The sequence below is a fragment of the Streptococcus bovimastitidis genome (assembly GCF_001885095.1).
Classification (GTDB): Bacteria; Bacillota; Bacilli; order Lactobacillales; family Streptococcaceae; genus Streptococcus; species Streptococcus bovimastitidis.
Window position 1 is genome coordinate 1 of record NZ_LZDD01000003.1, and the last position, 54511, is coordinate 54511.

At 37.5% G+C, this 54511-nt stretch carries 67 protein-coding genes, 13 tRNA genes, 1 rRNA gene and 1 pseudogene; 75 read left to right on the plus strand and 7 right to left on the minus strand.

All coding sequences use genetic code 11. The features are described 5' to 3' along the window. Positions 1 to 6 precede the first annotated feature (6 nt). From rrf to cydC, 29 genes and pseudogenes are all read left to right on the plus strand, one after another. A 5S ribosomal RNA gene (gene rrf, locus A9Q68_RS08285) occupies positions 7 to 122 on the plus strand. A gap of 15 nt (positions 123 to 137) precedes the next feature. Continuing rightward, positions 138 to 210 (plus strand) — tRNA-Val (locus A9Q68_RS08290). 9 nt (positions 211 to 219) lie between these two features. Beyond that, positions 220 to 290 (plus strand) — tRNA-Gly (locus tag A9Q68_RS08295). A gap of 35 nt (positions 291 to 325) precedes the next feature. Then, positions 326 to 399 (plus strand) — tRNA-Ile (locus A9Q68_RS08300). A 9-nt stretch (positions 400 to 408) separates the two neighbouring features. Then, positions 409 to 480, plus strand: a tRNA-Glu gene (locus tag A9Q68_RS08305). A 5-nt stretch (positions 481 to 485) separates the two neighbouring features. Beyond that, positions 486 to 575: transfer RNA gene (locus A9Q68_RS08310), tRNA-Ser, on the plus strand. A 10-nt stretch (positions 576 to 585) separates the two neighbouring features. Beyond that, a tRNA-Met gene (locus A9Q68_RS08315) sits at positions 586 to 659 on the plus strand. A 21-nt stretch (positions 660 to 680) separates the two neighbouring features. Beyond that, a tRNA-Phe gene (locus A9Q68_RS08320) sits at positions 681 to 753 on the plus strand. Positions 754 to 770: 17 nt separating this feature from the next. Then, a tRNA-Tyr gene (locus A9Q68_RS08325) sits at positions 771 to 851 on the plus strand. A 5-nt stretch (positions 852 to 856) separates the two neighbouring features. Beyond that, positions 857 to 927, plus strand: a tRNA-Trp gene (locus A9Q68_RS08330). A gap of 11 nt (positions 928 to 938) precedes the next feature. Further along, a tRNA-His gene (locus tag A9Q68_RS08335) sits at positions 939 to 1011 on the plus strand. 8 nt (positions 1012 to 1019) lie between these two features. Continuing rightward, positions 1020 to 1091 (plus strand) — tRNA-Gln (locus A9Q68_RS08340). A gap of 22 nt (positions 1092 to 1113) precedes the next feature. Then, positions 1114 to 1197 (plus strand) — tRNA-Leu (locus tag A9Q68_RS08345). A 157-nt stretch (positions 1198 to 1354) separates the two neighbouring features. Continuing rightward, entirely contained in the window at positions 1355 to 1879 is a 525-nt protein-coding gene (locus tag A9Q68_RS08350) for a GNAT family N-acetyltransferase (RefSeq protein WP_083426046.1), read from the plus strand. A gap of 266 nt (positions 1880 to 2145) precedes the next feature. Further along, complete coding sequence (locus A9Q68_RS08355) at positions 2146 to 3228, plus strand: ABC transporter permease (protein ID WP_071794254.1); 1083 nt, start codon at positions 2146 to 2148, stop codon at positions 3226 to 3228. 9 nt (positions 3229 to 3237) lie between these two features. Further along, positions 3238 to 3906, plus strand: coding sequence for an ABC transporter ATP-binding protein (locus tag A9Q68_RS08360; RefSeq protein WP_071794255.1), 669 nt, complete (start codon positions 3238 to 3240; stop codon positions 3904 to 3906). A 372-nt stretch (positions 3907 to 4278) separates the two neighbouring features. Next, a complete protein-coding gene (locus A9Q68_RS08365) occupies positions 4279 to 4728 on the plus strand; it encodes a pyridoxamine 5'-phosphate oxidase family protein (protein WP_071794256.1) in 450 nt (149 codons plus the stop codon). A 170-nt stretch (positions 4729 to 4898) separates the two neighbouring features. Further along, a pseudogene (locus tag A9Q68_RS08370) lies at positions 4899 to 5219 on the plus strand (S41 family peptidase); the annotation flags it as partial. A 15-nt stretch (positions 5220 to 5234) separates the two neighbouring features. Beyond that, on the plus strand, positions 5235 to 5768 hold the full coding sequence (locus tag A9Q68_RS08375; RefSeq protein WP_071794257.1) for a GNAT family N-acetyltransferase: 534 nt from the start codon (positions 5235 to 5237) through the stop codon (positions 5766 to 5768). Then, positions 5765 to 6322 carry a nucleotidyltransferase family protein gene (locus A9Q68_RS08380; RefSeq protein ID WP_071794258.1) on the plus strand — a complete coding sequence of 186 codons (558 nt, stop codon included), beginning with the start codon at positions 5765 to 5767 and terminating at the stop codon, positions 6320 to 6322. The genes A9Q68_RS08375 and A9Q68_RS08380 overlap by 4 nt, the downstream gene beginning before the upstream one ends. A 26-nt stretch (positions 6323 to 6348) precedes the next feature. After that, positions 6349 to 7059 (plus strand): class I SAM-dependent methyltransferase, encoded by a 711-nt coding sequence (locus tag A9Q68_RS08385; protein WP_071794259.1) that lies wholly within the window; start codon positions 6349 to 6351, stop codon positions 7057 to 7059. 145 nt (positions 7060 to 7204) lie between these two features. Continuing rightward, positions 7205 to 7522 (plus strand): hypothetical protein, encoded by a 318-nt coding sequence (locus A9Q68_RS08390; RefSeq protein ID WP_131814176.1) that lies wholly within the window; start codon positions 7205 to 7207, stop codon positions 7520 to 7522. A 166-nt stretch (positions 7523 to 7688) separates the two neighbouring features. Beyond that, positions 7689 to 8735, plus strand: a complete 1047-nt coding sequence (locus A9Q68_RS08395; protein ID WP_071794261.1) for a zinc-binding dehydrogenase — start codon at positions 7689 to 7691, stop codon at positions 8733 to 8735. A gap of 209 nt (positions 8736 to 8944) precedes the next feature. Next, entirely contained in the window at positions 8945 to 9847 is a 903-nt protein-coding gene (locus A9Q68_RS08400; RefSeq protein WP_071794262.1) for a prenyltransferase, read from the plus strand. Positions 9848 to 9879: 32 nt separating this feature from the next. Then, positions 9880 to 11091, plus strand: coding sequence for an NAD(P)/FAD-dependent oxidoreductase (locus A9Q68_RS08405; RefSeq protein WP_071794263.1), 1212 nt, complete (start codon positions 9880 to 9882; stop codon positions 11089 to 11091). A 77-nt stretch (positions 11092 to 11168) separates the two neighbouring features. Further along, positions 11169 to 12596 carry a cytochrome ubiquinol oxidase subunit I gene (locus A9Q68_RS08410; RefSeq protein ID WP_071794264.1) on the plus strand — a complete coding sequence of 476 codons (1428 nt, stop codon included), beginning with the start codon at positions 11169 to 11171 and terminating at the stop codon, positions 12594 to 12596. Beyond that, positions 12596 to 13615 carry a cytochrome d ubiquinol oxidase subunit II gene (cydB, locus tag A9Q68_RS08415; RefSeq protein WP_071794265.1) on the plus strand — a complete coding sequence of 340 codons (1020 nt, stop codon included), beginning with the start codon at positions 12596 to 12598 and terminating at the stop codon, positions 13613 to 13615. Before A9Q68_RS08410 ends, cydB begins: the two co-directional genes overlap by 1 nt. Beyond that, positions 13615 to 15333: a thiol reductant ABC exporter subunit CydD gene (gene cydD, locus A9Q68_RS08420; RefSeq protein ID WP_071794266.1), complete on the plus strand. Its 1719-nt coding sequence runs from the start codon at positions 13615 to 13617 to the stop codon at positions 15331 to 15333. The genes cydB and cydD overlap by 1 nt, the downstream gene beginning before the upstream one ends. Next, complete coding sequence (gene cydC, locus A9Q68_RS08425; RefSeq protein ID WP_071794267.1) at positions 15326 to 17071, plus strand: thiol reductant ABC exporter subunit CydC; 1746 nt, start codon at positions 15326 to 15328, stop codon at positions 17069 to 17071. Before cydD ends, cydC begins: the two co-directional genes overlap by 8 nt. Positions 17072 to 17281: 210 nt before the next feature. Here cydC and A9Q68_RS08430 read toward each other — a convergent pair whose 3' ends face one another. Beyond that, complete coding sequence (locus A9Q68_RS08430; RefSeq protein WP_071794268.1) at positions 17282 to 18262, minus strand: polyprenyl synthetase family protein; 981 nt, start codon at positions 18260 to 18262, stop codon at positions 17282 to 17284. A gap of 187 nt (positions 18263 to 18449) precedes the next feature. Between A9Q68_RS08430 and ispE the strand changes: the two genes are divergently transcribed. The 4 genes from ispE to A9Q68_RS08450 are packed head-to-tail and all read left to right on the plus strand — an operon-like array spanning position 18450 to position 21325. Then, positions 18450 to 19301: a 4-(cytidine 5'-diphospho)-2-C-methyl-D-erythritol kinase gene (gene ispE, locus A9Q68_RS08435; protein ID WP_071794269.1), complete on the plus strand. Its 852-nt coding sequence runs from the start codon at positions 18450 to 18452 to the stop codon at positions 19299 to 19301. Positions 19302 to 19361: 60 nt separating this feature from the next. Next, entirely contained in the window at positions 19362 to 19805 is a 444-nt protein-coding gene (locus A9Q68_RS08440) for a zinc-dependent MarR family transcriptional regulator (protein WP_071794270.1), read from the plus strand. Positions 19806 to 19809: 4 nt separating this feature from the next. After that, positions 19810 to 20520 carry a metal ABC transporter ATP-binding protein gene (locus A9Q68_RS08445; protein ID WP_071794271.1) on the plus strand — a complete coding sequence of 237 codons (711 nt, stop codon included), beginning with the start codon at positions 19810 to 19812 and terminating at the stop codon, positions 20518 to 20520. After that, entirely contained in the window at positions 20513 to 21325 is an 813-nt protein-coding gene (locus A9Q68_RS08450) for a metal ABC transporter permease (RefSeq protein WP_071794272.1), read from the plus strand. The genes A9Q68_RS08445 and A9Q68_RS08450 overlap by 8 nt, the downstream gene beginning before the upstream one ends. Before the next feature lie 159 nt (positions 21326 to 21484). Here the strand turns inward: A9Q68_RS08450 and tyrS are convergent, their stop codons facing one another. Next, a complete protein-coding gene (tyrS, locus tag A9Q68_RS08455) occupies positions 21485 to 22744 on the minus strand; it encodes a tyrosine--tRNA ligase (protein WP_071794273.1) in 1260 nt (419 codons plus the stop codon). A 93-nt stretch (positions 22745 to 22837) separates the two neighbouring features. Between tyrS and pbp1b the strand changes: the two genes are divergently transcribed. From pbp1b to comGB, 6 genes are all read left to right on the plus strand, one after another. Next, entirely contained in the window at positions 22838 to 25150 is a 2313-nt protein-coding gene (gene pbp1b, locus A9Q68_RS08460) for a penicillin-binding protein PBP1B (protein ID WP_083426048.1), read from the plus strand. A gap of 263 nt (positions 25151 to 25413) precedes the next feature. Further along, a complete protein-coding gene (gene rpoB, locus A9Q68_RS08465) occupies positions 25414 to 28980 on the plus strand; it encodes a DNA-directed RNA polymerase subunit beta (protein WP_071794275.1) in 3567 nt (1188 codons plus the stop codon). Between the two features lie 92 nt (positions 28981 to 29072). Then, positions 29073 to 32714 (plus strand): DNA-directed RNA polymerase subunit beta', encoded by a 3642-nt coding sequence (gene rpoC, locus A9Q68_RS08470; protein ID WP_071794276.1) that lies wholly within the window; start codon positions 29073 to 29075, stop codon positions 32712 to 32714. Between the two features lie 124 nt (positions 32715 to 32838). Beyond that, positions 32839 to 33204 carry a DUF1033 family protein gene (locus tag A9Q68_RS08475; protein ID WP_071794277.1) on the plus strand — a complete coding sequence of 122 codons (366 nt, stop codon included), beginning with the start codon at positions 32839 to 32841 and terminating at the stop codon, positions 33202 to 33204. Between the two features lie 61 nt (positions 33205 to 33265). Continuing rightward, positions 33266 to 34204, plus strand: a complete 939-nt coding sequence (gene comGA, locus A9Q68_RS08480) for a competence type IV pilus ATPase ComGA (protein ID WP_071794278.1) — start codon at positions 33266 to 33268, stop codon at positions 34202 to 34204. Further along, on the plus strand, positions 34143 to 35174 hold the full coding sequence (comGB, locus tag A9Q68_RS08485; protein WP_083426049.1) for a competence type IV pilus assembly protein ComGB: 1032 nt from the start codon (positions 34143 to 34145) through the stop codon (positions 35172 to 35174). Before comGA ends, comGB begins: the two co-directional genes overlap by 62 nt. Before the next feature lie 78 nt (positions 35175 to 35252). On the opposite strand, the gene A9Q68_RS08490 is transcribed toward comGB, so the two are convergent. From A9Q68_RS08490 to A9Q68_RS08505, 4 genes are all read right to left on the minus strand, one after another. Then, the gene (locus A9Q68_RS08490) at positions 35253 to 36692 is read right to left on the minus strand and encodes a recombinase family protein (protein WP_071794279.1); all 1440 of its coding nucleotides are present in this window, start codon (positions 36690 to 36692) and stop codon (positions 35253 to 35255) included. Between the two features lie 122 nt (positions 36693 to 36814). Continuing rightward, the gene (locus A9Q68_RS08495; protein ID WP_240494218.1) at positions 36815 to 37513 is read right to left on the minus strand and encodes a tripartite tricarboxylate transporter TctB family protein; all 699 of its coding nucleotides are present in this window, start codon (positions 37511 to 37513) and stop codon (positions 36815 to 36817) included. A 51-nt stretch (positions 37514 to 37564) separates the two neighbouring features. Continuing rightward, positions 37565 to 37939 carry an ImmA/IrrE family metallo-endopeptidase gene (locus A9Q68_RS08500; protein WP_071794280.1) on the minus strand — a complete coding sequence of 125 codons (375 nt, stop codon included), beginning with the start codon at positions 37937 to 37939 and terminating at the stop codon, positions 37565 to 37567. Further along, entirely contained in the window at positions 37926 to 38300 is a 375-nt protein-coding gene (locus tag A9Q68_RS08505) for a helix-turn-helix domain-containing protein (RefSeq protein ID WP_071794281.1), read from the minus strand. The genes A9Q68_RS08500 and A9Q68_RS08505 overlap by 14 nt, the downstream gene beginning before the upstream one ends. A 189-nt stretch (positions 38301 to 38489) precedes the next feature. Here A9Q68_RS08505 and A9Q68_RS08510 point away from each other — a divergent pair, with 189 nt between their 5' ends. The 4 genes from A9Q68_RS08510 (at position 38490) to A9Q68_RS10795 (ending at position 39421) form a co-directional block, all read left to right on the plus strand. Next, positions 38490 to 38693, plus strand: a complete 204-nt coding sequence (locus tag A9Q68_RS08510) for a helix-turn-helix transcriptional regulator (RefSeq protein WP_071794282.1) — start codon at positions 38490 to 38492, stop codon at positions 38691 to 38693. Positions 38694 to 38811: 118 nt separating this feature from the next. Then, positions 38812 to 38988: a hypothetical protein gene (locus A9Q68_RS10790; protein WP_165605232.1), complete on the plus strand. Its 177-nt coding sequence runs from the start codon at positions 38812 to 38814 to the stop codon at positions 38986 to 38988. Beyond that, the gene (locus tag A9Q68_RS08515; RefSeq protein ID WP_240494219.1) at positions 38985 to 39212 is read left to right on the plus strand and encodes a hypothetical protein; all 228 of its coding nucleotides are present in this window, start codon (positions 38985 to 38987) and stop codon (positions 39210 to 39212) included. The genes A9Q68_RS10790 and A9Q68_RS08515 overlap by 4 nt, the downstream gene beginning before the upstream one ends. 53 nt (positions 39213 to 39265) lie before the next feature. Next, a complete protein-coding gene (locus tag A9Q68_RS10795; RefSeq protein WP_165605233.1) occupies positions 39266 to 39421 on the plus strand; it encodes a hypothetical protein in 156 nt (51 codons plus the stop codon). On the opposite strand, the gene A9Q68_RS08520 is transcribed toward A9Q68_RS10795, so the two are convergent. Next, on the minus strand, positions 39418 to 39990 hold the full coding sequence (locus tag A9Q68_RS08520; RefSeq protein WP_071794283.1) for a hypothetical protein: 573 nt from the start codon (positions 39988 to 39990) through the stop codon (positions 39418 to 39420). The genes A9Q68_RS10795 and A9Q68_RS08520 overlap by 4 nt on opposite strands. Positions 39991 to 40126: 136 nt before the next feature. Between A9Q68_RS08520 and A9Q68_RS11110 the strand changes: the two genes are divergently transcribed. The 32 genes from A9Q68_RS11110 (at position 40127) to A9Q68_RS08645 (ending at position 54498) form a co-directional block, all read left to right on the plus strand. Then, on the plus strand, positions 40127 to 40420 hold the full coding sequence (locus A9Q68_RS11110) for a transcriptional regulator (RefSeq protein WP_071794525.1): 294 nt from the start codon (positions 40127 to 40129) through the stop codon (positions 40418 to 40420). 139 nt (positions 40421 to 40559) lie between these two features. Next, positions 40560 to 40919 carry a DnaD domain-containing protein gene (locus A9Q68_RS08530; protein WP_071794284.1) on the plus strand — a complete coding sequence of 120 codons (360 nt, stop codon included), beginning with the start codon at positions 40560 to 40562 and terminating at the stop codon, positions 40917 to 40919. A gap of 1 nt (position 40920) precedes the next feature. Beyond that, positions 40921 to 41148: a hypothetical protein gene (locus A9Q68_RS08535; RefSeq protein ID WP_071794285.1), complete on the plus strand. Its 228-nt coding sequence runs from the start codon at positions 40921 to 40923 to the stop codon at positions 41146 to 41148. Beyond that, complete coding sequence (locus tag A9Q68_RS08540) at positions 41145 to 41489, plus strand: hypothetical protein (protein WP_071794286.1); 345 nt, start codon at positions 41145 to 41147, stop codon at positions 41487 to 41489. Before A9Q68_RS08535 ends, A9Q68_RS08540 begins: the two co-directional genes overlap by 4 nt. Then, positions 41482 to 41607 (plus strand): hypothetical protein, encoded by a 126-nt coding sequence (locus A9Q68_RS11075; protein WP_276204049.1) that lies wholly within the window; start codon positions 41482 to 41484, stop codon positions 41605 to 41607. Before A9Q68_RS08540 ends, A9Q68_RS11075 begins: the two co-directional genes overlap by 8 nt. 14 nt (positions 41608 to 41621) lie before the next feature. After that, positions 41622 to 42353 carry a phage recombination protein Bet gene (bet, locus tag A9Q68_RS08545; RefSeq protein WP_071794287.1) on the plus strand — a complete coding sequence of 244 codons (732 nt, stop codon included), beginning with the start codon at positions 41622 to 41624 and terminating at the stop codon, positions 42351 to 42353. Positions 42354 to 42365: 12 nt separating this feature from the next. Further along, positions 42366 to 43343 carry a DUF1351 domain-containing protein gene (locus A9Q68_RS08550; protein ID WP_071794288.1) on the plus strand — a complete coding sequence of 326 codons (978 nt, stop codon included), beginning with the start codon at positions 42366 to 42368 and terminating at the stop codon, positions 43341 to 43343. Positions 43344 to 43513: 170 nt separating this feature from the next. Beyond that, a complete protein-coding gene (locus A9Q68_RS08555; RefSeq protein ID WP_071794526.1) occupies positions 43514 to 43906 on the plus strand; it encodes a RusA family crossover junction endodeoxyribonuclease in 393 nt (130 codons plus the stop codon). Then, positions 43903 to 44043: a DUF7204 family protein gene (locus tag A9Q68_RS10800; RefSeq protein WP_165605234.1), complete on the plus strand. Its 141-nt coding sequence runs from the start codon at positions 43903 to 43905 to the stop codon at positions 44041 to 44043. Before A9Q68_RS08555 ends, A9Q68_RS10800 begins: the two co-directional genes overlap by 4 nt. Before the next feature lie 14 nt (positions 44044 to 44057). After that, positions 44058 to 44222, plus strand: a complete 165-nt coding sequence (locus tag A9Q68_RS10805) for a hypothetical protein (protein WP_165605235.1) — start codon at positions 44058 to 44060, stop codon at positions 44220 to 44222. Then, positions 44219 to 44578, plus strand: a complete 360-nt coding sequence (locus A9Q68_RS10590; protein WP_083426050.1) for a DUF1642 domain-containing protein — start codon at positions 44219 to 44221, stop codon at positions 44576 to 44578. The genes A9Q68_RS10805 and A9Q68_RS10590 overlap by 4 nt, the downstream gene beginning before the upstream one ends. Next, positions 44575 to 44760, plus strand: coding sequence for a hypothetical protein (locus A9Q68_RS08565; RefSeq protein WP_071794289.1), 186 nt, complete (start codon positions 44575 to 44577; stop codon positions 44758 to 44760). Before A9Q68_RS10590 ends, A9Q68_RS08565 begins: the two co-directional genes overlap by 4 nt. A gap of 56 nt (positions 44761 to 44816) precedes the next feature. Then, complete coding sequence (locus A9Q68_RS08570; protein ID WP_240494234.1) at positions 44817 to 44981, plus strand: hypothetical protein; 165 nt, start codon at positions 44817 to 44819, stop codon at positions 44979 to 44981. Between the two features lie 3 nt (positions 44982 to 44984). Continuing rightward, positions 44985 to 45623, plus strand: a complete 639-nt coding sequence (locus A9Q68_RS08575) for a DNA cytosine methyltransferase (protein ID WP_071794291.1) — start codon at positions 44985 to 44987, stop codon at positions 45621 to 45623. A 115-nt stretch (positions 45624 to 45738) separates the two neighbouring features. Then, complete coding sequence (locus A9Q68_RS10810; RefSeq protein ID WP_165605236.1) at positions 45739 to 45882, plus strand: hypothetical protein; 144 nt, start codon at positions 45739 to 45741, stop codon at positions 45880 to 45882. Positions 45883 to 45983: 101 nt separating this feature from the next. Next, a complete protein-coding gene (locus tag A9Q68_RS08580; RefSeq protein WP_240494220.1) occupies positions 45984 to 46370 on the plus strand; it encodes a DNA cytosine methyltransferase in 387 nt (128 codons plus the stop codon). A gap of 1 nt (position 46371) precedes the next feature. Beyond that, entirely contained in the window at positions 46372 to 46545 is a 174-nt protein-coding gene (locus A9Q68_RS10815; protein WP_165605237.1) for a hypothetical protein, read from the plus strand. Next, a complete protein-coding gene (locus A9Q68_RS10820) occupies positions 46545 to 46718 on the plus strand; it encodes a hypothetical protein (RefSeq protein WP_165605238.1) in 174 nt (57 codons plus the stop codon). The genes A9Q68_RS10815 and A9Q68_RS10820 overlap by 1 nt, the downstream gene beginning before the upstream one ends. Further along, complete coding sequence (locus A9Q68_RS08585; protein ID WP_071794293.1) at positions 46715 to 47302, plus strand: DUF1642 domain-containing protein; 588 nt, start codon at positions 46715 to 46717, stop codon at positions 47300 to 47302. Before A9Q68_RS10820 ends, A9Q68_RS08585 begins: the two co-directional genes overlap by 4 nt. After that, entirely contained in the window at positions 47299 to 47616 is a 318-nt protein-coding gene (locus A9Q68_RS08590) for a hypothetical protein (RefSeq protein ID WP_071794294.1), read from the plus strand. The genes A9Q68_RS08585 and A9Q68_RS08590 overlap by 4 nt, the downstream gene beginning before the upstream one ends. 16 nt (positions 47617 to 47632) lie before the next feature. Next, a complete protein-coding gene (locus tag A9Q68_RS08595; RefSeq protein ID WP_071794295.1) occupies positions 47633 to 47818 on the plus strand; it encodes a hypothetical protein in 186 nt (61 codons plus the stop codon). Continuing rightward, positions 47815 to 48060: a hypothetical protein gene (locus A9Q68_RS08600; protein WP_071794296.1), complete on the plus strand. Its 246-nt coding sequence runs from the start codon at positions 47815 to 47817 to the stop codon at positions 48058 to 48060. Before A9Q68_RS08595 ends, A9Q68_RS08600 begins: the two co-directional genes overlap by 4 nt. After that, entirely contained in the window at positions 48057 to 48272 is a 216-nt protein-coding gene (locus A9Q68_RS08605; RefSeq protein WP_071794297.1) for a hypothetical protein, read from the plus strand. The genes A9Q68_RS08600 and A9Q68_RS08605 overlap by 4 nt, the downstream gene beginning before the upstream one ends. Further along, a complete protein-coding gene (locus tag A9Q68_RS08610) occupies positions 48269 to 48451 on the plus strand; it encodes a hypothetical protein (protein ID WP_071794298.1) in 183 nt (60 codons plus the stop codon). The genes A9Q68_RS08605 and A9Q68_RS08610 overlap by 4 nt, the downstream gene beginning before the upstream one ends. Further along, complete coding sequence (locus A9Q68_RS08615) at positions 48448 to 48819, plus strand: hypothetical protein (protein WP_071794299.1); 372 nt, start codon at positions 48448 to 48450, stop codon at positions 48817 to 48819. Before A9Q68_RS08610 ends, A9Q68_RS08615 begins: the two co-directional genes overlap by 4 nt. Positions 48820 to 48835: 16 nt before the next feature. Further along, entirely contained in the window at positions 48836 to 49132 is a 297-nt protein-coding gene (locus tag A9Q68_RS08620; protein WP_071794300.1) for a hypothetical protein, read from the plus strand. Positions 49133 to 49514: 382 nt separating this feature from the next. Continuing rightward, positions 49515 to 49961: an ArpU family phage packaging/lysis transcriptional regulator gene (locus A9Q68_RS08625; RefSeq protein ID WP_071794301.1), complete on the plus strand. Its 447-nt coding sequence runs from the start codon at positions 49515 to 49517 to the stop codon at positions 49959 to 49961. A gap of 163 nt (positions 49962 to 50124) precedes the next feature. Continuing rightward, positions 50125 to 50209 (plus strand) — tRNA-OTHER (locus A9Q68_RS10825). Positions 50210 to 50621: 412 nt separating this feature from the next. Further along, positions 50622 to 51074: a terminase small subunit gene (locus A9Q68_RS08630; RefSeq protein WP_240494233.1), complete on the plus strand. Its 453-nt coding sequence runs from the start codon at positions 50622 to 50624 to the stop codon at positions 51072 to 51074. Then, complete coding sequence (locus A9Q68_RS08635; RefSeq protein ID WP_071794303.1) at positions 51061 to 52284, plus strand: PBSX family phage terminase large subunit; 1224 nt, start codon at positions 51061 to 51063, stop codon at positions 52282 to 52284. Before A9Q68_RS08630 ends, A9Q68_RS08635 begins: the two co-directional genes overlap by 14 nt. Next, complete coding sequence (locus A9Q68_RS08640) at positions 52284 to 53627, plus strand: phage portal protein (RefSeq protein ID WP_071794304.1); 1344 nt, start codon at positions 52284 to 52286, stop codon at positions 53625 to 53627. The genes A9Q68_RS08635 and A9Q68_RS08640 overlap by 1 nt, the downstream gene beginning before the upstream one ends. Further along, positions 53578 to 54498, plus strand: coding sequence for a minor capsid protein (locus A9Q68_RS08645; protein ID WP_071794305.1), 921 nt, complete (start codon positions 53578 to 53580; stop codon positions 54496 to 54498). The genes A9Q68_RS08640 and A9Q68_RS08645 overlap by 50 nt, the downstream gene beginning before the upstream one ends. Positions 54499 to 54511: the final 13 nt, after the last annotated feature.

The window sequence follows — 54511 nt, forward strand, 5'->3', positions numbered from 1 at the left end:
AAAAAGTTAAGTGACGATAGCCTAGGAGATACACCTGTACCCATGCCGAACACAGTAGTTAAGCCCTAGAACGCCTGAAGTAGTTGGGGGTTGCCCCCTGTTAGATACGGAAGTCGCTTAGCTTAGGAACACTCAATGGGAGTTTAGCTCAGCTGGGAGAGCATCTGCCTTACAAGCAGAGGGTCAGCGGTTCGAACCCGTTAACTCCCATATTATTAAGCGGGTGTAGTTTAGTGGTAAAACTACAGCCTTCCAAGCTGTTGTCGCGAGTTCGATTCTCGTCACCCGCTTTATAGTTTTTTTCCAAGCTATATATCAATAGCTTGGGCGCGTAGCTCAGGTGGTTAGAGCGCACGCCTGATAAGCGTGAGGTCGGTGGTTCGAGTCCACTCGTGCCCATTAATATATGGTCCGTTGGTCAAGGGGTTAAGACACCGCCTTTTCACGGCGGTAACACGGGTTCGAATCCCGTACGGACTATATTTGGAGGATTACCCAAGTCCGGCTGAAGGGAACGGTCTTGAAAACCGTCAGGCGTGTAAAAGCGTGCGTGGGTTCGAATCCCACATCCTCCTTTTTACTTATCGCGGGATGGAGCAGCTAGGTAGCTCGTCGGGCTCATAACCCGAAGGTCGTAGGTTCAAATCCTGCTCCCGCAATATACAATGTTTTGTATACATGGCTCGGTAGCTCAGTTGGTAGAGCAATGGATTGAAGCTCCATGTGTCGGCGGTTCGATTCCGTCTCGCGCCATTACAATTTAATATCATGGAAAGATAGCGAAGAGGCTAAACGCGGCGGACTGTAAATCCGCTCCTTCGGGTTCGGGGGTTCGAATCCCTCTCTTTCCATCCTAACGGGCATAGTTTAAAGGTAGAACTAAGGTCTCCAAAACCTTCAGTGTGGGTTCAATTCCTACTGCCCGTGTTTGGAATATGGCGGGTGTGGTGAAGTGGTTAACACATCAGATTGTGGCTCTGACATTCGTGGGTTCGATTCCCATCACTCGCCTATTTTATTGGGGTATAGCCAAGCGGTAAGGCAAGGGACTTTGACTCCCTCATGCGTTGGTTCGAATCCAGCTACCCCAGTTTTTAAATGAAAATTTGAAATGCCGGCGTGGCGGAATTGGCAGACGCGCTGGACTCAAAATCCAGTGTCCTCACGGACGTGCCGGTTCGACCCCGGCCGCCGGTATACTTATAAAGACATGGTTTATTGACCTTGTCTTTTTTATATTGTACAGACGATTGTGAACCAAAGTTACTAAAAATTATAATCTAAATTTTTCACCTAATGTTTTTTTATTATTTGTGATATAATATATCAATTTATTTGATGAGGAGTACATGTTATGATATGGGAAATAAGAACTTTAGATATATATGATAAAGAACCTTTTGATTTATTTTTGCAGGACTTATTGTTTGAAAAGAAAACTGGGTTTCGTTATTCTCTTTCAACAATTAATGAAATTGATGATTTTCATAAATATTTAAAAGATATTAAGCTTTTAGAAACAGATGCCCCTAATCCAAATTATTCACCTGCAACTAGTTATTATTTTTTTATGGATAATGTAATTTGTGCTCGTATAGATTGTAGGTGGGATTTGTCAAAAGGAAATTTATCAAGTGAGGGAGGTCATATTGGTTATATTACTTCTCCTAGTTATAGAGGTAAGGGGATAATGTCAATTCTTCTAAAATTTGCTTTAGAGAGATTCCGTGAAAGAGGTATTGACCAAGTATTTATCACTGCTTTAATTGATAATAAGGCTAGTCGTGCAACGATTGAAAAATTAGGTGGCAAGTTTGATTCATTTTATATTAGAGAAGATGGAGAGAAAATAGCTAGATACTGGGTACCTACTTTTTGAAATTATACATTTTTACAGTTGATGAAAATTAAACCACAAAATAATATCTTGAAAGAAAAATATAAACTAATTTATAATTTGAACACTTTTTGTTATAATTTGAAAAACAACATTGAATTAGTCAATTTAATGTTCAACGGTGAGTATTTGTATATTTGAAAAATCTATTTATTGGATCATTGAGTTTTTATTAGAGTAGTTTTATTAATCTAATACATACGAGAGAGTATAAATTCAACTAATAAAAAGTGAAAAAAGGAGATTATATGTTTTTAGCCATAAATGAACTAAAAGAATCGAAACTTAGGTATTCCTTGATTGTAGGGTTACTATTTCTAGTTGCTTATCTTATGTATTTTTTATCAGGTTTAGCCTATGGGTTGATACAGGAAAACCGATCTGCTATCGATTTATGGAAAGCAGATACAGTTTTGTTGTCTAAGGATGCAAATAGTACTCTAAATTTATCTTCTATAAATATTAGTGAAAAAAATAATATTGAAGCATCAAAATTAGCAACTTTAGCTCAAAGAAGCACAGTTGCTTGGAATAAACAAGAGCCAAAAGAGTCAGATAAAGAAAAAGTTAGTATATTTGGTATAAATAAGGATGAGTTTTTAAAACCTAAAATTATCAAAGGACGCTCCATCACTTCTGATAAGGAAGTAATTATTGATAAGTCTCTTGCAGATAAGTCTAATTTTAAACTTAATGATAAAATATATTTAGCAAACTCGATCCAAAAATATGAGATAGTAGGTATTAGCCAGAAAGCAACATTTAATGTTTCTCCCGTTATTTATATGACACTTGGTGGTTTTAAAAATATAGATTCGTCAGTCCAATCACTATTGACTAATCATGATATAAAAGTTAATGCTTTTGTAATAAAAGGAGAATTGAAAAAATATGATAAAGATAAATTTCAAAAACTATCTCTTGAAACTTTTATAAAAAAATTACCAGGATATAGTGCTCAGACAATGACATTCGGTTTTATGATCGGATTTTTAGTTATTATTTCAGCCATAATTATTGGAATTTTTATGTATGTATTAACAATTCAAAAAGCACCGATTTTTGGAATCATGAAAGCACAAGGTATTTCGAATAAAACTATTGTAAATGCTGTATTAACACAAACTTTTTTACTAAGTCTATTTGGAAGTAGTTTAGGGCTTTTAGCAAATTGGGCGAGTTCCCTAATACTTCCACAAACAGTACCATTTCAAGGAAACTGGTTCTTTTACGGTATTATTTTTATGAGTATGATACTCTTTTCTATTTTAGGGACATTATTTTCTGTATTTGCTATTATCCGTATAGATCCCTTGAAAGCGATTGGATAGGAGAACAATATGAATGTTTTAGAATTTAAAAATGTAACGAAGTCCTTTAAAGATGGTCAAACACAAATTGTTGCCCTTAAAAAAACGAATTTTAGTGCAGAGCGAGGCCAGTTTATATCTATAATTGGGCCTTCCGGTTCAGGAAAATCTACTTTTTTAACAATAGCCGGTGGTTTACAAACGCCATCGAAAGGACATGTTATCATAAATGGGAATGATTTTACTTCTTTAAATGAAAAAGAAAGATCAAAATTGCGGTTTAAAGATATTGGATTTATTTTACAAGCCTCTAATTTGATTCCTTTTTTGACAGCTAAACAGCAACTTGAATTAGTTGATAAACTAATGAAAAATGAAAATAATCAATTGCAAGAATCTTTATTTGAGGATTTAGGTATTACTCACCTTAAAAATAAATTACCAAGGGACTTATCAGGTGGTGAAAGACAGAGATTAGCTATTGCCAGAGCACTTTATAATGATCCAGCTATTGTTTTGGCAGACGAGCCAACGGCAAGCTTAGATTCAGAAAAAGCTTATGAAGTTGTAGAACTTTTAAAGAAAGAGTGCAAGGAAAAACAAAAGACCGTCATTATGGTAACACATGATAGAAGGATGATTGAATCATGTGATAAAATTTTTGAGATACGTGATGGTGTATTGAAGCAACAAAGATAAAATCATTAATAGTAAAATTTTATATTCAGATGGTTTAAAAATTTATTTCATATAAACGAAGGACACATCATTTGCATATTTAGAACAAGTAACGAAAAAGTTACTAAAATCTCAAAATTACTTAGTTTTTAAGTTAATTTCCAAAACTTAAACCTTATTAAATAAGTGTTTGTTGACTTTAAAAAGTGTTTGGTAGCACTCGAAATCCAGTGTCCTCACGGACGTGCCGGTTCGACCCCGGCCGCCGGTATACTTAAAAAGACAAGGTTTAATGACCTTGTCTTTTTCGTTTCTCGAATATCTTCTTTTTGTCCTTAACAAGTCTCTTGCTTTCTGATATACTTTAAGAAAAGGCTTACAGGAGAAATGGTTATGGAATTGAAAGAAATCATGCAAATTATTGAAGATATGAAGGTTGGCGTCTTTGCGACCATTGATAAAGATGGTAATCCCCATGCTCGTCATGCTCATATTACAGCAGCGACTGAAGAAGGCATTTTCTTTATGACTAGTCCTAGAACTCATTTCTATAAGCAATTAACTGGTAATCAACGGGTTGCTTTAACGGCAATGGTTGAAGATGGCTATCTGACTCAAGTTATTCGGATTGAAGGTCTCGCTCGTCCTGTCGAGAATGATTATCTTAAAAAAGTCTTTGCTAATAATCCTTATTATGACTATATTTACAAAGATGAATCCAGTGATAGCATGCAAGTCTTTCAAATCTATGATGGTGATGGTTTCTATCATAGCTTAACGCAAGGTCATAAATACGTCTATTCCGTTGGTAAAGAAAAAGAGACTTATGTAAGGGCCGTTTAATATTTCAGCAATTTAGCAAACCTTGATGGTTTGCTTTTTTTGTGTCCATTAAATTTGTCCTGAATTGTCCTTCCTATGCTAAAATAGGATTATTATGATTCGGGAGCTCAAAATGACAAAAAAAGAGATATTTTTAGAAATTCTCACTATTATGCAAGAAGATTCAGCGACCAGAAAAGATTTATGTCTTAAGTGATGTTAATTGTGGCTCTTCTGGGGAAAACTTTGTGGAAATGATGACATTGATGCCAAAAGTAACAGTAGTGGGCCGGCCAACGCTTGGTATCCTAGATTATTCCAACTGTTGCTTTGTGCGCTATGACGATTTCACCTTTGTCTATCCGACGTCTCGGAGCTTGGCTATTGACCATGGAAAAGGGATGACCGATATCGGAGTACTGCCTGACATTGAGATTCCCTGGACACCTGAACATCTGGAAAGGGACGTAGATTTGGACTATGTCATGGAACTCATTGAAGAAAAAAGATAATTTAAGGAGAAAGTTATGGAAATAAAAAGTGAACGCCTCTTATTAAGACCTATTTCCATAAAAGATTTAATGACCACACATGCTTATGCCAGTGATCGTGAGGCCAATACTTATATGCTTAATTTGCCAAACGATACGCTTCAGCAAACAGAGAACTTTTTAAAAGGCTGTGAAGACAATTGGAAGTCCTTTAATCAAGAAGTCTTTCAGTTAGATTTTGCCATTATTTTTGACGGTAAGCATGTTGGTGGGATAAGTCTGTCAAAAGAAGCGGGTCCGGAGGCTGAAATTGGATGGATTTTGAATCGCCATTATTGGCAAAAAGGGATTGCCTTTGAGGCTGCTAAAACCTTGATGGACTACTTCACTAAAAACTATCAGATTAAGCATTATATTGCTCATTGCGATAGTCAAAATAAAGCTTCCTATGCTTTAATGGAAAAGCTAGGCATGACAAGAGTGTCTGTCGCAGGCGGCCGCTTTAATAAAGGGTCTCAATCAGAAAGTCAAGAATATCTGTATGAATTGAAAATAGGGAGAGAAAAATGACTACAATCTCCAAACTCATTAATGCAAACCAAGAACTAATGACTTTGCTTCAAATCATTAAAGGTCTAGATTTACCAGATGCTTGGCTTTGTGCTGGAACTTTACGCAATTTTATTTGGAATCAACTATCCAATAAAGCACAAGCTCTAACGACGGATGTGGATTTGGTTTTTTATGATCCTCATTTAAGTTATCAGGAGACAGTGGAATTAGAGAAGGAAATCAAGATAAAGTTTCCTCAATATGATTGGGAGGTAAAGAATGAAGTCTACATGCATATTCATACCCCAAATGCCCAGCCTTACCAAAGTGCCAGGGATGCCATTTCTAAGTTTCCTGAGAAATGCACCGCTATTGCAGCTAGATTAAATCCAGATAACCAACTAGATCTCTTTTTGCCATATGGTGAAAATGATATACTAGCATTTAAAGTCAATCCGACCCCTTTCTACCAAGGAGATCCGGAACGCCACAAAATATACAATCAGAGAATGCTCAAAAAGAATTGGAACGAGATCTGGTCACAGCTTGAAATTAATTATTTCTCTGAATAAATCAGTTTGTCAAAGAAAGGTTTTCTATGTCAGTCAATCTAGAATCATATAAGGAATGGGTTTCTCAACCCTGGGGTAAAATTCAATATGACTTAACCTTTGCCCAACTAGCTCATATCAAAAATCAAAGAATCTTAGATTTCGGGGCTGGCTTTGGCTTGACCAGTCAATTCTTAGCCAAAGAAAATGAGGTCATCGCTATCGAGCCAAATGAGGAGGTGCTTGATCCCCAGACGCCGCAAGCTTTTCAGAAAATTTTAGGAAGCATCGAAAAAGTAGAGGAGTTAGAAGCTCAGTCTTTCGATCTGATTATTTGCCACAATGTTTTGGAATATGTAGCTCCGCAGGAACGGACGACCTATTTGCAGGCACTAAAGCGTGTCTTGAAGCCAGATGGTCAACTATCTATTATTAAGCACAATCAGGCCGGTAAGGTCATGCAGGCAGCAGTTTTTGAAAATCGAATCGATAAAGCTTTAGGTCTACTTAACGGTGAAGACTTTGAGTCTGTGTCTTTCACGCAAGGCACTACTTATTCTTTGGAGGAATTGCTAGACGCTTCGCAGATGACCTTGGTCAAATATCAGGGATTGCGCTGCTTCTACAGCCTCCAACCTAATGCCTTCAAAACAGGCGATAATTGGTTTGCAGAAATGACCCAGCTAGAATTAGCTGTCTGTGACTTGAAACCCTATAAAGATATTAGCTTTTTACAACATATTTGGTTAAAAAATTAGTTCTTTTTTCGAAAGCCTATATTAGCTAAAAACTAAGTGGAAATACCCTTTTATTATAGTTAAATATGATATCTAAACCACTTGCTTTCCCTTATGTTTAAGAGTATACTTCATCTCATATTAATTTATGAGAAGGTATATGAGAATGGAAACTATATTGGAACCCTTTTTTGCTCTTATTGGCTTTGCATTTTTAGTGGCTCTCGTTTACTTCCCTTTTAAGGGGAATATTGATGCTGCTAAGGCAGTCGGTGCTCTATACGTCGTAAGTTTTCATGATGTTGATAGACATATTGACTTGAAAGAAAACAAGAAGTTGGTGGGAAAAGTCAGGATTGTTTCTAAAACCAGTGACGGTAATTCTTACAATGTCCAGTCTAAAATGAATGACAAAAGCTTAAGAGAATTCTTGATGCAAGAATATGGTCTGACCAAGCATCAAGTTGTAGTTGCCATTGGATAAAAAGTAAAAAGTGTATTTCATAAATGGCTCAGTTGATAAGAATCAGCCGGGTCTTTTTTTATATACAAATTTTTTCTTGACTTAAAGTCCACTTCAAGGTGTATACTTAACATAAGTTATCAGAATTATTAAAAATCATAACTGGTAAAGAATAAGGAGAAGTCAGATGAAAGCAACTATTTTTCATAAAGCAGGTTTGGTGGAAGTTGAGGAAGTTTCGAAACCAAGTATTCAAGAGGCAGATGATGTTATTATTAAAGTGGTCAGAGCTTGTGTTTGTGGTTCTGATTTATGGGCATACGCCCACGGTGACAACAAAGCAGCGCATTCTATCAATGATGGCCATGAGGCTCTAGGAATTGTGGAAGAAGTTGGAGCTGATATTACGACTGTTCAACCTGGAGATTTTGTCATCGTTCCTTTTACCCACGGATGTGGGCATTGCGATGCCTGTCGAGCTGGTTTTGACGGCACATGTGATAATCATCCTGGTTACAGTAATTGGTCTAATGGATTCCAATCAGAATACATTCGCTTCCATTATGGCAATTGGGCCTTAGTAAAAGTTCCCGGTCAACCTTCAGACTACTCTGAAGGAATGATTAAATCATTGCTGACGCTAGCAGATGTTATGCCGACTGGTTATCATGCTGCCCGTTGCGCACAGGTTTCGGCTGGGGATAAGGTTGTTGTCATTGGTGATGGTGCTGTAGGTCAATGTGCTGTTATTGCTGCCAAAATGATGGGAGCTTCGCAAATTGTTTTGATGAGTCGTCATCAAGACCGACAAGAAATGGCCTTAGAATCGGGCGCTACAGCAGTGGTTGCTGAACGTGGCCAAGAAGGTATTGCCAAGGTGAGAGAAATTCTTGGTGGCGGTGCAGACGCTGCCTTAGAATGCGTTGGTACGGAAGCAGCCATGGATCAAGCTTTAGGCGTTCTTCATAATGGTGGTCGTGTCGGTTTTGTTGGTGTTCCACACTACAATAACCGTCCTTTGGGGTCTACATTTGCTCAAAATATCTCTGTTGCTGGAGGTTCAGCATCCGTGACAACCTATGATAAAAAAGTCTTATTGAAAGCTGTTTTAGATGGAGATATTAATCCAGGGCGTGTCTTCACACAAACCTATGATTTGGCCGATGTGAATCAGGCTTACCAAGATATGCAGGACCGTAAAACCATTAAATCAATGTTGGTTATTGGCGAGTAAGTCATCAATAAGCTAGATTTTTTACATAGTTATTGAAAATAATGGAAGAAACGCATCTCATTTTCAGAGAATGCGTTTTCTTTTACAAAAATTGTAAAAAAATACAAAAGAGACTTGAAAATGAAATTTTTTTAAATCATTTGTTTTATTCTTGAAACAAATTGGAGTATAATATAAGGGTTAAAGAATATCTAAAAGAAAGGCTTTTCATGACTATTCCTATATTTTTGGAACTTGTGGAAATGAAAGCTAAAACAGCAAGTGTTTTCCCTTTTCTGATTGGTTTGTGCTTTAGCTATTATTACTATGGTAGTCTTCATCCCCTCTTAGTTCTTTCGTTCTTTATCGCCATGTTCTTTTTCAACATGTTTGTTGATATGTGGGATAACTATAACGATTATAAAAATGCTATTAACATAGATTATCAAGCAAACACTAATATCATTGGTCGCGAAAGCCTATCGATCAGTTTGATTGAAAAACTGATGGCAGCTTTTCTCTTCATTTCAGCTAGTATTGGTATCCTATTAACCGCAGTTGTGGGCTGGCCTTTGCTAGTGATGGGGCTCTTTTGCTTTGGTGTTGGGATTCTCTATTCCTATGGACCTAGGCCACTGTCAAGTTTACCTTTAGGTGAATTTTTCTCTGGTTTTACCATGGGCTTCGTTATTTCATTGATTTGTGTTTACCTTAATACTTATCAAGAGTTCAAATGGGATTTTCCTAATTTAGCAGCTATTTTCTTGATTTCGCTACCCAACACTCTTTGGATAGCGAATCTCATGTTAGCTAATAATTTATGTGACAAAGAAGAAGATGAAAGTAATCACCGTTATACTTTGGTCCACTATACGGGGCTAAAAGGTGGTCTTGTGCTCTTTGCATTAGGCAATATCATAGCAATCCTAGCAATTATTGGACAATACCTACTTGGATTTGCTCCAGTAACTGTATTATTGAGCTTATTTTTGATACCATTTATCTATAAGCAAAGTCGCTTGCTTTGGCAAAAACAAGTCAAAAGGGAAACCTTTATCTGTGCTGTCCGCATTTTAGCTTTAGGATCATTGACACAAGTTTTAACCTACTTTATTGGTATATTTTTAAAATAATAAATTGACATTAATATTATAAGGAGAGTATTATGCAAGACATTTTAGTATTAGGAGCTGGTTATGCTGGCTTGAAAACGGTACGTTCATTACAAAAACAAGCGGGTGATTTCCATATTACCCTAGTTGATCGTAACAACTATCATTATGAAGCAACTGAACTTCATGAGGTAGCATCTGGATCACAACCAAAAGATAAAATCTCTTTCCCAATCAAAGATGTTATTGATGAAAAGAAAGTTACTTTTATCCAAGATGATGTTTTAAAAGTTAATCCAGAAGCTTCTACAGCTGAATTAAAAAATAGTGGAACACTTCACTACGATTACGTGGTCGTATCACTTGGTTTCTGTTCAGAAACTTTCGGTATCAGCGGTGCTAAAGAGAATGCACTTCAAATGGTAGACATCAATACTGCTGATAACATTCACCAACATATCCTTCGCATGATGGAAAAATACCGTGAAACAAAAGATAAAAACTATCTACGTCTGTTGATTTGTGGAGCTGGTTTCACTGGTATCGAATTAGCTGGTGCTTTGGTTGATGAACGTAAACGCTACGCACAAGTGGCTGGTGTTACAGAAGACCAAATCGAAATTGTCTGCGTTGAAGCAGCAACTCGTATCTTGCCAATGTTTGATGATGAAATGGCTAAATATGGTGTTGATTTAATTGAAAAACTTGGCGTTAACTTAATGCTTGGTTCAATGATCAAAGAAATCAAACCAGGTGAAGTTGTTTACGCAACAAGCCCAGACGAAAATGCTGAACGTCAATCAATCGCTGCTGAAACAATCATCTGGACAACAGGTGTCAGCGGAAGCCCTGTTATGGGTGAATCTGGTTTTGCAGAACGTCGTGGCCGTGTTATCATCAATTCTGATCTCCGCGATCCAAAATATGATAATGTTTATATTCTTGGTGATGTATCTGCCCTTATGGATCCTGAAACAGACCGTCCATTCCCAACAACAGCACAAATCGCAACTCGTATGGGTGCGCATGCTGCTAAAAACCTTTTACACCAAATTAAAGGTGAAGCAACAGAAGATTTCACTTACAAATCACTAGGTACAGTTGCCTCTGTTGGTAACACACATGCCTTCGGACTTGTTGGTAAATCTAAAATCAAAGGCTACCCAGCATCTGTGGCTAAAAAAGGTATCATGAATAAATCATTAGTTGAAATGGGTGGATTGAAAGAACTTCTTGCCAAAGGTCGCTTCGATTTGTATCATTAAGATAACCAATTCACTTTATCAATTTCCCTTAATCTGCTTGAAACAGACTAAGGAATTAACAAATCGGAGGAAGATTTATGACTATTGAAACGTTAGCTCGGTTTCAATTTGCAATGACAACCGTATTCCATTTCTTCTTTGTGCCTTTCACAATTGGAACCTGTTTTGTTGTTGCTATTATGGAAACCCTATACGTAGTCACAAAAAATGAAGAATACAAAAAAATGACAAAATTTTGGGGCAACATCATGCTCCTCAGTTTTGCCGTTGGGGTAGTTACCGGTATTATCCAAGAGTTCCAATTTGGGATGAACTGGTCTGACTATTCACGTTTTGTTGGTGACATTTTTGGTGCTCCACTGGCCATTGAAGCCTTACTTGCCTTCTTTATGGAATCAACATTCCTAGGTCTATGGATGTTCACTTGGGACAATCCAAGAATTAGTAAAAAATTACATGCCAGCTTTATCTGGTTAGTTGTCTTTGGTTCAATGATGTCTGCTATGTGGATCTTGATTGCCAATAGCTTCATGCAACATCCCGTTGGTTATGAAGTGATTAACGGTCGTGCACAAATGACTGATTTCTTTGCTTTAATCAATAACCACCAATTCCATTATGAGTTCGGCCATGTTATCACTGGGGCCATCACAATGGGTGGAACTGTTATTGCGGGGATGGCAGCTTACAAACTGCTTAACAAAGAAAAATTAACAGAGTCTGTTCAAAATATCTATAAGAAATCATTACGTCTAGGTTTATTAGTAACCCTTCTTGGTTCAATCTCAGTAATGGGTGTCGGTGACTTGCAAATGAAAGCATTAATCAACGACCAACCCATGAAATTTGCGGCTATGGAAGGTGATTACGAAGATTCTGGTGATCCAGCCGCTTGGACGGTAGTCGCTTGGGCTAATGAAGCTAAAAAAGAACAAGTCTTTGGGATTAAAGTTCCTTACATGTTGAGTATCTTATCTTATGGCAAACCTTCAGGTTCTGTTAAAGGGATGGATACAGCCAACAAAGAATTAGTGGCTAAATATGGCGAAGATAACTATTTCCCAATGGTTAACTTACTCTTCTATGGTTTCAGAACCATGGCTGCTTTTGGAACTTTAATGTTAGGTGTTTCTGTTTTAGGACTCTTCTTAACACGTCCGAAGAAACCAATCTTATATGAAAATAAATGGATGTTAGGAATTGTTGCTTTAACAACTGTTGCTCCATTCTTATCCAATTCATTTGGTTGGATTATTACTGAGCAAGGGCGTTACCCTTGGACAGTTTATGGTTTGTTTAAAATCAAAGACAGTGTCTCACCTAATGTCTCAGTAGCATCTCTACTTGTTTCTAATACTGTTTATTTCTTACTCTTCAGTGGACTTGGTGCCATGATGGTTTACTTGGTTATTCGTGAATTGAATAGAGGGCCTGAACATGAAGAAGTACTCTTAGCAGGTTTGAAACAATCAAGTATTGACCCATTTGAGAAAGGAGCATTCTAATGAGTGGATTACAATTTTTCTGGTTCTTCTTAATTGGACTTCTTTTCTCAGGTTTCTTCTTCTTAGAAGGTTTCGACTTTGGTGTTGGAATGGCAGTACAAACACTTGCCCATAATGAAGAAGAAAAAGATCAAATCGTTAAGACAATTGGTCCTGTTTGGGATGGTAATGAAGTTTGGCTTTTAACAGCTGGTGGTGCTATGTTTGCATCATTCCCATACTGGTATGCTTCATTGTTTAGTGGTTACTACCTTATTCTCTTAACTATTTTATTTGGATTAATTATTCGTGGTGTTTCTTTTGAATTTAGACACAATGTGCCTGCTAGTCAAAAGAATATTTGGAATTGGACTTTGACCATTGGCTCAACTATCGTTCCCTTTTTCTTCGGGGTCATGTTTGTTAGTCTTGTTCAAGGAATGCCTATCGACGCGAAAGCCAATATGACAGCTCACTTTGGCGATTACTTCAATATCTTTTCAATCGTTGGTGGTGTTGCAATGGTACTATTGTCCTACCTCCACGGCTTAAACTATATTGCTTTAAAAACAGAAGGTCCTGTTAGAGATCGTGCTAATAATGTGGCACAATTCCTTTACTGGATTCTCTATCTTGGATTAGTAGCCTTCGCGCTTTTACTTGCTTTCCAAACAGACTTCTTGGCTAAACATTTAATCACAACTTTATTACTTCTAGTAGTTATTGTTGGTTTAACAGTTTTCGCTCATGTGTCAGTCTTCAGAAAAGCTGAAATGTCTGCTTTTATTGCTAGCGGTTTAACCCTTGTTTCAGTTGTTGTTCTCTTGTTCCAAGGACTCTTCCCACGAGTGATGATTTCATCAATCTCATCTAAATATGATTTGTTGATCGAAAATGCATCATCATCTCCTTATACTTTGAAGATTATGTCAATTGTTGCTATTTCTTTAGTACCATTTGTCTTAGCTTACACAGCTTGGGCATATTACATTTTCAGAAAACGTATTAATCTACCAGTTATTGTAACGGGGGAAAAATAATGCTAGATAAAGCGGTTATGCACTTGTCAGGTATTCATAAAATGTTAGGATTGCTTGCAGGATTAGATCTCCTACAGGCAATCTTTATTATAGGTCAAGCTTATTTTTTAAGTCAGGCTATTACGCATTTATGGCAAGGCCAGGCCCTTTCAACGACCTATCTTTCCATGCTTTATTTCATTTTAGCTTATTTGGCAAGACACCTTATAAATTATGTTAAAGATTCGCAGTTGGATCGTTTCGCAGCTAAACATGCTTTGGAACTACGAAGTCAATTGCTAGCTAAACTGTTCTTACTTGGACCACAGATTGTGCAAGAAGAGGGATCTGGGAATGTTATCACTATGGCTTTAGATGGCATTAGTTTGATTGAGGACTATCTGCATCTGGTTCTTAATAAGATGATGAATTTATCTGTCATTCCTTGGATTATCTTGGCCTTTGTTTTCTATATGGATATTGATTCTGGGATTATCCTCTTATTAGTTTATCCTCTCATCATCCTCTTTATGATTATTCTTGGCTTAGCAGCTAAATCACGTGCAGATAAGCAGTACGCTTCTTATCAAGTCCTATCTAATCACTTTTTAGATTCCTTACGTGGTATTGATACCCTACGCTTTTTCGGCCTTAGTAAACGCTATGCCAAAAGTATCTACAGAACCAGTGAGTCTTTCCGTAAGGCGACCATGTCTGCTCTAAGAATTGGAATTTTATCAACTTTTGCATTAGATTTCTTCACAACTCTATCGATTGCCATTGTAGCGGTCATGTTGGGTTTGCGTCTAATCAATGAAGAGATTCTCCTTTTCCCAGCTTTGACAGTCCTCATTTTGGCACCAGAATACTTTATTCCTGTTCGTGACTTTTCAAGTGATTACCATGCCACTTTGGATGGGAAAAATGCTTTTACGGCAGTCCAAAAAGTTCTTAATCGCCCAGAAAATCAGGCAGAAGAAGTGGCTATCAAGCCTTGGAGTCAGGAAAGCCAACTTAAGATTAAAGATATGAAACTTTCTTATGATGGTCAGGACTTTATGTCAATTCCAGATTTGAAGGTCACAGGTATTAAAAAAGTAGCCCTTGTGGGCATGAGCGGATCAGGTAAATCAACCTTAGTCAATCTCTTAAGTGGATTCTTAGCAGCTGATGCTGGAACTTTCACCATTGACGACCAAGACTTGCCTCATCTAGATCAAAAAGATTGGCGCAAACAGCTAGTCTACATTCCACAGTCGCCTTATGTTTTTGAAATGAGCTTGCGCGAAAATATTGCCTTCTACACGCCAGAAGCAAGCTTGGAGCAAATCCAAGAAGCCATTAAAGTGGTGGGGCTGGAAGAATTAGTGGCGGAATTGCCAGAAGGCATTGAAACACGTATTGGCAACGGAGCAAGACCCCTAAGTGGTGGTCAGGCCCAAAGAATCGCTTTGGCTCGGGCCTTCCTTGACAAGGACCGTCGCATCATGCTTTTTGATGAACCGACAGCTCACTTGGACTTGGAAACCGAAATTGAGTTAAAAGAAGAAATGTTACCCCTCATGCAAGATCGTTTGGTTATTTTTGCCACTCACCGTCTCCATTGGTTAAAAGACATGGATCAAATTGTTGTCTTAGACCATGGGCAAGTGGTTGAAGTCGGCTCCTATGAAGAGTTAATGGCTAAGAAAGGTTATCTCTATGACCTCAAACATGCCATGGGAGGTAGAAATGCTTAAGATACCATTATTCAAAGCCTTAGAAAAGGATCAGTGGGTAAAACCCTATTTTAAGAAGTATCGTAAGGCCTTAATTTTAGCCTTGGGACTTGGTTTCTTGACTTTCTTTGCGGCCTCTGCCCTCATGTTCAATTCAGGTTTTCTGATTTCTAAATCAGCCTCCTTGCCAACTAATATTCTTTTAGTTTATATTCCAATTGTTCTTACCAGAGCCTTTGGAATAGGACGGCCAGTCTTTCGTTATTTAGAGCGATTGACCAGTCATAACTGGGTTTTGAAGATGACCTCTAAATTGAGGCTCAAACTCTATAATAGTTTAGAAGAAGATGCTATCTTCTTAAAACGTAATCACCGTCTAGGTGACATTATGGGTCTCTTAGCTGAAGATATTAACCATATCCAAAATCTCTACCTGAGAACTATCTTCCCAACCATTATTGCTTGGTTGCTTTACGCCTTTGTTATCATTGGTGTGGGCTACTTTTCTTGGTGGTTTGCCTTGATTCTCTTCATCTATCTAGGTGTCTTGGTTTTTGTCTTTCCTTTATGGTCAGTTCTCATCAACGGCGCTCGTCAGGAAAGAGAAAAAGCCCTCAAGAACCATCTCTATACGGATTTAACTGATAATGTTTTGGGTATTTCAGATTGGATTTTCAGCCAGCGTGGTCAGGATTATGTGCAATTGCACGAAACTTCGGAAGCTGAGTTAGCTCAAGTTCAAGCCGAGATGCGCGCTTTTAATAATCGTCGTAACTTGCTTTTTGAAATGGCCTTTGGTTTCTTAGCGATTTTGGTTATCGTTTGGGCTTCCTACCAATTCCCAGGTCACAAGGGCGGTGCCGCCAATTGGATTGCTGCTTTTGTTCTTTCTGTTTTCCCCTTGGTGGAAGCTTTTGCTGGTCTGTCAGGCGCAGCCCAGGAAACATCTGTCTATGCCAACTCTTTGAGTCGCTTGAATCAGTTGGCTGATCCTAAGCAGTCTCTAGAGCCACAGGCTATTCCCCAACAACCTTTCGATATTGAAATTAGTCATCTATCATTTGCCTATTCTGCAGACTCCAAAGAGGTGCTTAAAGAAATTAATATGACCATCAAAGAGGGTCAGAAGCTGGCTATTTTAGGTAAGAGCGGGTCTGGTAAGAGTACCTTGGCAACTTTACTTCGGGGCGATTTGCGTCCGAGTCAGGGTCAGATTACTCTGGCCGGGTTGGATGTTTGTGATCTGAGTCAAGTGATTTCGGATTATATTGGTGTTATCCAGCAAGCTCCCTACCTTTTCAATACTAGTCTAGTTAACAATATTCGTCTGGGTAATGAAGAGGCTAGCGATGAGGATGTTTGGCGCGTGTTGGAACAAGTTGGATTAAAAGATATGGTTGCTGCTCTGCCTAAGGGGTTGAATACTATGGTCGATGAGGCAGGTCTGCGCTTTTCTGGTGGTGAACGCCATCGTCTAGCCCTAGCTCGGATTCTCTTGCAGGACACGCCGATTGTTCTTTTGGATGAACCAACTGTTGGTCTGGATCCCATTACCGAGAAAACTTTGCTTGATACTTTCATGACCGTGCTTCAGGGTAAAACAATCATTTGGATTACCCACCACTTGAAAGGGATTGAAAATGCCGACCAGATTATCTTTATTGAAGATGGGCAAATTGAAATGTCTGGGTCTCCAGCTCAATTAGCAGACTCAAGTCCTCGTTACCGTCACTTAAAAGCCATTGATGATGGAGAATAGAGGATCAGTAGTGGCTGATTAAAAAATATAACAATTTTAGATTCTGCAAACAAGCCTAGCTCTGTCTGACGCTAGCAGAATCCATGAATAAAGCACCCCAAAGTTAAAAATTCTAACTTTGGGGTGCTTTTCATTATATAGCTTTTTTGTCCTTTTCACGTAATGGCCTGAACAATAAACCAGCTATTTAACGGGTGGTTATGATTTATCTCAGATTTTACGTTTTAAGAGGTGGTTGGTCAATTGCATCAATTGCTTTTGAGTCTTGATTTTTGGTAGCTTTTGGATGTCATCCATAGCTTTTTGCGTGTATTTACGGGCTAATTCTTGAGCTTTTTCAACCCCATGATTAACGACAACAAGTTTGCTGATATGGGTTAATTCTTCAGGGCTTAGCTTGTCTTTTTTGTCTAAGAGTTCTTTAAAGGCAGTTGGGTTTTCTTTGAGGGCAAATAAGAGTGGTAGGCTGTAGACACCATTGGTGATATCCTCTAAAACTGGTTTGTTGAAGTCTTTGGGTTTTGCGGTATAGTCTAAGATATCATCTAAGATTTGGAAGGTCATACCGATGTTGTAGCCAATTCTGCCAGCTCTGCTGACCACTTCTGGACTTGCCCCACCAAAATAGGCACCTTCTTTACTAGCTAACCTAAAAAGCTCTGCGGTTTTCCCAGAAATGGAACGTAAGTAGTCTCTAATAGACTGGTCTTGGTTGAAGTAAAGCTGCATTTGATCTAGTTCACCCACTAGGATTTTCTTCATGGCCTTGGCATTAACGGTCATGAAGGGGCTATTTTGCATGGTTTCTAGGATTAATTCGAAGAAGACGGTGAAGAGGAAGTCTCCGGTATAGACGGCCACATCTTTACCGAAGCTGGTTTGGATGGTTTTTTGCCCCCGTCTGAGTGGCGAATCGTCGATGACATCGTCGTGAATTAAGGTTGCCATGTGCAGGATTTCAAGGGATGCTGCGATTTTGGTCAGTTGTTCAGATTTTTCTTCCCTGTTTTGGCCAAAATTGGTAAATAAAAAGAAAAAAGCAGGACGTAAATACTTTCCGCCGGCCTGAGTTAGTTGAACGATGGCATCTTGGATTTCTGTATTACGAACGTGCGCCCGTTCTTCGATGATTTGGCAGACGTCTTGGATCTGATTTTCGATTTCCGGATATTTACTCCAGTAGCTTGACATTTAGGCTTCTCCTTGAATTGATTACCTTACTATTTTACCGTAAATAGGCACTTAAAGCTAGAATAATCTTCTAGATAAGTCCTTGTTAGGCAAGCGGTCAAAACTTGTCAAGGTATTTGAAGTATGATAAGATTTATTTGAATTTTTCTTAATGAGTGTGTATATTTTAGTGAAAGAGGTGATGAAGATGACGACAATAATTGAAAGGGCTCCGGCTAAGATTAATCTGGGATTAGACATTCAAGGAAAGCGCCAGGATGGCTATCATGACTTGGAAATGGTCATGGTTTCGGTTGACTTATGTGATTATATCAGCGTCAGTCCTTTAGATGATGATTGCATTCAATTTGCCTCAGACTGCCCCAAAATGCCGGTTAATGCTAAGAACGATGTTTATAAGGCTGCCCAACTCATAAAAAGTAAGTATGGCATTCAATCAGGAGTCTCACTCTTTCTGACTAAGAAAATTCCTATTTGTGCTGGAATGGGGGGTGGCTCCAGCGATGCTGCAGCAACTATCAGAGCCCTTAATCAATTATGGGATTTGCAAATGAGCAAGGAAGAGATGCTTGAGATTGGGATGGCCATTGGGAGTGATGTTCCTTACTGTATTGAAGCTGGCTGTTCACGCATTTCAGGTAAGGGTGAAATTGTCGAGAAAATAGATGGTCACCTAGCCTCCTGGGTTGTTTTGGTCAAACCGGAATTTGGGATTTCAACCCGAACGGTTTTTCCAGAAATTAATTCAGAAACCATTAAACGCGTCAATATTGATAAGATTGTCGAAACAATCGAGCAGCAAGATTACCAAGAAATGGTGGCAGCTATGGGGAATTCCTTAGAAGACATCTCCATTGCTCGCAAACCTTTTATTCAAAAAGTCAAAGATAAAATGATGAGTAGTGGGGCTGATGCAGCCTTGATGACTGGAAGCGGGCCTAGTGTTTTTGCCCTCTGTCAAAGTGAAAAACAAGCTAATCGAGTGGTTAATAGCTTGAAGGGCTTTTGTAAGGAAGTCTATAAAGTGAGAACTCTATAGGGTTTGATTCTTTGATGCCTTTTTGTTATAATTAACTGGTTAAGAAAAAGAGGGAGATTTATGGGAACATTAGAAAAGAAGATTGATACTTTAGTAAATCAGATTTTGTTAAAGGCTGAGAATCAGCATGAACTCTTGTTTGGAGCCTGCCAAAGTGATGTCAAATTAACCAACACACAAGAGCACATTTTGATGCTTTTGTCACAGGATAAATTAACCAATACGGAATTGGCAAAAATCTTAAACATTAGTCAAGCAGCTGTAACCAAAGCTATTAAGAGTTTGATTAAACAAGATATGTTGGCGGCGACAAAAGATGTCGTTGATGCGCGTGTGACTTATTTTGAGTTGACGGATTTAGCTAAGCCAATTGCCCAAGAACACACTCATCACCATGATGAAACCCTAAATGTCTATGCTCGTTTGCTTGGACATTTTTCCCAAGATGAGACTAAGGTCATTGAGAAATTCTTGACCGTTTTCTCTGATGAGTTAGAAAGGTAAGAGATTGAGATACTTAACCGTTGAAAACCTGTCCTTCCAATATGAAACTGAGACCGTCCTAGAAGGTGTCAATTATTATTTGGATAGTGGCGAATTTGTCACCCTCACGGGTGAAAATGGAGCAGCTAAGTCGACCTTAGTAAAGGCAACACTTGGCATCCTCAAACCGAAAGTGGGGCAAGTTGACTTCGCAAAACAGAATCAGCATGGTAAGAAATTACGAATTGCTTACTTACCGCAACAAGTAGCTAGTTTTAATGCTGGTTTTCCTTCAACGGTCTATGAGTTTGTAAAATCTGGTCGCTATCCAAGAAATGGATGGTTTCGTCGCTTGACCAAACATGATGAAGAACATATTCAAGCTTCATTGGAATCTGTTGGCATGTGGGACAGTCGCCACAAACGTATCGGTAGCCTTTCAGGTGGCCAAAAACAAAGGGTTGTTATTGCCCGTATGTTTGCTTCTGACCCGGATATCTTTGTCTTAGATGAACCAACGACGGGGATGGATAGTGGGACTACAGAAACTTTCTATCAATTGATGCACCATAGTGCCCATAAGCACGGTAAGGCTGTCCTAATGATCACCCATGATCCAGAAGAAGTCAAAGACTATGCTGATCGTAATATTCACTTAGTTCGCAATGAAAGTTTACCTTGGCGTTGTTTCAATGTCCATAGCGACGACCAGCCAGAGGAGGTAAACCATGCTTGATATTTTACAATATGACTTTATGCAAAGAGCGGTTATGGCTGTTATTGCTATCAGTATTTTTGCACCAATCCTTGGTATCTTTTTAATTCTTCGTCGTCAAAGTTTGATGAGTGATACCTTAAGTCACGTTTCTTTGGCAGGGGTTGCTTTAGGGGTTGTTTTAGGCATTAATCCTACTTGGACAACAGTCATTGTTGTCGGTCTTGCTGCTATTTTTTTAGAGTATTTACGTGTTGTCTATAAACACTACATGGAAATTTCAACAGCTATCCTCATGTCAGCAGGACTAGCCATTTCCTTGGTCATTATGAGTAAGTCTGGTGGCAATTCCAATGTTAGTTTGGAACAATATCTTTTTGGTTCCATCATTACGATTGGTATGGAGCAGGTTATCGCTTTATTTGTTATTGCGATCATTATCTTACTTTTGACCCTTTTCTTTATCAGACCAATGTACATTTTAACCTTTGATGAAGATACAGCCTATGTTGATGGTTTACCGGTTCGTCTCATGTCTATTCTCTTTAATATCGTAACAGGGATTGCCATTGCCTTAACCATTCCGGCAGCAGGAGCCTTATTGGTTTCTACCATTATGGTCTTACCGGCAAGTATTGCTATGCGAATTGGTAAGAATTTTACTTCTGTAATCTTTATTGGGATTGGCATTGGTTTTGTAGGTATGTTATCTGGTATTTTTCTTTCCTATTTCTGGGAAACTCCAGCAAGTGCAACCATTACTTTGATTTTTATTTCCATTTTTATTGTGGTTAATCTTTTCAACGCCCTTGCGCGTAAACACTAATAATGAATCAGGCTAATGCCTGATTTTTTCTTGCACTTAAATATAGTATTGAAGCAAAAAAAGACAAACTCTGATGGGAGTTTGTCTTTGGATTAAAAGATGAGCTGTTTGTCCTTACCCTTAATGGGAGAGTTTCTAGCAATCCATACCTTAATACTCTTATGCGTAAGTGAGAACAAAATATTTTTTCTTACCACGTCGAATAACGGTTAATTCATCATCAATTTTGTCAGCGTCACTTAAAACATAATCTAAATCTTGAATACGTTTGCCATTGATATAGATGGCCCCATTTTGGACATCTTCACGGGCCTGACGTTTTGAAGGTGAGATTTTGGCTGAAACGAGAACTTCCACGATATTACGGTCAGCCTCTGCTTCAAGTTTAACATTTGGTACATTGCTTAAGCCCTGTTTTAATTCTTTGGCTGACAATTCTTGGATGTTGCCGGCAAAGAGTTGTTCCGTAATTTTGAGGGCTTCTTGGTATGCGTCCTCACCGTGAACAAGAGTTACCACTTCGCGAGCTAAAGTTTTTTGAGCTAGGCGTTCATGACGGGACGCATCAAAGGCTTTTTCAATCTCAGCGATTTCCTCTAGTGAAAGGAAAGTGAAAATTTTCAAGAAGCGAACAGCGTCTTCGTCCATAACGTTGAGCCAAAATTGGTACATTTCATATGGGGATGTTTTATCGGCATCCAACCAAACCGCATTGCCTTCTGACTTACCAAATTTTTTACCACTAGCATCTGTGATTAATGGGACTGTCATAACGTGTCCAGTTTTGTCCGCTTTACGGCGCAGTAATTCGGTTCCAGCTGTCATGTTACCCCATTGGTCAGATCCACCGATTTGAAGGGTGATATCGTGCTCAGCATTCAAGTTGTAGAAGTCGTAGCCTTGCATGATTTGGTAAGCAAACTCAGTATATGAAATCCCTGTTTCAATCCGTTTTTTAACAGATTCTTTGCTCATCATGTAGTTGACCGTGAAATATTTACCAACGTCTCTTAAAAAGTCGATGAAAGAAATTTCGGAGAACCAGTCATAATTATTGACGAGTTCTGCTTTATTATCCCCATTCTCGAAATCAAGGAATTGGGACAACTGGTCTTTGATTTTGTTGGACCAGTCTTGGACAGTTTCTTTAGTTTGAAGGCTTCTTTCGGCATCTTTAAAGGATGGGTCTCCGATGAGGCCAGTTGCCCCTCCGACAAGGGCAAAAGGTTTGTGGCCAGCCAACTGGAGGCGGCGTGAGGTTAAGATGGCTACTAGGTGGCCTAAGTGCAAGCTGTCGGCTGTTGGATCATAGCCTGTATAATAGGATACTCGCCCTTCTGTTAGTGCTTTGACAAGGGCTTCTTCGTCGGTCGTTTGAAAGACCAAGCCACGAGCTTTGAGTTCTTCAAAAATGTTCATAGGCTTTCTCCGTTTTCTGTATAGTTTTACGAATCATTATATCAAAAATAGCTAGTCCTATGCAAGCTTAATCAAAGTTTGGTATAATAGATAATGAGGTATTTTATATTGAATGATAAAAAAAAGACAAAAAAGGGGAATGATCACCAATTTGAATTGTTAGATTTTGGTGCTATTGCTCTGAGAACGTTAAAATTAGTATCCAATTTTTTCTACGTGATTATCTTCTTGGGCTTTATGATGGGGACTGGGATTGCCTTTGGTTATCTTGCTAGTCAGATTGATTCTGTTAAGGTGCCAAGTAAGGAGAGTTTGGTTAAACAGGTTAAGTCTATTAGTCGGATTTCACAACTGAATTATTCTGATAATAGTATTATTTCGCCGATTGATACCGATTTATTACGGACTCCGGTTGAAAACAAGGACATTTCAGAGAATGTCAAGATGGCCATTATTTCCACTGAGGATGAAAACTTTAAAGAGCACAAGGGTGTGGTTCCCAAAGCTGTCTTTCGGGCAACTTTAACATCAGTTCTTGGCTTAGGTGAATCCAGTGGTGGTTCAACCTTGACGCAGCAGTTGATTAAGCAGCAGGTTTTGGGTGATGATCCAACCTTTAAGCGGAAATCACGTGAAATTATTTATGCTTTGGCTTTGGAGCGGTATGTTTCTAAGGATGATATTCTTTCTGACTACCTAAATGTGTCGCCTTTTGGGCGAAATAATAAAGGTCAAAATATTGCGGGGATTGAAGAAGCAGCCCGTGGTATTTTTGGGGTTTCGGCTAAGGATCTTACAGTTCCACAAGCAGCTTTCTTGGCGGGGCTTCCTCAGAGTCCTATTGCTTATTCTCCCTACCTGTCAACTGGTCAACTGAAATCAGCTGAAGACATGCAGCTTGGTATTAAGCGGCAACATAGTGTTCTTTACAATATGTATCGAACTGGGAAATTGTCTAAGAAGGATTTTGATTCTTACAAATCATATGACATTAGCAAAGATTTCATCAAACCAGAAAACGTAACCGTTAATAAACATGACTACCTCTATTACGCGGCTATGGCTGAAGCTAAGAAGGCTATGTTTACCTACTTAGTTAAGCGTGATAATATTTCGGCGCGTGATTTGAAAAACGATGAGACAAAGGCTTCCTATGAGGCTTTAGCGACTCAAGAGTTGCAGCAAGGTGGTTATACTGTTACGACCACTATTAATAAAAAGGTTTACTCAGCTATGCAAGATGCTGCGAATCGTTTTGGTAGCTTGCTGGATGATGGGACTGGAATGGTTCAGATGGGGAATGTCTTGACGGATAATTCAACTGGGGCAATTATAGGTTTCATCGGTGGTCGTGACTACAATATGAACCAGAATAACCATGCTTTTGATACAGCAAGATCCCCTGGTTCTAGTATTAAACCAATCATTGCCTATGGACCGGCCATTGACCAAGGTTTGATGGGAAGTGCTAGTGTTCTTTCTAACTATCCAACAACTTATTCAAGTGGTCAAAAAATCATGCACGTGGATAGTGAAGGAACAGCCATGATGCCTTTACAAGAGGCTCTTAATACATCATGGAATATCCCAGCCTTTTGGACAGAAAAGATGCTCAGGGACAATGGTGTTGATGTTGAGGCTTATATGTCTAAGATGGGTTATGTGATTGATGACTACTCTATTGAAAGTCTACCGCTAGGTGGTGGCATCGATGTTTCTGTGGGTACTCAAACCAATGCCTATCAAATGATTGCTAATGATGGTAACTTCCATAAGCAATATATGGTTAACACCATCACAGCTAGTGATGGAACTGTGGTGTATAAACATGAGGATAAAGGGGAGCAAATTTTCTCAGCGCCAGCTGCGACAATCCTGCAAAATCTCCTTCGTGGTCCGATTGACTCTGGAAGCACAACAACCTTTAAATCTCGCTTAAGTTCCTTAAATCCTTCTTTAGCTAGGGCTGATTGGATTGGGAAAACTGGTACGACCGAAAACTATTCTGATGTTTGGTTGATGCTTGCAACACCGAGGGTAACCTTAGGTGGCTGGGCTGGTCACGATAATAATAACTCCTTAGCACCAATGACCGGCTACAATAATAATTCAAACTATATGGCTAATCTAGCCAATGCCATTCATAATGCCGATCCTAACTTATTTGGCATTCGTGATCGCTTTACCTTAGATAAAGGCGTCATTAAATCCAATGTTTTAAAACAAACTGGTTTACAACAAGGAGCTGTAACGGTTAATGGTCGGAAAATTACAGTTGGTGGTGAAACAACTACAAGTTATTGGGCTAAAAATGGCGCAGGTCCGATGACCTACAAATTTGCGATTGGTGGTACAGATAGTGACTATCAAAAAGCCTGGTCTAGTTTCTACGTCAAGAAAAAATAACTTGAAATTTCACAAAAAATAGTGTATGATATTAATAACTATTTGTCGTCCAATCTAGTTGAAATATTGTCCAACTAGGAAGAACAGCAGTTAAATCAAACTGATTCAGTCAGATTTAGCTGCTCTTTTTGTGCCTATTTTTGATCTTTTTCGGGAATTGTTACCTACATTTAAAGATTCTAAAAATTCACATTTAGGACAAATGATTTTATTGACTTATTTGCTGTAACAGCAAATGCGAAAAAGAAAAAGGAGCTAAAAACTTGGCAGGACATGAAGTTCGATACGGAAAACACCGTACACGTCGTAGCTTTTCAAGAATCAAAGAAGTTCTTGATTTACCAAATTTAATTGAAATTCAAACTGACTCATTCCAAGAATTCTTAGATACTGGTTTGAAGGAAGTCTTTGAAGATGTACTTCCTATCTCAAACTTTACAGATACTATGGAACTTGAGTTTGTTGGTTATGAATTCAAAGAACCAAAATACACTTTAGAAGAAGCTCGTATTCACGATGCAAGTTATTCTGCCCCAATTTTTGTAACCTTCCGTTTGGTTAACAAAGAAACAGGCGAAATTAAAACGCAAGAAGTCTTCTTTGGTGATTTCCCTATCATGACTGAAATGGGTACCTTCATCATCAATGGTGGTGAACGTATTATCGTTTCTCAGTTAGTCCGTTCTCCAGGTGTCTACTTTAATGATAAAGTTGATAAGAACGGTAAAGTTGGTTATGGTTCAACAGTTATCCCTAACCGTGGCGCATGGTTAGAATTAGAAACTGACGCTAAAGATATTGCTTACACTCGTATTGACCGTACCCGTAAAATTCCATTCACAACACTTGTTCGTGCATTAGGATTTTCTGGTGATGATGAGATTGTTGACATCTTTGGTGATAGCGATCTTGTTCGTAATACAATCGAAAAAGATATTCACAAGAATCCAAATGATTCTCGTACAGATGAAGCCCTTAAAGAAATCTATGAGCGCTTAAGACCAGGTGAACCAAAAACTGCTGATAGCTCTCGTAGCCTCTTGATTGCTCGTTTCTTCGATGCCCGTCGTTATGACTTAGCAGCTGTTGGTCGCTACAAAATCAACAAAAAATTAAACATCAAGACTCGTCTTTTGAACCAAGTCATTGCTGAAAACTTAGTTGACGGTGAAACTGGAGAAATCTTAGTTGAAGCTGGAACAGAAATGACACGTGCTGTCATCGAGTCAATTGAAGCACAACTTGATGGTGATTTGAACAAATTTGTCTATACACCAAATGACTACGCTGTTGTTACAGAACCAGTTGTTTTACAAAAATTCAAAGTTGTTTCACCTTTAGACCCTGATAAAGTGGTTACTATTGTCGGAAATGCTAATCCTAGTGATCGTGTTCGTGCCTTGACTCCAGCTGATATCTTAGCTGAGATGTCATACTTCTTAAACCTTTCAGAAGGCATTGGTAAAGTAGACGATATCGATCATTTAGGAAATCGTCGTATCCGTGCTGTTGGTGAATTGTTAGCTAACCAATTCCGTATTGGTTTGGCCCGTATGGAACGTAATGTCCGTGAAAGAATGTCTGTTCAAGACAGTGAAGTTCTCACACCACAACAAATCATCAATATCCGTCCTGTTACAGCAGCTGTTAAAGAATTCTTTGGTTCTTCTCAGTTGTCACAGTTCATGGACCAACATAATCCTCTATCTGAATTATCACATAAACGTCGTCTTTCAGCCTTAGGACCTGGTGGTTTGACTCGTGACCGTGCCGGTTACGAAGTTCGTGACGTGCATTATACTCACTATGGCCGTATGTGTCCGATTGAAACTCCTGAGGGACCAAATATCGGTTTGATTAACAACTTGTCTTCATTTGGACATTTAAACAAATATGGTTTTATTCAAACACCATACCGTAAAGTTGATCGTGCAAATGGCGTTGTTACAAATGAAATTGTTTGGTTAACAGCCGACGAAGAAGATGAATTTACAGTAGCACAGGCTAATTCTAAATTAAATGAAGACGGAACTTTTGCTGAAGAAATCGTCATGGGTCGTCACCAAGGTAATAACCAAGAATTTGCTGCCAGCACAGTTGATTATGTCGACGTATCTCCAAAACAAGTAGTTGCCGTAGCGACTGCATGTATTCCTTTCTTAGAAAACGATGACTCCAACCGTGCCCTTATGGGTGCCAACATGCAACGTCAGGCTGTCCCATTGATTGATCCAAAAGCACCACTTGTTGGTACTGGTATGGAATATCAAGCAGCACATGACTCAGGAGCTGCTGTTATCGCGCAACATGACGGTAAAGTTATTTTCTCTGATGCTGAAAAAGTTGAAGTTCGTCGTGAAGATGGTTCACTTGATGTTTATCATGTGACTAAATTCCGTCGTTCAAACTCTGGTACAGCTTATAACCAACGCACACTTGTTAAAGTTGGCGACATCATTGAAAAAGGTGACTTCATCGCTGATGGACCATCTATGGAAAATGGTGAGATGGCCCTTGGTCAAAACCCAGTCGTAGCTTATATGACTTGGGAAGGTTACAACTTTGAGGATGCGGTTATCATGAGTGAACGTCTTGTAAAAGAAGATGTCTATACATCAGTTCACTTAGAAGAATTTGAATCAGAAACACGTGATACAAAGCTTGGACCTGAAGAAATCACTCGCGAAGTACCAAACGTTGGTGAAGAAGCCCTTAAAGATTTAGATGAAATGGGTATCATCCGTATCGGTGCTGAAGTTAAAGAAGGCGATATCTTAGTAGGTAAAGTAACACCTAAGGGTGAAAAAGACCTTTCTGCTGAGGAACGTTTACTTCATGCCATCTTCGGAGATAAATCTCGTGAAGTCCGTGATACATCTCTTCGTGTTCCTCACGGTGGTGATGGTATCGTTCGTGATGTTAAGATCTTTACACGTGCAAACGGTGATGAATTACAATCCGGTGTTAACATGCTTGTTCGTGTCTACATCGCTCAAAAACGTAAAATTAAAGTCGGCGATAAAATGGCCGGTCGTCACGGTAACAAAGGGGTTGTTTCTCGTATCGTTCCTGTTGAAGACATGCCTTACTTACCAGATGGTACACCGGTTGATATCATGTTGAACCCACTTGGGGTACCTTCACGTATGAATATCGGACAAGTTATGGAGCTTCACTTAGGTATGGCTGCCCGTAACCTTGGTATTCACATCGCAACGCCAGTCTTTGACGGAGCAAGTGCTGAAGACCTTTGGGAAACAGTAGCTGAAGCTGGTATGGATTCTGATGCGAAGACTGTTCTTTATGACGGACGTACAGGTGAACCGTTTGATAACCGTGTCTCTGTTGGTGTCATGTACATGATTAAACTTCACCACATGGTTGATGATAAACTTCATGCCCGTTCAGTCGGACCTTACTCACTTGTTACCCAACAACCTCTTGGTGGTAAAGCACAATTTGGTGGACAACGGTTTGGTGAGATGGAAGTATGGGCCTTAGAGGCTTACGGTGCATCAAATGTTCTTCAAGAAATCTTGACTTACAAGTCAGATGACGTTACTGGACGTTTGAAAGCTTATGAAGCAATCACTAAAGGTAAACCAATTCCAAAACCGGGTGTTCCTGAATCATTCCGCGTTCTTGTTAAAGAATTGCAATCACTTGGTTTAGACATGCGAGTACTTGATGAAGATGACAATGAAGTTGAACTTCGTGATCTTGATGAAGGTGAAGATGACGACGTGATGCACGTTGATGATCTTGAAAAAGCGCGTGAAAAACAAGCTCAAGAAGCTCCTGTAGTTTCTGAACAAACTGATGAAAACTAAACTTATTTAACAAGTTTACGAAATAAATAAACGAGCCTAGGGCCTTGGCCCTAGCAGCTGGTTTAGTCATAAATCGAAGAAAGGTAAAACTAGTGGTTGACGTAAATCGTTTTAAAAGTATGCAAATCACATTAGCCTCACCAAGTAAAGTCCGTTCATGGTCTTATGGTGAAGTTAAAAAACCTGAAACAATCAACTACCGTACATTAAAACCTGAACGTGAAGGTCTCTTTGATGAAGTCATCTTTGGACCTACAAAAGATTGGGAATGTGCGTGTGGTAAATACAAACGTATCCGTTATAAAGGGATTGTTTGTGACCGATGTGGGGTAGAAGTTACTCGTGCTAAAGTTCGTCGTGAACGTATGGGACATATCGAGTTGAAAGCTCCTGTATCACACATCTGGTATTTCAAAGGTATTCCATCACGTATGGGACTTACCCTTGATATGAGCCCTCGTGCTTTAGAAGAAGTAATCTACTTCGCAGCTTATGTTGTTATTGACCCAATGGATACACCGCTTGAGCCAAAATCACTTTTAACAGAACGTGAATACCGTGAAAAAGTTCAAGAATATGGTTATGGTTCATTCATCGCAAAAATGGGTGCCGAAGCGATTCAAGATCTCTTGAAACGTGTTGATTTACCAGCAGAAATTGCTGAGTTAAAAGAAGAACTCAAATCAGCAACTGGACAAAAACGGATTAAAGCTGTTCGTCGTTTAGACGTTCTTGATGCCTTTAACAAATCTGGAAATAAACCTGAATGGATGGTTCTTAACATCTTACCAGTTATCCCACCAGATTTACGTCCAATGGTTCAATTGGATGGTGGCCGTTTTGCCGCATCTGACTTGAATGACTTATATCGTCGTGTTATCAACCGTAACAACCGTCTTGCACGCTTGTTAGAATTGAATGCTCCTGGAATCATTGTTCAAAATGAAAAACGGATGCTTCAAGAAGCCGTTGATGCCTTAATCGATAACGGTCGTCGTGGTCGTCCAATTACTGGACCAGGAAGCCGTCCATTGAAATCTTTAAGCCACATGCTTAAAGGTAAACAAGGTCGTTTCCGTCAAAACTTGCTTGGTAAACGTGTAGACTTCTCAGGTCGTTCTGTTATCGCCGTTGGTCCAACCCTTAAAATGTACCAATGTGGTGTGCCACGTGAAATGGCTATCGAACTTTTCAAACCATTTGTTATGCGTGAAATTGTTGCCAAAGAATATGCTGGTAACGTTAAAGCAGCTAAACGTATGGTTGAACGTGGGGATGAGCGTATTTGGGATATCTTAGAAGAAGTTATCAAAGAACACCCAGTACTACTTAACCGCGCACCTACCCTTCACAGACTTGGTATCCAGGCCTTTGAACCAGTTCTTATCGATGGTAAAGCACTTCGTCTTCACCCACTTGTATGTGAAGCTTACAATGCCGATTTCGATGGGGACCAAATGGCCATCCACGTACCATTATCTGAAGAAGCACAAGCTGAAGCTCGTTTGTTAATGCTTGCAGCAGAGCACATCCTAAATCCGAAAGACGGTAAACCAGTCGTTACCCCTTCTCAGGACATGGTTTTGGGGAACTATTACCTAACTATGGAAGATGCAGGGCGTGAAGGCGAAGGTATGGTCTTCAAGGATATTGATGAAGCGGTTATGGCATATCAAAATGGCTATGCTCATTTACATAGTCGTGTTGGTATTGCTGTTGATAGTATGCCGAATAAACCTTGGAAAGATAGTCAAAGACATAAAATCATGGTTACCACTGTTGGTAAGATTTTATTCAATGCTATCATGCCTGAGGATCTTCCATACTTGCAAGAACCAAACAATGCTAACTTAACTGATGGCACTCCAGATAAATACTTCCTTGAACCAGGACAAGAAATTCAAGATGTGATTGATACTCTTGAGATTAATGTACCATTCAAGAAGAAAAATCTTGGTAATATCATTGCTGAAACCTTTAAACGTTTCCGTACAACTGAAACATCTGCCTTCCTTGACCGTTTGAAAGACTTAGGATACTATCATTCAACACTTGCTGGTTTAACAGTGGGTATTGCCGATATTCCAGTTATTGATAACAAAGCTGAAATTATTGAAGCAGCTCACCACCGTGTTGAAGATATTAATAAAGCCTTCCGTCGTGGTTTGATGACTGAAGATGACCGTTATGTTGCAGTTACAACAACATGGCGTGAAGCTAAGGAAGCACTTGAAAAACGTCTGATTGAAACACAAGATCCTAAGAACCCTATCGTTATGATGATGGACTCAGGTGCCCGTGGTAATATCTCCAACTTCTCACAGCTTGCCGGTATGCGTGGTTTGATGGCCGCTCCTAACGGACGTATCATGGAATTACCAATCCTTTCAAACTTCCGTGAAGGTTTGACCGTATTGGAAATGTTCTTCTCAACCCATGGTGCTCGTAAAGGTATGACCGATACAGCCCTTAAGACTGCCGACTCAGGTTACTTAACACGTCGTTTGGTTGACGTTGCCCAAGATGTTATCATCCGTGAAGATGATTGTGGAACAGACCGTGGTCTTCTCATCAAAGCGATTACTGATGGTAAAGAAGTTACTGAAACACTTGAAGAACGTCTTCAAGGTCGTTACACTCGTAAATCAGTTAAACATCCTGAAACTGGTGAAGTCCTCATTGGTGCTGACCAATTGATTTCAGAAGATATGGCTCGTAAGATTGTTGAAGCTGGCGTTGAAGAAGTTACAATCCGTTCAGTCTTCACTTGTGCGACTCGTCATGGTGTCTGCCGTCACTGTTATGGTATCAACTTGGCAACAGGTGATGCTGTTGAAGTTGGTGAAGCAGTTGGTACAATCGCCGCTCAATCTATCGGTGAACCTGGTACTCAGCTTACAATGCGTACCTTCCATACCGGTGGTGTTGCGTCAAATACCGATATCACTCAAGGTCTTCCTCGTATCCAAGAAATCTTTGAAGCACGTAACCCTAAAGGGGAAGCTGTTATCACTGAAGTTAAAGGTAAAGTCGTTGACATCGAAGAAGATGCAGCAACTCGTACTAAGAAGGTTTATGTTGAAGGTAAAACTGGTAATGGTGAATACGTTGTTCCATTTACAGCTCGTATGAAAGTTGAAATTGGTGACGAAGTTAACCGCGGAGCTTCATTAACTGAAGGTTCTATCCAACCTAAACGGTTACTTGAAGTTCGTGATACCCTTTCAGTAGAAACTTACCTATTGGCTGAAGTACAAAAAGTTTACCGTAGCCAAGGGGTAGAAATCGGTGATAAACACGTTGAGGTAATGGTTCGCCAAATGCTTCGCAAAGTTCGTGTTATGGATCCAGGTGATACTGAACTTCTTCCAGGAACTCTTCTTGATATTGCAGACTTCACAGAAGCTAATAAAGATATTGTTATTTCTGGTGGTATTCCAGCAACTTCTCGTCCAGTTCTTATGGGGATTACAAAAGCATCCCTTGAAACCAATTCATTCTTGTCAGCTGCATCCTTCCAGGAAACAACTCGTGTCCTTACAGATGCTGCTATTCGTGGTAAGAAAGACCACTTGCTTGGTCTTAAAGAAAATGTTATTATTGGTAAAATCATTCCAGCTGGTACTGGTATGGCACGTTACCGTAATATCGAGCCACAAGCAATCAATGAAGTGGAAATCATCGATGAACCACAACTTACAGAAGAAACCGTTTCTGTTACAGATGCAGAATAAGAAGGAGGAGCTCAGCTCCTTCTTTTTTTAGAGTTAAAAATTAACTAGTTAAGTTTCGTGAGCAGATATTTTTTAAATGGCAAAGCTTTTGTATATAATAGGCTTAAGAAAAGGAAAATATCATATGTATCAGGTAATTAAAATGTATGGCGATTGGGAGCCTTGGTGGTTTATTGAAGGCTGGCAAGACGATATCGTTGAAGAGCAAGCTTTTGAAAATTGGCAAGATGCTCTAAGTTTTTATAAAAAAGAATGGCAACAATTAAGAAATGACTATCCGAGTTATCACAGTCAAAAAAATTTGTTGGCGACATTCTGGACTAAATCAGAAAAAAGATGGTGCGAAGATTGTGGAGACGATTTGCAACAATACCATTCTATTTTGCTGTTAAAAGATAAAGATATCATCCCAATGGAAAATTACCTAGAATCCTTTGAAATAAGAAATGATATTCCTAAAGCACCATATACCTGTAAAATTAATTTATAAAAAGACAAGTTTTTGAGAAAACTTGTCTTTTTTTGCGAATAAATGATTGAGGAGGTTGGAAATGATACAAACGATTGGACAAGAATTAATTGAAAAAGCCTTAGAGTTACAAGCGCAAGATATCTACATAATTCCCTACCAAGACCGATATCAGGTATTTATGCGGGTGGGTGAAAGAAAGCACTTTATCGCTAATTATAAGCGACAGGAAATGGCAAGCTTGATTAGTCATTTTAAATTTATTGCCGGAATGAATGTCGGTGAAAAGCGACGCTGTCAACTAGGATCTTGCCAATACCCGATTGCGGCTGATAAATCTGTCCCAATGCGACTGTCGACGGTAGGTAATTTTAAGGGTCTTGAAAGTCTTGTTATAAGAATCTTAGCAAAAAGAAAAGCTGGTCTTCATTACTGGTTTGACCTCCATAAAGACGTTGAGAAAGTTATTTCTGGAAGGGGACTGTATCTTTTTGCGGGACCAGTTGGGTCTGGTAAAACTAGCCTCATGTACCAATTAGTTTCGCGCTTAGCAAAAGACAAACAGGTTATTACAATCGAGGATCCAGTAGAAGTCCAAGATGATAGTCTTCTGCAAATACAGGTTAATGACAGTATTGGTATGACTTATGATAATCTGATCAAATTATCCTTGAGACATCGACCAGATTTTTTAATTATTGGCGAAATTAGGGACCATGAGACAGCCAGAGCAGTGATAAGAGCCAGTTTAACAGGAGCTGTGGTCTTTTCTACTGTACATGCTAAAAGTATACCTGGTGTCTATCAGAGATTACTAGAACTTGGTATTAGTAGTCAAGAACTGGAACAAAGTTTGAAATTTATTGCTTACCAAAGATTAATTGCAGGAGGAGGACTGATTGATTATGCGACCGAGAAATTCCAGACCCACAGCGAGACCAATTGGAATAAGAAAATTAATGGCCTTCTTGAACAAGGACATATCACTCAAGAAGAGGCAAACTGGGAAAAGATTAGCTAGTGCTAAACAAGCTAAACTCATTGAACTTTTCCATAATCTCAGTCAAAGTGGCTTTAGCCTAAGTGAAATGGTTGCTTTTCTTGAAAAGTCAAAAATTATCGGTCATGACTATTGCCTGAGGATGCGAAATGACTTAATTGGCGGTCGTTCTTTATCGGAAATGATGGAAAATTTGGGTTATCCTGAAGGAATCGTTACCCAATTAAGTTTAGCAGAAGCTCACGGAAATACAGAAAATTCATTGGCAAAGATTAAAGACTATATAAATCAAAGCCGCTATATTAGACAGAAAACTCTTGAAGTTGTGACCTATCCTATCATTTTGCTCACTTTTCTAGTTGTCATTGTTTTTGGCTTACGGCATTACTTGCTCCCTCAAATTGATCAAAAAAATGTCTTAACAAGTTTTTTAAGTCACTTTCCGGTTCTCTTACTTACGACGGCTATCACTTTATTAGTAGTAGCTCTGTTTGTGACCATACGTTGGCATAAAATGGAGAGGATGAAACAGCTTCAAAGCTATGCTCAACTTCCTATTATTTCTCTTTTTATCAAGTCTTATATGACGGCCTACTATGCGCGTGAATGGGGCAATCTGATTGCTCAAGGGATAGAGCTTAGTGATATTTTGGGCATAATGATTTCAGAAAAGTCAGTTCTCATGCAAGAACTTGGACGGGATATGCAAAGGTCATTTATTGAGGGCAAGGCTTTACATGAGAAGGTGAAAGAGTACTCCTTTTTCCATGATGAATTATCCTTGATGATTGAATATGGCCAGGTCAAAGGAAAATTAGGTCAAGAGTTAGAAATTTATGCTCAATTAGTTTGGGAAAGTTACTTCCGTATATTATTACAGGCCACACAAATGATTCAACCACTCATTTTTTTGGGAGTTGCTCTAATCATTGTCATGATTTATGCAGCTCTTCTATTACCCATGTATCACAATATAGGAGGAAATATTTAATGAAAAAATTAATGGAAAAAAGCAAGAAAGTTTCAGTCAAAGCCTTCACGCTTCTAGAAATAAAGGAAAGTAAAATTGCTAGTTTTTCCAGTCTATTTCTATCGCATTTTCTTTAATATAAACCCTATTAATTAGGCTTTTGGCAATAATAGCTTGATCCTCATAGGATAATTCAAAAATATTTTTAGTTGATATTTTTTTAAGTGCTTGTTTTTTTAAATGATTTTCTTTTTTATTTTCTCTGTCTTTTATTTCGTTTTCCAGTAAGTTTTTTTGATCAATTAAATTTGATGTTTTAGCTTTTAATTCTTCCAGGCCAATTAAGTCATTTAAGTATAAATCGTTTAATCTTTCAATCTTTAAATTGACTTGCTTAATTTCTTTTTCAATTTTGCTATTATCAATTATTTCTTCTTTACCAAAAATATCGTCAGCAACTTTTTCATCAGTTTGAATAGCATATATTTTATTTAATACAATATTTTCTATATCTTCTTTATAGTAATATCCAGAGTCGCATTTTTTATTATCGTTGTAAATAACCAATGGCTTTGTCTTGCGAGGGAACCTATTTGTACATTGATACCGCATAGTCCGTGTTCCGTCTTTACGTTTTGCTCCAAGCATTATTTTTAGTGGGGCACCACAATATCCACACCTCGCTAGGCCAGATAGCATATATTTTGCTTTAAATGGTCTTGGGTTAATATAGGTCAAAGCAGTCATTTGCCTTTCCTTAATAACTTCCTGTGCCAAATCAAATGTTTCTTTTGTAATTATTGGTTCGTGTAGACCATGGTAAATTTCTCCATCGTATCTTATCAAACCGCAATAGACTGGGTTAGTTAAAACGCTTTGCGTTGTTCGATAGCTCCATTTTACTTTTTTATTGGTTAATAGATTATTTTCATTAAGATAATCTCTTAATTTTGTTATTGATTTACCGCTCAAATACAACTCATAAATTTTTCTGACTATAATTGCTTCTGCTGGTACAATATTTAATGTTCCAGTTTTTTTATCGTACTTATAGCCATAAGACGATTTTGCCCACATCATAGATTTACCTGATTTTGCTCGGCCAACCTTACCTAAAAGCATTCGTTCTTTAATTTGCTCTCGTTCTAACTGTGCAAATACTGATAAAATACCAATCATTGCTTTACCAAATGCGCTGGAAGTGTCAAAATTTTCATTAAGACTTAAAAAGTCAATGTCATTTTTGATAAATACTTCTTCGATTAGATAAAGTGTATCTTTCTGCGACCTACTTAACCTATCAAGCTTATATACAAGTACCGTATCAAATTTTTTCGCTTTAGCGTCCGATACAAGGTTTGTCATTGCCGGCCTTTTTATATTTGATCCTGTAAAACCGCCATCAGAATATACTTTGTAAACCGTCCAGTCTTTAATATCACAGTAGGCCTTTAATTTATCTATTTGTTCGTCTAAAGAATAACCCTCGTCAGCCTGCATACTTGTACTTACTCTTGTGTAAATTGCTACTTTTGCCATTGTTTAATACCTCATTATTTGATAAAATGGGTATAGTAAAAAGACCTAATAAATTAGGTTATTACTATACTTGATTTGCTTCACGCTCAGAGTCGCCAAACTTTGAGAGCGTGGGGCTTTTTTTATTGACCGTAAGAATTAACTACGTATTTTGTAGACATTAGCAATGGCAATGACATCTCATTTCCCATAACTGTTTCATAAGAAGTGATGCCCATATTCATTCCATAAATAGTCACGTTGTCATCTTCTGCAATGACATCTTTATAATCATCAGCAGCAATAGCTACCAAAACAACCTGGTCATACATGTCATCTAACGCAACCCTTAAATCAACTTCTTCATCTGATTTTTGGACTTGAATAACATTACCAGTTATTTGAACACTTGTACCTAATTCAACTTTATCGTGATTCCATTCGTTGTAGTCAACGACTTGGTATTTATTAGGGTCAAATACTTCTTCACTAGAAGATGGAACTGTTTCTTTGCTAGGTTTCGTTTCTTTATTAGTAGAAGAACTATCATCAGTTTTCTTTTTCACTTCTTTTTTAGTCTCTTTTTTCACTTCTTTTTTTGAACTTGAAGATTTAGTTTTTTTATCAGTTTTAGCAACTTTCTCTTGTTTCGGTTCTGTTGTTTTTACTTCTTCTTCAGGTTTATAAATAACTAAACCGATAACAAATAATGCAAAAGTAATACCCATAGCGATTAACGATTGCTTTTTAAGCTTTTTATTTTTGCGAAGAGCCGCAATTGCACAAATTAATAAAGCTATAGGGAATCCTAACATTCCAATAGCACCTAAAAATAATCCCATTTTTCAAATCTCCTGTCAGCTTTTAGTGTGGATCAGACATTGCACATTATTTTAAATTAATTTTTTGAATTCTTCTAAAATCATTTGTTGCCCCCAAGTAGATGAAATCTTGTTAGTTTCTGCAAATTTCAACCAATTAAAATCAATTACATCATGGGTTTTCAAATATTTTTTTATAAGTTCCCTAATCATAAACCTCTCGGCTTCATTTTCAAATTTAAATAGCAGCCTGGAATATAATTCAGGATTGTGGTTAATATGACCTAACTCATGTAATATCAATCTTTCTCTTTCTTCCTTTGATAATTTATTATTTATAAATATCGTCCTCTCAGGTGGAAAGTATGCACCATCTCTTGGGAATAATTCATTATCAAAAACAATTAATCTAATTTTATATTCTTTTAAAATTTCATCTATCTGCACCGTATTTATCTCCAAAATAAACTTTAACTAAATTTTCAAATTTATCCTTTTCAGCTTCTGATAAAGGTTTTCCATCAAACATCATCGCGAAGTCTGCGATTCTTGTTAATTCAATTACTTGTTTGTCTTCATTTTCTAAGTAATTAGCAGTATCTAATCCGAGTAGATAATCTGAGGTAGTGTCCAATAAATTTGCAACTAATACTAACTTTTTACCATTAGGGAAGTTTGTTCCGCTTTCCCATTTTGAAATAGTCGCATCTGATTTATAACCAAGTTTTTTTGCTAGGTCTATTTGGCTATAACCGTTTTTAATTCTTAATTCCTTTAATCGTTCACCTCTTTGCACGTTGTTTAACATAATAGTTTCCTCTTTTTTGTTTTATCTTTATTATTTATCTTACAATTGATATTATATAGCAGACTTGATAAAAAATCAATTAAAATCAATAAAAAAACAAAAAAACTTTAAAAAAAATCAAGTTCGGTATTGACTATTGATTTTAAATCAAGTATAATAAATTTAGAAAATTAAAGAAAGGAGCAAAATATGGATGAATTAATTCCAGTAATTACTGTGAAGGAACTACGTGCAAAGGTAAATATGAACCAAGAAGAGTTCGGCAAAAGCATTGGTGTTTCAGCTCAGACAGTAGGATCGTGGGAGAAAGATATTCTTAAAATTTCTCCAGACAATCTAGTAAAGCTTTGCTTGAAGTACAAGATTAAGTCTAGTGATTTATTAGGAGTTTGATTTTTTTTACAATTTAACTTGATTTTAAATCAAGTTTACATAACAAAAAAGAGACCGACGGCAATCGGACCCTTAACAAATTATTTTATTTAATTATACCACAAAGAAAGAGGTTTAAATGCAGAAATTTTTAGTAACTCACAAAATTCATGCTGGAGCTAAATTAGCAAACGGCGAAGTAGTAAAAACTGACATTGTAATTAGTGATAAAGAATTCATGGATAACCCACCATGTATCACTAATAAAACTGTCAATTTAATTTTTAATGATTTATCTAGGAGATTTGTATCATGATTGAAAACCCTATAACTGCATTAGTAGTTTTAATCGCAATCGGCTTTGTTGCTTATATTGGCAATCGTAATAGCAACCAAAAAACGATTGAGCGGACAATGCAAACAGTAATTGACAATAACTTAGTTATTCGTAAAGTTGAAAAACCACGCAGAACAGATTTTATCGAACCTCCGACAAAAGGTTCGTGCGGCAAAGTTTGGGGCGAAGATAAACCATTTTAGGAGAATCACATTAGTAAATAAAAACTCCCATGAGGGAGTAGAAAGGAGAAGGTATGAGTCAATCATTAGTCTATCGAAAACGAGATAGAAAAGTTGGATTTGAAACGCATACTAACGATATTAGTCGAGTATACGACGAAATTATTAAAGAACGAGATAGAAATAATTTAGTCGATGTTGTAATCAGAGTAAAAAAATATATTGATTAAAAAGGTAAATCATCATCTACAATATCGAAAGATGATGCGGGTTTATTGACAGTATTTTCAATTATAGTATCGAGCTTTGAGTGTACATTGAACAAAGAAGTAGAGATTTCAGTATATGCATTTTCGTCCATTTTATCGTTGTTTTCAGAAGAAAATGGTATTGATTTTATTGTTTCTTTTAATTGTCGTTTTGCTTGTTCAATATCATCAACCTCGGTTGTAAATTCAATTGTCCTTAAAGTTGATACATCAAATGGTATTTTCTCACTTGTTTTTGTCCTGATAGGTATAAACGGTTTACCGGTAGAGTGCCTAAATCCAAACTCATAAAAAACATTTGGATTATGTTCACTCATATCAATTATTACTAAGTCTGCCGTTTTTAAATAATTAATAATTGTTTCATCTATTTTATCAGTTGCGTTAATTTTATCAGAACGAGTAACATCAAAGCCTAATTCACTACATACTGGATCAATTAAATATTTTAGAACTTTATCCGAATAACGTCTAGTTTGTGAATTTTCAGTACCAAGAGCACATACAACAAAACACGTTTTATTTTCCATAATTTAACCTCAATATTTTTATTTCAATTATACCACATAGTAAATACCCAAGACATCATTTTAGGAGGTAAAAATTTAATGCAATACATATTTCAAAAACACGACAAGTAGTTACACGGCAGTAAGCAATGAATTTATAAATGATACCAAACTAACACTTAAAGCAAAAGGTCTATTACTAGTAATATTAAGCAATAAGGATGATTGGAGAGTCTATCCTGATGAACTAGCTAAAAGGTCAAAAGATAGTATCAGAGTTGTTAGAACATGTCTTGAAGAACTTGAGAGAGAAGGATATATCAAGACTTATAAAAAATCTCTGGGGAGAGGTAAAGGTATTACACGTTATAGATTTTGTGCTGATAGAAAAATATCCGAACAAGCATATAGACAGTTGATAAGTGAACTCGAAAGTGAGTTTACAACTTAACGTTTTACAACTTTGTATTTTACAACTTTGTATTTTACAACTTTGTAAAACGTAACACTAACAATTACTAACATAACAATAAATACTAATAATAAATAAATACTAACAATAAATAAGCAGCAGCAACAAGGGGGCAACAGTGGACGAAAAAAAACTTTTTGAAAATTTCCAACAATGCTTTGGCAGATTTATGACTCCTTTTGAAATTGAAGATATTCAAAAATGGATACATGAAGACAATATGCCAATTGAAGTAATAAACATGGCTTTAAAAGAGGCGGTTGTAAATGAAAAAATTAGTTGGAAATATATCAATCAAATTTTAATTGCTTGGAATAAATCAGGCGACAATACAGTTGAGAAAGTTCAAGCACGATTAGAAGCATTTGAACTAAAAAAACAGCAAGGGGCTAAAAAGCAAACAGGGTCAAATATTCCTAGTTGGTCAAATCCTGATTACAAAGACCCTGACTTCTTAGAATTTGCGCTAGGTAAATAACATGAATGATTATCTATTCAATATGTTTTCAAAACTCATAAAAAAAGAGTTTGGAGCAGAAATTACAAGACAAGATTATGACAAATTTGTTGAGTATCGTGCAGTCAATAAAGAAATAAACGGTGTAAAGCCTGATTTTAACTGGATCAATTTATATGCATACTCAAAAGGCATGACGACAGATGAAGTCAACAAAATCAGATACGAAAGAATGAGGAAAGTGATTTGAAATTAAAAGATAAATTAACGAGTTTAGAATTGCGGTTTTTCTGTTTTATTCCTCACGGAATGGAACATCCACGCCCAAGAAAAGAGTTTGAGCGAGTTTTTGGAATGAGCAAACGGCAAGTTGAGAAAACTGTCGAGTCGCTTATTCACAAAGGAATTCCAGTATGTGCCATTAAAGAAAAAGACGGTGGATACTTTATTCCAGACAATGAAGAAGAACGACAAATAGGTTTAAGACCTAACAAAAGTCAAATTGAAACAACAAAAAAACGTATAAAAGCAGTTGAATCAGTTGACCTGAACAATTTCAGAGCAATTGCAGAGGATTTGAGACATGGATAGAGGACTATTTGGAACTTTTGATTATGACCGTGATTACATGCAGCCACCAGTCGAAGATGAAGAATTCAATGATGAATATTACTGGAATGGCCTTGAATGGGTTAAATACACAGATTGAAGGAGAGAATAAAAATGACAAATGAAGTGACGAAACAAGCAAAAGGGGACTTTCTAACAAATCCGCAAGCATTAACTGGAAGTATTATCAGAAAGTATCTTGATCCACAAGGAAAAGCAAGCGAAGAAGAATTGGCTTACTTTATTGCGACTTGTAAAGAACGTAATTTGAACCCATTCACTAAAGAAGTTTACTTTATCAAGTATGGTACAAATCCAGCTCAGATTGTAGTATCAAAAGACGCATTTATGAAACGTGCTGAACAAAACCAAAACTTTGACGGATTTGAAGCTGGTGTAGTCATAATCAATGACGGAGAACTTCAACACATAACAGGAACTATCTTACCACCTAATGCAACATTAGTTGGCGGTTGGGCAAAAGTTTACCGTAAAGACAGAAAGTTCCCAATCGAAGCTGACGCCGATTTTAAAGCATACAATACTGGAAAATCCATGTGGGCGAAAATGCCAGCATTGATGATCCGTAAAGTTGCCCTTGTATCAGCAATGCGTGAAGCGTTCTCTGAAAATGTTGGCGGTCTATATACTACTGACGAAATGGGACAAAATGACCCAATTGACGTAACGTCATCTGAAAGTCAGGAAGAAGTGAAAGCTCGCAAAATGAAGGAAATCGAGTTATATAATCAGCAACAAGCTGACCCAGTAATTGACGAGCAACAACCTGACTTATTCCAAACGTCTGAACAAATATCGGACGAAGACCTACCATTCACGGTATAGAAAGGGCAAAACATGGCGATTAAAGAAGCTGAAAAAGTAAATGCCCTAGATAGCATTGAAATCAATTACACTCCGGCCGTTGTTTCATTCAATGACTTTGAAGCATTTGAAAAAGGTGTTGAAGAAGCAGTTGCTAGGTATAGCACATTCGACCTTGAAGTCAACACGATTGAAGAAGTCAAGCAAGCCAGGACAGAGCTGAATGCTCTTGATAAAAAATTAGAAGATAGGCGCAAGGAAATCAAGAGAGAAATCAATGATCCTTACGCAAAATTTGAAAATCAGTACAAAGTACCATATCAAAAACTTAAAAACCTCATTTCTGAGCTTAAAAATCAAATTGACGGTTATGAAGAAAACCAAAAAATGCTCCGAAAGGACAAAGTCAAGCACTATTTCTATGAAAAAGCTGAAGAAGCTAATCTAAATAAAGAGGTCTTCGATAAATATCTTGACCAATTTGTTAAAGCAACAGACTTCACACCAACTTTCAACTTTAAAAAATCAACTCAAGACAAACTTGATGAAATTATTATTGATGAAATCAAAAAGCAAGACCAACGTGACGCAGACCTAATTGCAATAACTGACCTATGTGCCAAGAATAACTTAGGTCCGGCAAGCTATATCAGACAATATGACAATGGCGCTTCACTTGCTGAGATTTTAGGTCTTATCAATCGAGACATTGACGAAATTAAGCGAACTCGTGAATTGAATGAAGCTAAGCGTATCGCAGACGAAAAAGCAATGATTGAGCGTCAGGCAGCTATTGAAGCGCAAGCCAAGGAAATTGCTGGAACGACTATCAAAGCTGTAAATCAAGAAACTGGGGAGATTTTAGAACGAACAGTTGAAACAGAAATCGTTAAATACGAAACAACAATCAAATTCATTATGAATCTTGAGCAGGCTAAAAATTTCAAATCATTCTTGGACGAAAATGATTTTGAATTTGAAACGCTAGTAGGCATGAAAAGGGTAAATTAACTAATTTATTGCAAAGTGAAGCTCGGCCTTTGCAGTAATAATATTTTCCGAGCAAGAAAGGAAATTCTTGTCTATCGTCAGATTAACAGGACTGATGATATAAAGAGTTTTGCACCCGTCCAAGCCGTATGCTCACACATAAGTGGGCGGGTGTGATTTTAAGTGAAAGTATGAAATATGAATTTATTTTAGAAAATACAAAACAAAGAAAAGAAATGCTTTCAAGTAATGATCGTTTACATTTTAGAAAATCAGCACCAATTACAAAGTATTTAAGGAGACTTGCAAAACTAACTGCTAACAAAGCTATTAACAAAAACGAGCCATTTTCAAAGAATAAGCCTTGTAGCGTGTCTGTGACGGTGTTTTCTCCTACTAACCGTAGATTTGACCCTCCGAATACTTACCCTACCTTAAAAGCGATTTTAGACGGCTTTACAGACGCTGGAATTTGGGAAGACGATAACTTCGAAGTTATCAAATCGTTGTCGTTTGAATATGGTGGTTTAAGTGGCGTTAAAGACAAATACAAATTTGAGATAGAAATAGAGGAACTTTTATGAATTACACAGTAACAGTTTACGTTGACAACGTTATCCAAGAGACCCAATATGTTGAGTCTCACTTTAAAGCACGATTTGCACAGTTAGAGCTTCGCAAGAAGTATCCAGCAGCACGAATTGAAATTGACGAGGTATAAAAATGAGTAAAAACATGACAATAAAATGGCTTGTAGTAGTCCGCGAATGGGGCGGGTGGTTTAAAGAAAAAGAGGTTCCACACTACTTTCCAACTTTTGGAGAAGCAATTGATTTTTTCAATGAATTACCAAAGAACAAAAAGAAAGATTATCCAGTTATGGTTGAGGTTCCAGAATGATTAAGTTGACGAGAGAAGATAATAGTTGGTTGAAATGTATGTGGATAAGCAAAACTTCAACTAACGATAAGAAACTTAGAGCGATTGAAGTTTTCTCAAAAAGAAAAGACATCAGTTCTGATAGAAAACTTGCAGTCACACAAGCCATCATAGACGGTGAATGGGAAGTGGAAGATCAGTTGTATTATGTGAAGTTTGTAGATAGCGAAAATGGTTATTTTAATATACACCCTAACGGAAACCCAATTGTAGCAAGTAACTTGGAAGATTTTGGTTACAAAACGCAATTCACACTAGCTGAAGTTGAAGCTATTGACCCACGTTATTTGGATTTTTTGGAGGAAGTTGAAGAATGAAGAAATATATGATTATAAATACGCAAGAAGGATTTTGCGACGGAATTGAATTTACTTGTAAAAATAATGAAGACCCTGAATTGGTAGCAGAGGGAGTTCTTGAAAGCTATGGATATAGTGAGTTCTGCGACGACAACGGATATTATAGCTACAATTTTGATTTACGAGAGGTTTACGAATGAGAAATAGTTTTTGGTTATGGCTCAATGCTATCTTGGTCGGTTTGCTAGTAGGTATGATGGTTACATGTAGTAATGTCAACAAGGAAAATGTGCAATTAAAACAACGTAATGACGGACTACACAAACAACTCACACGCACGCAATATCAGCTTAAAAAAGTAAGTGAAGAATCAGCTGATAAGACTGCTAGAATTTCAGAACTTACTGGAAATGGGGGATAGGGGATGATTAGAGTATTCGAAGCCTTTTCAGGAATAGGCACGCAACGCATGGCATTAAGAAATTTAGGCATTGAACATGAAGTGGTAGCAATTGCAGAAATAGATAAATATGCTTTGAAAAGTTATGAGGCAATTCATGGAGATTGTCCAAATTTAGGGGATATTTCTAAAATTGACCCAACTGATATTCCTGACCATGATTTATTCACTTATAGTTTTCCATGTCAAGATATTTCAGTTGCTGGAAAACAAGCTGGACTTGATATGAACAGTGGAACAAGGTCAGGGCTTCTTTGGGAATGTCAAAAAGTAATAGCTGCTAAAAAACCAAAATATCTATTGATGGAAAACGTTAAAAATTTGGTTGGTAAAAAACATAAGCCTAATTTTGACAAATGGCTAGAGTGGCTAGAAAGTCAAGGTTATACAAACTATTGGCAAGTATTAAATGCAAAAGATTTTGGTGTACCTCAAAACAGGGAGCGTGTGTTTTGTGTCTCAATTTTAGGTAATCATGAACCTTATGTTTTCCCTGAAAAACAAGAGCTGACTATCAGATTAAAAGATGTTTTGGATGATGAAGTAGATGAAAAATATTATCTTAGCAAAGAAAGAGTTGATGAATTGACATGGAATGTATAAGACAACTGATGAGATATGACACAAAAACAAGAAAAAACTCAAATAGATTTAGAGTATATGATGTTGACGGACTAGCGCCAACCTTAGGCGGCATGCAAGGAGGTGGCAGAGAACCATGGATACTAACAGAATTATAGTTATTGCAAATACAAACGGGAGATACGAGGAGAGCAATAGAGTTTATTCTTCAGAAGGAATAGTATCTACTTTAGCAGCTAGAGATTACAAAGGACCTAAATTAATTGCAATTAAAAATTAAAAACGCAACAAAAACAGGGTATCTAATAGCCAACGAGGGGGATGGCATTGATACTGCATATCCTTTTAGTAAAACAAGAAGAGGGAGAGTGCAAAAAAAGCATGGCACATACAATAACGACAGATGACAGTAAGGGTGTTGTAATTGGAACGATTTATACTAATGTATCAAAACGATTTCAGGGAGGAGTTTACAAAAATTTGAGTAGAACTGTCAAAGCTAATAAACATGATTTATCAGTAGTTATTGGAGCAAGTAACACAATTACTACTGTCCAAAAAGATAACTATGCAGTAGAATTGCCAGAATACCGCATTCGCAAACTAACACCAAATGAGTGTTGGCGCTTGATGGGGTGCAGTGATGAAGACTTCAAAAAAGCTGAACAAGTAAATAGTAACAGTCAGCTATACAAGCAGGCAGGAAACGCGATTGTGGTTGATGTGCTAGAGGCTATTTTTAGCCAACTGTTTTTAAACGAGGTATAGCATGAACGAATTTAGAAGATTACACATCCTAAAACATGCACTTGAACACTACATTGAACGTGACGGTGCAAGTGAAAAAGACATAAACCAAGAAAAACGAGTGTTGGCAGATGTGGTAGATGACATTGAAATATTTAAAGAACGTATTAACTCAGGTTGCGGAGGTGGTTACTGATGAACGGATTTAAAGTTAAAGATTTACATAAGGTGCTAGCTAAGGTCGATCCCGAGTTAGAAGTTTGGATAAATGAACAAGATACCAAAATTATTACCAAGGCTAAAAACGTAATGACTTGGAATGAGCATTCCGATAAGTTTTTTATCAATATTAAAAGAGGTAGCAAATGAAGATTGAAGAATATGAATTAGGCCAAAAAGTGTCATTATATGGAATTATTGAAGAAATAAATATTGAAGATATATACGATAAAGAAAACACAACTACTTTATCAATAAAAACTGTCACAGGAAAAATACACGTAAACCCTAAATGGGAAGAAGTGAAACTCGACCAACCAAAACCAGTGGTACCACAATGTGCTATTGATTGGGTTGACAATTCAAGAGAACGTGATTATGAATTTGACGAATGGTTTGACCCCGACAACCAGCCGCTGGAAGTGTACAAATGGTTAAACTGTAAAAACAAAAGACAGGCAGATATTAATGCACTTGCACTTGTTACGTTAATTGTAAATGGTCCTGATGCCGTCACAGTCGAAAAAGAGAAGTTGTATACAGTGGAAATACCAAATCCGAATGGCTCTTTATTCAAACGTTTTGTTCTTTGTAAATATAATGATAACGGAGTATTTATTAATTGTATTAACGACCATAGTTGGAAAATCCGAGACAAATTCCAACTAACCGAATCAGAAATCCGCAAAGATTTTGATTGGGCGTGGCAATTTGCGAAAGAGGTGACGGAATGAGCTTATTTGATGAAGTAAAAGAATTGGGTGATGAAAGCCACGCAAAATGGTTTAATCGGCATTTCGATAAATATAACATTGAAGCAAAAATCAAAAAATCAGCTATGAAAGGGTACAACGCCTATCGTATCAATATTGAAAAAGAGCCTGATAAATATCTTGCAAAAAGATTGGGAGATAAAAGGACAATTGATCTGCTTAAAAATCGACTTGGTGAAGGCTTCAAAGTCAAAATCTCAGAAACAAAGTCAACTTATACTATTTTTGGGAATCATATAATTTTAGATAGATTCATTCTTATTTCGTGGGGATAAAGGAAGAGGTGACGGAATGAAAGAGTGTAAATTAAGTAACAAAATACCAAAGTATGGATTTTCAGTTGACGGTTTGAATTTTGAACCATTATCAAGCGAAGTGTCACATGATATATCTACTCCAGAAATGGTAACTATTCCAAAAAGTGAGTATGAATTACTAATAGAGATCAAAGATTATTTTATAGGAGGTAACGAATGAATGAACCAGATTGGGTAGGAGCGGTTATAGTCAGTGAGACAGAAACTGATTACACGTTTAAAAACCTAAAAGAATATGTTAACGGTCAGAAGGTAGGACCCGAAACAATCGATGTACCGAAAACAATTGCTAAAGACATCTTGTTGAATAATCACAATTATCAGCGTGATTGTTTAATCAGCAAAGAAAAATCAATGGAGAAGTATCCAGATAATGTTTGGGTATCAGTGAGGGAATTATGACATACAACTTATATTATTGTGACGATGCAGAACGCATCTTAAAAGGCGGCTTTGAAACTAAGGAACAAGCAATCCAAGGATTCCATGACGTGTGCCGTAACGAGTTTAAATTTGGTGCATATGGATTTGACTTAGTAGAGGATAAAAACGTCACACGGATTGATTACGGTGGAAATAAACATTGGTTTGAGATTGAAGAGGTGGAGGGGTGAAAGAATTTAGAGTTAAAGCAGAATATAAAGGATTTGAACTAGAAAAAGTTATCGAATCTAAAAATGAACACCACGCAGTATTGGACTTCTTAAATAAAGTAGAAGAATTGATTAAATATATAACTAAATCAGATTTACAAAAAGAAATTAATATATATTACGTAGGAGAATTTGTATGAACGAACTAATTAAACCGCTAGCAAAAATTTTAGACATATCAGCTAACGAACTAGAGAAAATTGTAAGCAGTCTGAACATGAATGCACCACAGATTTATGAGCGGTTGTTACACGAATGGCAGTGGTATAGATTTTTACAATCGATATCATGGTTAGGTGCATTAGTAATACCTTTGTTATTTATTCTTTTGTGGGCGTCTGTAAGTTTAGAAGTAGGTATGGATTTTAATAACGATATCACGAAAGAAAAAGCAATGCTAAAAAATACAAGTATATTGACAGTTATTATTATTGTTGTTTGGTGCATAACCAGAGCATTAATTCCTGTTCTAGCACCACATATTGACCTGATCATGCAACTGAAATAAGTAAAGGGGAATTTAAATGAAAGAAAAACAAATCGGAACAAAGTTTTTAATAATGATTTCATTAACACCAGCTATGTTATTTATTGAAGGTCTAACCCTAAAATACGGATGGAATAATTTGCTAACTACAATTGGTAATATCCCACAAATCACAGTCATACAAGCTATTGCTATTAGTTCTGTATTTGGATATTTGTTCCCGTCACAAGCTCTCAAGAGAGAAGAACTTACTTTATTAGAATCTGTACTAACAGTATTGATGAAAGCGATGATGTACATGATTATTTTCTATATCTTAACGCTATTTGTATAACCAACAACGGTATCACGAGCGTTCGACTCGCTCGGTTGGTATTAACCGAAAATAAAAAAGAAAAGAGGTACTCTCTCTCAAATTTTTCAATACAAATCTAAAGCAGTTATCGGTTACTGTGATTCTTCAAGGCGACTGGTAAATTCTACGGATCGTTCGCCTGTCCGAAATAAATAGAAAGAGAGGTAAATCCTAAAGAGTTAGTTTTTATCTATTGTAAATTCTTGATCGTGGCCTGGTGGGAAGTTTTGTTCCTTTACATAAAACAGAAAAGAGGTGTTAAAATTTCTCCTTACAAAGCCAGGGCACGAAAAAAGGGAACGTCACGAGACGCCCCGATTGTTAAAGCTACTAATACTATTATAACATATCGGAGGCAAATATCGTGTTTTTTCCTGAAATTGACGTCAAAATGACGAAATCTAATGCAAAACGCAAGTTGAGAGAATATCCACGTTGGCGACGAATTGCCAATGATGTTGACAACCAAAAAATAACTGCTACATATTCTTTTGAACCAAGACAACCACATGGTTCTCCTAGCAAGCCAGTAGAACGTTTGGCCATTAATAGGGTTGACGCTGAAAGCGAGCTAGAAGCTATTGAGTGGGCAGTTAGTAATATACTGGAACCTGATAGACGGCGGATTCTTTATGATAAATTTTTAAATCCTTATAAAAAATCTGACAAGGTAATTTATAGCGAAATGAACTATTCAGAAAAATTATACTATGATACACTAGACGGAGCTTTACTATCTTTCTCTGAATTGTATAGAGAAGGTGCTCTTATTCAGACAATACACAGAAAAAACGCAGATTTTGGATAGTAAATCGATAGTAAATAGGTGTTTAAATCTGATATTATAGTATTATCGAGATAGCAAGAAGACGCATTCATTTTACCTACTAGGTTCCATTTTGTTGAAACTCCAACTTTAACTTTAGCAGAACTTGCATTTTGATGTGTATGGTACCCCAACGGGAACCAGTTGAGATATGTCCGAGAGTGGTTTATTCGGGACTCGTAAGAGGTGTGGTTGTAATGGCCCCGCAGGTTCGAATCCTGCTATCTCAATAGAGGTTAATTGAAAGTGATAAATCCCTTAGGTTTGACTCCTTAAAATAATTCACTGTAGGAATATAGAGTCCCGAATGGAAAGGTGCTAGCGTATGGCCACGTTTGGCGCAAACAACGTCACTGTGTCGGTTCGATTCCGACTGTTCCTATAAAAGCGTGCCATGGCAATAAGGTTCGATTCCTTATTATGTTGATAGCTCAACATTGAGGCGTGGTGGTTCGATTCCGCTCGCACGCTTACTTAGTCACTCATAGAGTGGCTTTTTATTATGGTCCACGATATGGCTACCTATCTCTAATAAACGTTGGTATTACAATGTTTTTATAGGTCCACGTTGTGGCTTTTTATTATGCTTGAAAGGAGTGATAGAAAATAAACGAAAGACAAAGACAGTTCGCAGATGAGTATATCGCTTCTGGAAATGCTTACCAATCTGCAATTAAAGCTGGTTATAGTGAAAATTATGCAAACAAACGTTCAAAAGAATTGTTGGGAAATGTAGGGATAAAATCATACATTGAAAATCAAGTCGAGAAGATGCAGTCTGAAAACATTTTAACAGCTACTGAAGCTTTATCGATACTTTCTGACATCGCAAAAGGTAAGCGTGAAGAAGAAGTCCTAATGATGAACCCTGTAACTGGAGAAGTTAGTCGGGTATTTAAAAAGCCTGATAATAACACAGTTATTAAAGCGATAGTTGAAATTCTTAAGCGTTATCCAACATCTAAACAAGCAGAAAAGATGCAGCTTGAAATTGATAAACTTAAATTACAAGTTGGTGGCGATGAAGGACAAGATGATAAGATTTCAAACTTGATGAATAAAATCAAGGAGGCTATTTCTGATGAGCCTATCTGATATCTACACACCTAGACAATTGGAAGTGCTTAGTTATATTTGGAACCACGACTGGTTTATTTGCGGTTTGCATGGTGCTAAGCGAGCAGGTAAGACTGTCGTTAATAATGACACTTTTATAACCGAGCTTGACCGTGTGCGATCCATAGCGGACAGATTAGGCGTAGATGAACCAATGTATATCTTAGCTGGCACGTCTTCAACAAGTATTCAAAACAACGTGTTGCAAGAGCTATACAATAAATACGGTTTTGAACCTAAGTACGACAAACATGGCTCTTTCACTTTCAGAGGTGTTAAAGTTGTTCAAGTCTATACTGGGTCAATCAGTGGGCTTAAACGTGCTCGTGGTTTTACTGCTTTTGGTGCTTATGTAAATGAGGCGTCACTTGCTAACGAAGTAGTGTTCAAGGAAATAATTTCACGGTGTTCTGGTACTGATGCACGTATAGTGTGGGATAGCAATCCGGACAATCCTAACCACTGGCTTAATCGTGACTATATCAATAATAAAGACAAGATGATTATTGATTTTGCTTTTAAGTTAGATGACAACACGTTTCTTTCAAAAAGATATATCGAGAACATCAAATCAGCAACTCCAAAAGGTAAGTTTTACGACAGAGACATCTTAGGTCTTTGGACAGTTGCAGAGGGCGCCGTGTATTCTGAGTTTGACGAAGATATTCACATTGTGGATAAATTACCAGATATGAAACGTTATTTTGCTGGTATTGACTGGGGTTTTGATCACTATGGTTCTATTGTGATAATCGGTGAGGGTGTAGATGACAACCTTTATTTAGTAGACGGTATATCCGAAAAAGGTCATTACATTGACTGGTGGATAGATAAAGCTAAGCATTTTAACGAAAAATACGGCGGTGACTTAGTGTTTTGGTGCGATAGTGCCCGTCATGAGCATGTCAGTGCATTAATAGATGCAGAGCTAGACGCACGCAATGCAAGGAAAGAAGTTATCGCTGGTATTGAAACGATAGCCAAGAAATTTAAAGAAAAGAAACTCTATATTTTACGAGGTGTGATACCTCGTTTTTTTGATGAAATTTATCAATATAAATGGAAACCTAACAGCACAAAAGATGAAGTCATAAAAGAATATGACGACGTTCTGGATGCTTTGAGGTATGCAATACACAGTGACGAAAACAATAACACGTTCGTCCAATTATTTAGTGGAGGTATTTAGTGGCAAATGTATTTATACAGCCGTCAGACACAGAGATGACGGTAGAATTACTTGGTCAGTTAATTCAAGACCATCAAGCGATGATTCCCAAGTATTTAGAACGCAAGGATATGTACGAGGGTAGACATGCAATTCTAAATCAAAAAGAAAAAGAGTCTTACAAACCTGATAATCGCTTAGTAGTTAACTTTGCTAAGTATATTGTTGATACGTTCAATGGTTACTTTATTGGTAACCCAATCAACGTATCACACGAAAATAAGACAGTTAGTGATTATCTTGAATTTTTAGATGGATATAACGACCAAGACGATAACAATGCAGAACTATCTAAGATTTGCTCAATCTTCGGTCACGGTTACGAATTGATTTATGCTGATGAAAATGCAGAGGTTGGCATCACTTATTTAGATCCAACGCAAGCATTTATGGTCTATGATGACTCAATCAGAGAACGACCTTTATTTGCGGTTCGTTACTTTATTAATAGTGAAGGTCAAATTGAAGGAACGTACTCAGACGCAAGTAATATTACTTACTTCAAAGTTGGAGAAAAAGGCTATCAGATTATTGATGAAGTGTCACATTATTTTGGCGATGTTCCAATGGTTGAATATGTCGAGAATGCCGAAAAACAAGGTATCTTTGATAACGTCATTACTCTAATCAATGCTTTTGACAAGGCTATTTCAGAAAAGGCTAACGATGTTGAGTATTACGCCGATGCTTATTTGAAAATCCTAGGGGCTAAGCTAGACGACAAGACACTCCAAAAACTACGTGATAACCGTATCATTAACATGGCAAGTAACGATACTAATAAATTAGTCATTGAGTTTTTGCAAAAACCTGATGCAGATGGTACGCAAGAGAATCTGCTCAATCGCTTGGAAGACTTAATTTTCAGAACCGCAATGGTTGCTAACCTATCCGATGACAACTTCGGTAACGCTAGCGGTATTTCATTAGCTTATAAACTCCAAGCTATGGACAATCTAGCTAAGACTAAAGAGCGTAAGTTCACGTCTGGCATGAATAGACGATATAAATTGATTGCTAACTATCCTAAGTCCAAAATCAATGGCGATGAATGGGTAGATATCCAGTATAAGTTTACACGTAACAAGCCGTCTAACTTGCTAGAAGAAGCTCAGATTGCCGGAGCGCTTGCTGGTATTACAACTAAAATAACACAGGTCGGAGTGCTTTCTAATGTATCTAATCCACAAGAAGAAGTCGAGAATTTGAAAAAAGAAATGGAAGAAACTGTTATTCCTAGAACGGCGGTAGACAATGGACAATCACAAGTATTGGAAACAACGTCAGACGCAACTGTGGAATAACTTAGAGCGTAATGAGCAAGCTTTACAAGAGAAGATGGCTAAATATTACTCCGAACAGTTATTTGGATTAGAAAAGGAAATAGGGAGCTATTTTGCTAAGTATGGAAAGAACAATGTTATTGAGTATCGTGACCTTTTGCAGCAAATGTCTAAAGCTGAAAAAGATGTCATTTATAGAAATTTTGACGGTTTTGCGGAACGTTATCCACAGTATAAGAAATTAGCACCAGTCAGAAACTCAATCTACAAACTTGATAGACTGCAAGGCTTAGAACTATCAATCAAGAGCCAACAGTTAGAGATTGGTGCCATTGAGCAAGAAGAACTGACTAAGCATTTAGCCAAGACTTTTAAAGATGGATATCAAGAAACTGCTAAGGTAATGGGATTTACTTTTGATAAGGTTGCACTTCAAACAATCATTGATGATGACTGGATAAATCAAGAGAATTTCTCAGCTAGTATTTGGAATAATAAGGATAAGCTAGTGGCTTACCTTATTAATGATCTAAAAGCCGGAATTATCAGAGGAGATAGTTACGATAAGCTGTTAAAGCAGCTAAGAGATAGGTTTAGCAAGCAATCAAACTATAATCTCCATAGATTGTTAAGGACTGAGGGAACATACGTCAATAATCAAGCTATGATGAAGCCTTTTGAAGATAGTGGTTTGTATGACGAATACGAGTTTGTGGCAGTTTTAGATAGTCACACGTCATCAGTTTGCAAAGGACTTGATGGACAGAAGTTTTTAATGAAGTCTAAACAAGTAGGCGTTAACTTCCCGCCTATGCATCCTGGTTGTCGCAGTTCATTTGCTATGGTCATTCCTGATGATTACGAACAGAGATATAAGGAGAAAAACAAATGATTTTTTGGGAGAT

Bases quoted from the DNA above. Each gene is read 5' to 3' on its own strand.
- A9Q68_RS08350 (WP_083426046.1), top strand. From the start codon at position 1,355: ATGATATGGGAAATAAGAACTTTAGATATATATGATAAAGAACCTTTT.
- A9Q68_RS08355 (WP_071794254.1), top strand. From the start codon at position 2,146: ATGTTTTTAGCCATAAATGAACTAAAAGAATCGAAACTTAGGTATTCC.
- A9Q68_RS08360 (WP_071794255.1), top strand. From the start codon at position 3,238: ATGAATGTTTTAGAATTTAAAAATGTAACGAAGTCCTTTAAAGATGGT.
- A9Q68_RS08365 (WP_071794256.1), top strand. From the start codon at position 4,279: ATGGAATTGAAAGAAATCATGCAAATTATTGAAGATATGAAGGTTGGC.
- A9Q68_RS08375 (WP_071794257.1), top strand. From the start codon at position 5,235: ATGGAAATAAAAAGTGAACGCCTCTTATTAAGACCTATTTCCATAAAA.
- A9Q68_RS08380 (WP_071794258.1), top strand. From the start codon at position 5,765: ATGACTACAATCTCCAAACTCATTAATGCAAACCAAGAACTAATGACT.
- A9Q68_RS08385 (WP_071794259.1), top strand. From the start codon at position 6,349: ATGTCAGTCAATCTAGAATCATATAAGGAATGGGTTTCTCAACCCTGG.
- A9Q68_RS08390 (WP_131814176.1), top strand. From the start codon at position 7,205: ATGGAAACTATATTGGAACCCTTTTTTGCTCTTATTGGCTTTGCATTT.
- A9Q68_RS08395 (WP_071794261.1), top strand. From the start codon at position 7,689: ATGAAAGCAACTATTTTTCATAAAGCAGGTTTGGTGGAAGTTGAGGAA.
- A9Q68_RS08400 (WP_071794262.1), top strand. From the start codon at position 8,945: ATGACTATTCCTATATTTTTGGAACTTGTGGAAATGAAAGCTAAAACA.
- A9Q68_RS08405 (WP_071794263.1), top strand. From the start codon at position 9,880: ATGCAAGACATTTTAGTATTAGGAGCTGGTTATGCTGGCTTGAAAACG.
- A9Q68_RS08410 (WP_071794264.1), top strand. From the start codon at position 11,169: ATGACTATTGAAACGTTAGCTCGGTTTCAATTTGCAATGACAACCGTA.
- cydB (WP_071794265.1), top strand. From the start codon at position 12,596: ATGAGTGGATTACAATTTTTCTGGTTCTTCTTAATTGGACTTCTTTTC.
- cydD (WP_071794266.1), top strand. From the start codon at position 13,615: ATGCTAGATAAAGCGGTTATGCACTTGTCAGGTATTCATAAAATGTTA.
- cydC (WP_071794267.1), top strand. From the start codon at position 15,326: ATGCTTAAGATACCATTATTCAAAGCCTTAGAAAAGGATCAGTGGGTA.
- A9Q68_RS08430 (WP_071794268.1), bottom strand. From the start codon at position 18,262: ATGTCAAGCTACTGGAGTAAATATCCGGAAATCGAAAATCAGATCCAA.
- ispE (WP_071794269.1), top strand. From the start codon at position 18,450: ATGACGACAATAATTGAAAGGGCTCCGGCTAAGATTAATCTGGGATTA.
- A9Q68_RS08440 (WP_071794270.1), top strand. From the start codon at position 19,362: ATGGGAACATTAGAAAAGAAGATTGATACTTTAGTAAATCAGATTTTG.
- A9Q68_RS08450 (WP_071794272.1), top strand. From the start codon at position 20,513: ATGCTTGATATTTTACAATATGACTTTATGCAAAGAGCGGTTATGGCT.
- tyrS (WP_071794273.1), bottom strand. From the start codon at position 22,744: ATGAACATTTTTGAAGAACTCAAAGCTCGTGGCTTGGTCTTTCAAACG.
- pbp1b (WP_083426048.1), top strand. From the start codon at position 22,838: ATGAGGTATTTTATATTGAATGATAAAAAAAAGACAAAAAAGGGGAAT.
- A9Q68_RS08475 (WP_071794277.1), top strand. From the start codon at position 32,839: ATGTATCAGGTAATTAAAATGTATGGCGATTGGGAGCCTTGGTGGTTT.
- comGA (WP_071794278.1), top strand. From the start codon at position 33,266: ATGATACAAACGATTGGACAAGAATTAATTGAAAAAGCCTTAGAGTTA.
- comGB (WP_083426049.1), top strand. From the start codon at position 34,143: ATGGCCTTCTTGAACAAGGACATATCACTCAAGAAGAGGCAAACTGGG.
- A9Q68_RS08490 (WP_071794279.1), bottom strand. From the start codon at position 36,692: ATGGCAAAAGTAGCAATTTACACAAGAGTAAGTACAAGTATGCAGGCT.
- A9Q68_RS08495 (WP_240494218.1), bottom strand. From the start codon at position 37,513: ATGGGATTATTTTTAGGTGCTATTGGAATGTTAGGATTCCCTATAGCT.
- A9Q68_RS08505 (WP_071794281.1), bottom strand. From the start codon at position 38,300: ATGTTAAACAACGTGCAAAGAGGTGAACGATTAAAGGAATTAAGAATT.
- A9Q68_RS08510 (WP_071794282.1), top strand. From the start codon at position 38,490: ATGGATGAATTAATTCCAGTAATTACTGTGAAGGAACTACGTGCAAAG.
- A9Q68_RS10790 (WP_165605232.1), top strand. From the start codon at position 38,812: ATGCAGAAATTTTTAGTAACTCACAAAATTCATGCTGGAGCTAAATTA.
- A9Q68_RS08515 (WP_240494219.1), top strand. From the start codon at position 38,985: ATGATTGAAAACCCTATAACTGCATTAGTAGTTTTAATCGCAATCGGC.
- A9Q68_RS10795 (WP_165605233.1), top strand. From the start codon at position 39,266: ATGAGTCAATCATTAGTCTATCGAAAACGAGATAGAAAAGTTGGATTT.
- A9Q68_RS08520 (WP_071794283.1), bottom strand. From the start codon at position 39,990: ATGGAAAATAAAACGTGTTTTGTTGTATGTGCTCTTGGTACTGAAAAT.
- A9Q68_RS08535 (WP_071794285.1), top strand. From the start codon at position 40,921: ATGAATGATTATCTATTCAATATGTTTTCAAAACTCATAAAAAAAGAG.
- A9Q68_RS11075 (WP_276204049.1), top strand. From the start codon at position 41,482: ATGGATAGAGGACTATTTGGAACTTTTGATTATGACCGTGATTACATG.
- bet (WP_071794287.1), top strand. From the start codon at position 41,622: ATGACAAATGAAGTGACGAAACAAGCAAAAGGGGACTTTCTAACAAAT.
- A9Q68_RS08550 (WP_071794288.1), top strand. From the start codon at position 42,366: ATGGCGATTAAAGAAGCTGAAAAAGTAAATGCCCTAGATAGCATTGAA.
- A9Q68_RS08555 (WP_071794526.1), top strand. From the start codon at position 43,514: ATGAAATATGAATTTATTTTAGAAAATACAAAACAAAGAAAAGAAATG.
- A9Q68_RS10800 (WP_165605234.1), top strand. From the start codon at position 43,903: ATGAATTACACAGTAACAGTTTACGTTGACAACGTTATCCAAGAGACC.
- A9Q68_RS10805 (WP_165605235.1), top strand. From the start codon at position 44,058: ATGACAATAAAATGGCTTGTAGTAGTCCGCGAATGGGGCGGGTGGTTT.
- A9Q68_RS10590 (WP_083426050.1), top strand. From the start codon at position 44,219: ATGATTAAGTTGACGAGAGAAGATAATAGTTGGTTGAAATGTATGTGG.
- A9Q68_RS08565 (WP_071794289.1), top strand. From the start codon at position 44,575: ATGAAGAAATATATGATTATAAATACGCAAGAAGGATTTTGCGACGGA.
- A9Q68_RS08570 (WP_240494234.1), top strand. From the start codon at position 44,817: ATGGTTACATGTAGTAATGTCAACAAGGAAAATGTGCAATTAAAACAA.
- A9Q68_RS08575 (WP_071794291.1), top strand. From the start codon at position 44,985: ATGATTAGAGTATTCGAAGCCTTTTCAGGAATAGGCACGCAACGCATG.
- A9Q68_RS10810 (WP_165605236.1), top strand. From the start codon at position 45,739: ATGGATACTAACAGAATTATAGTTATTGCAAATACAAACGGGAGATAC.
- A9Q68_RS08580 (WP_240494220.1), top strand. From the start codon at position 45,984: ATGGCACATACAATAACGACAGATGACAGTAAGGGTGTTGTAATTGGA.
- A9Q68_RS10815 (WP_165605237.1), top strand. From the start codon at position 46,372: ATGAACGAATTTAGAAGATTACACATCCTAAAACATGCACTTGAACAC.
- A9Q68_RS10820 (WP_165605238.1), top strand. From the start codon at position 46,545: ATGAACGGATTTAAAGTTAAAGATTTACATAAGGTGCTAGCTAAGGTC.
- A9Q68_RS08585 (WP_071794293.1), top strand. From the start codon at position 46,715: ATGAAGATTGAAGAATATGAATTAGGCCAAAAAGTGTCATTATATGGA.
- A9Q68_RS08590 (WP_071794294.1), top strand. From the start codon at position 47,299: ATGAGCTTATTTGATGAAGTAAAAGAATTGGGTGATGAAAGCCACGCA.
- A9Q68_RS08595 (WP_071794295.1), top strand. From the start codon at position 47,633: ATGAAAGAGTGTAAATTAAGTAACAAAATACCAAAGTATGGATTTTCA.
- A9Q68_RS08600 (WP_071794296.1), top strand. From the start codon at position 47,815: ATGAATGAACCAGATTGGGTAGGAGCGGTTATAGTCAGTGAGACAGAA.
- A9Q68_RS08605 (WP_071794297.1), top strand. From the start codon at position 48,057: ATGACATACAACTTATATTATTGTGACGATGCAGAACGCATCTTAAAA.
- A9Q68_RS08615 (WP_071794299.1), top strand. From the start codon at position 48,448: ATGAACGAACTAATTAAACCGCTAGCAAAAATTTTAGACATATCAGCT.
- A9Q68_RS08620 (WP_071794300.1), top strand. From the start codon at position 48,836: ATGAAAGAAAAACAAATCGGAACAAAGTTTTTAATAATGATTTCATTA.
- A9Q68_RS08635 (WP_071794303.1), top strand. From the start codon at position 51,061: ATGAGCCTATCTGATATCTACACACCTAGACAATTGGAAGTGCTTAGT.
- A9Q68_RS08645 (WP_071794305.1), top strand. From the start codon at position 53,578: ATGGACAATCACAAGTATTGGAAACAACGTCAGACGCAACTGTGGAAT.